A 55,762-nucleotide genomic window follows, 5' to 3' on the forward strand; every position below is an offset into this window, starting at 1 on the left:
CTGGTTCTGCGTCACCATCTTTCCGTTCGCCATCAGCTTGCGGATCAGATCGGCGCTCTTCACGCCCATGGTCTGCGAGAGCTCGGCGACGGTGATGGTCTCCTCGATGCGGATCACCTTCTTGTGCTCCGACATCTCGGTGATCTCGGTCTGCTTGCCCTTCTTCGCGCTCTTCTTCTTGTGTCCCCGGACGGGGACGTAGGCGCGCTGCCGGGCCAGGTCCACCAGGTCCTGCTTGGAGAGCGATTCGGTCTTCTCGACGCGCGGGCCCTTCTTGCCTCGCTGACCGGGTCCGCCCTTGTTGTCCTTGGTGACGTCGATGAATTCGCGGCCGCGGCCCGGACCGCCCGAGACGACGGCCAGCTCGCGGACCTCGCCTACCGGACGGGGGCGGAAACCGCCGGCCCCCGGCCCCCGGGGAGCGGGCCGTGCGATCGGGATAAGCGGCCGCGACAGCACCACTGCGCGCGTCGCGGTCGGCCGCGACGTGAGATTTTCGGTGACCTGGACCGACTGGACGCCGCCCGGTCCCTGGACGATGGGTCCACTGGCCTTCGGCGGCGGTGGCCGCACGTGGGGACGGGGCGGCGGCGGCGGCGCCGGGCGCGCCGCGACTTTGGCGACTCCGACCGGAACGTTGCTGACGGGCCCGAGCGGGCGCAACGCCTCGACCGCGCGGGGCGCAACCGCCGCTGGTTGCTGAGCGACGGCCGGTTTCGGCTCGGGCTGCGGCGCGGCGGGCTGCGGCTCGGCGCGGGCAACAGCAACGGCAACCGGCTTCTCGGCGGCAACCGGCGGCGGCACCGGAGGTGGCGTGCGCGGCGCAGGGATCGCCGGCGGGAGCACCTCCGCCGCGGCCGGTTGAGGCTCCGCCTTGCGCTCGGGAACGGGGGCAGGAGGAGGCTCCGCCTTGCGGACCTCCACGGAGCGCGCGGGGGGTTCGACGGCGACGGCTGCCTGCTGCGCGGCCAGCGCGGCGGCGTGCTCGTGTACGGCGGCGGTGTCCGCCTTCTTCCGCCGGAGGACCACGCCGCTTCCGGAGGACTTGGGTGCCTCGACCTTGGGGCCCTTCTCACCCTTGAACTTCTCGACCACCGCGAGCGCCTGGTCGTCCTCGAGCGAGGATGAGTGGCTCTTGACGTCGTACTCGTGAGCGCGCAGCCAGTCGACCATCTCCTTGTTGGAGAGGCCGAGATCCTTCGCGAGCTCGTAGACGCGCTTCTTCGCCATCCTGTGTAGAGTCCCTTCCAGAAAAACCCCTTTTTTGCGGGGCTAGCTCTTTAGTCTGCCGCCTCCGCCGTCGTCAAGCGAACCCGAGCCCACCCATCCGAGGAGGCGGTCGAGCGTCGGCGCCGCCGCCTTTCCCTTCAGCGCCCGCGGTATTGCGCGTGTGCGCACCGCCTCCCGCGCACAGCGCGCATCGTGGCAGAGCCAGCATCCGCGCCCGGGCTTTCCCAGCCCGGGAACCGCCTCTCCGCTTCCGTCCGCCACCAGCCGCAGCAGCTCGCGCCGGGGCCGGACCCTCCTGCAACCGACGCAGCGGCGCTGCGGTTCGACGGGTCGCAGCCGCCCCGCCCGGCGTCCTCGCGTCACGGGCTATGCGAGCTGCGGCTGGACTCCTTCCGCCGCCTTCTTCGCGTCCAGATCCGCCTTCAGCCGAGCCTCCTCCTGCAGGTAGTGCTCGACGGCCGCCTTCACCTGCTTGCCCTTCTTCACCCCCAGACCAGTCTGCTCGCCGAACTTCACCACGTCGGGCTCGTTGTGGATGTCCTCCACGGTCTTGTAGCCCGCGTTCGCCATCTGCTCGATGTTGCGCTCGCTGATCCCGCGCACGCGCAAGAGGCGCTCCTGCTGGGTGAGCTCGCTCGGGTGCTTGCGCGCCTCCGCCAGGCGGCGTTCCTCGCGCTCCTGCTCGATGCGCGAGAGCTCCTCCTCGTCCTTGCCGATCTGCTCCCGGGCAGCGGCGAGATAGCGCTCGACGTTGTCGGCCGTGATCCCGGGCATTTGCAGCAAGACTTCCGTGCTGGCGTTGGCGAAGTCCTTCGCGCTGCGGAAGCCGTGAGCGTACAGCAGCTCGACGGTCGCCTCCGGCAGCCCGATGGCGGTGAGCGACCGCGAGGCGAACTCGCGCATCTCCTTCACCCGGGATTCGCTGTTGATGTCGAGCTTCCAGCCGGTGAGCTGCGCCGCCAGGCGCACGTTCTGCCCGCGCCGGCCGATGGCCAGCGAAAGCTGGTCGTCGGGGACGATGATCTCCATCGCCCTGTTCTCGTCGTCGAGCAGCACGCGGCTGACCTCGGCCGGCTGCAGCGCGTTGCAGACGAAACGGGCGGAGTCGTCGTCCCAGGGAACGATGTCAATCTTCTCGCCGCGCAGCTCCTGCACCACCGCCTGCACGCGGCTACCCTTCATACCCACGCAGGCGCCCACCGGGTCGACGTCGGCGTCGCGGGAGGCGACGGCGATCTTGGTCCGGCCGCCCGGCTCCCGCGCCACGGCCTCGATCACCACGACCCCTTCGGCGATCTCCGGGACCTCCATCTCGAACAGCTTGCGCACCAGCTCCGGCGAGGCCCGGGAGAGGATGATCTGCGGCCCCTTGCTCTCGCGCAGCACGTCGAGCACGAAGGCCTGCACCCGGTCACCGGCGCGGTAGCTCTCGCGCGGCGTCTGCTCGCGGACCGGGAGCACCGCCTCCGCGCGGCCGAGGTTGACGATGATGTTGCCGCGCTCGAACCGCAGCGCGATTCCCGAGACGATTTCGCCCTTGCGGTCCTTGTAGTCGTTGAAGACGTTCTCGCGCTCGGCGTCGCGCGTGCGCTGGATGATCACCTGCTTGGCGGTCTGCGCGGCGATGCGGCCGAAGCCCTTTCGGTACGTCTTCAGCCTGAGGATGTCGCCGTAGCGCTCGTCCTGGACGCGGGCCTCTTCCTCGTCCTCCGGCCGGTAGAAGATCTGGAAGAGGAGCTCGTCGCCGATCTCGGCCTCGATTCCCTTCTTGCCCGCTTCCTCCAGCGAGATCTGGTTCACCGCCTTGACCGGGTCCTCCACCTCGACGCGCTCCACGACGGTCAGGGTCTGGAACACTTCCACGACCTGCTTCTCCTCGTTGTAGGTCGCCTCGATCGCGCGGTCCTGGCCGAAGTGCTTCTTCGCGGCCTGCGCGATGGCGTTTTGCAGCGTGTCCACGAGGACCGAGCGCTCGATGCCCTTGTCCTTCGCGACCTGGTCGAGGACCATGTTCAGGTTGACGATCGGGGCCTGCGGTGCTGGGGCAGCCATTTCTTCTCTCTCTTTTCTATTCAGTTGTCGGCACTACTCGAACACTGGATCGACGTTCGCCTTGCTGACCTGCGCGTGAGGGACGCGAAAGATCCGTCCATCGACATCCAACACGATCGTTTCGTTGTCGTAACCTTGTAGGATTCCTACAAAAGTCTTCCGGTTCTCGCACTCCGGCAGAGGTCCGAACGTCTTCACCCGAACCCTCTTTCCGGCGAACTTCTGGAAGTGCTCGGGGGTCCTCAGAGGGCGGTCGAGGCCTGGGCTCGACACCTCCAGGTCGTACGCGCCCTGGATGGGATCCTCCACGTCCAGCGCCGCCGACACCGCCCGCGAGATCGAGCTGCAGTCGTCCAGCGACACCCCGCCGCTCTTGTCGATGAAGATCCGCAAGATCTGCCGGCCGCCCGGCCCCCCGAGCTCGACGTCGATCAGCTCCAGCCCCTCCTGTGCGGCGAGCGGAGCCGCGATCTCGCGCACCTTGTTGAGGATTTCGTCTTTCCTTCCCACTGCAACCCCGAAAATAAAAAAGTGGGCCACTGCGGACCCACTTTCGGCTACGGCTCCGAAAATGTGAGGCCGGAGGTAACAGACCGGCCCATGATAGTCAAACAGCGACGGAGGCGACCGTGTTCCTCGCGGCAGCGGTGCAGATGAGATCGGGCAGCGACCGGGCGTCCAACGAAGCGCGCGCCCTCGCGCTTCTCGGGCAGGCGGCCGACCGAGGCGCGGCACTGATCGGCCTTCCGGAGATGTGGGAGCACATCGGACCGGCCCGCGAGAAGCACGCCTTCGCAGGGCCCGTGGACGGTCCGCAGCTGGCGCGCATCCGCGACTTCTGTGCGAGCCGGAAGGTGTGGTGCCTCGCGGGATCGATTGCGGAGGTGGCGCGCGAGGACGCCGGCCGCCGCGGCGGCGGAGGCCGGATCTACAACACGAGCGCGCTGATCTCCCCGGACGGCGCGATCGCCGCGACGTATCGCAAGCTGCACCTCTTCGACGTCGACATCCCCGACGGCGCGCGCTACCGCGAGTCGGAGCAGGTCGCGCCAGGAGACGCAGTCCCGCGTGCGTTGGACACGGTGCTCGGCGTCAAGCTGGGGCTGTCCGTCTGCTACGACCTGCGCTTTCCAGAGCTGTACCGGCAGCTCGACGCCGACGTGCTCTGCGTTCCCGCCGCTTTCACCGCCTACACCGGCCGGGCGCACTGGGAAGTGCTGCTGCGCGCGCGCGCGATCGAAAACCAGGCCTACGTGCTCGCTCCCGCGCAAGTCGGCCGCATCGGGCCGGCGAACGAGAACCGCTTCGCCTGGGGACACGCCTGCCTCGTCGATCCCTGGGGCGAGGTCATCGCCGACGCGGGCGGCGAGGAGGAAGGCATGGCGATCGCCCCCATACATCCGGCGCGACTGTCGCAGGTCCGCCGCGATCTTCCCGCTTTGCAGCACCGCAGACGCGATGTGCTTTGATTGACGGACTTGCGATCCCGGGTAAGGTCGATTCGACCTTCTCGGGGGCAAATCGCATGCATCTTCGCAAGCTGTTCGTGATCGCCGCCGCAAGCTTGTGCTTCGCGGCCGCAGCGATGGCCCAGTCCGACGCGGCACCGCCGTCCCAGCCCGACGCGAGCGCGAAGCCGCCGGCGAAGCCCGCGAAGAAAAAGAGGACGAAGAGCGGCAAGAAGAGCGGCAGCAAGAAGACGTCGAAGAACCGCAAGAAGAAGTCGTCCGCGCCAGCTGCCGCCGTCCAGCCCGTCGAGCCGATCGTGCCCGACGACGGCGAACCGCCGCAGCTCACGCACCAGCCGGTCGCCGCGGGAACGCGCGGGAAGCCGCTGACCATCGCCGCGCACGCGGTCGATGCGAACGGCGTCTTCGGGCCCATCCTCTACGTGCGCAAGAGGGGCTTGGGAACGGGCGACTACGTCCCCATCCGGATGATCGCTTCGAAGATCGTGCCCGGCGACTACTCCGTCGACGTCCCCGCGGCGCTGATCAACCTCGACGGGCTCGAGTACTACATCGAGGCCTGGGACACCGCCGGCAACGGTCCGACGCGCGCTGGCTCCTCCGAGGTGCCGATGGCGGTGGCCATCGAGGAGGAGAAGCGAGCGATCGCGCTGCCGACTCTGCCGACCAACGTCACCATCAAGCCCAAGGGAGCGCCGCCGGCCATCACCCATGCCGCGCTGACGCAGGCGCTCAAGGGCAAGCCCGTCGAAATCAATGCGCGGCTGGTGGGCGACACGGGCGTGCAGGGCGCCGCCGTCATGTTCCGGCACGCGGGCGAGAAGGACTACAGGGCGCTGCCGATGGGCAACATCGGCGGCGACGACTACACCGCGACCATTCCCGCGGCGATGGCCACCTCTGATCTCGAATACTACGTCGAGGCGTTCGACCAGTACGGCAACGGCCCCGCCCGGTCGGGGGCACCGAACGTCCCCTACGGCCTCAAGGTGATGGATGCGTCTCCGGCTGCTGTCCCGGCGCCGGCAGCGGCTTCGGTCGCAAGCCGCAGGCGAACGCTGGACGACGAGGATACCGACCGGACCATCATCGGCATCGGGATCGACGGCGGAGCGCCCGGCGGCGGAGGCGCGATGTTGCTCGTGCGGCCGTTCTGGTGGCTGCGCCTCAACGGAGGCCTCGCCTACAACGTCGCCGGGTTCGGCTATCGCGGCGGCATCACGCTGTCCCCTGCCGATTGGGCGGTCAGCCCGACCCTGAACATCGACGCCGGACAATACTTGAGCGGCGACTTGAATAAGTTCGTAACGGTCAACGATTCGAACCCCGCGTTCGTAGGCGCGGTGCGTACGCTGCTCTCGAAGACGACGTACAAGTTCGCCACCGCCCAGGTCGGCCTCGAGTTCGGATCGCAACGGCGATTTGTCTTCTACGTGCGCGGCGGGCTCACGTATTTCGAGAGCTCACTGTCCGGGGCGGAGATCACTGCGGTCGCCCAGTCGAAGAACCCCGACCCGAACAACACGTACAACTTCCGCGGCGATACGAAGTTCTCGGGAATCCTGCCCTGCGCAAGCCTGGGCTTCAACCTCTTCGTCTACTAGCGAGGGGACATGCGGAACCTGAAAGCCATCTCTCTGCTCCTGCTCCCGCTCTTCGGCTGCTTCGCGCAGCTGGAAAACCCGGACATTGCCCTGAGCCACAATCTCTGCGGCGGGACGGCGAACTGCATGCCCGGAGCGCTGCCGCTCGGGCTGATGCAGATCAGCGGGCAGAACACGTTTACCGTCGATTTCGGCGATCAACCACTGCTCCAGCCGTCGACCGCCGTCGGTCCAGCCACGGTGAACACCTCATTGATCCTGGGCGGGGCAGGGATCCAGCTGCAGAACGCGGCGAGTGGCGACTTCTCGCAGGTAGCGACGATCAGCCTCCTGGCCGCCCCGAGCGCGACGACCGACTGCTCGGCGACGGGAAGCAACTGCACGGTGCTGGCGGACTACGACCGCGCCCGCGACGGGGCAGCGAACCAGAGCATCACGCTCCGGGGACGCGGGGTCGACCTCATCACCTTCATTTCGAGCACCTCGCACTCCATGAACCTTCAGCTCCAGGCCAGCGGCACGGGGCCGAGCGGCGCCTGGAACGCCGACGTTTCCATGGACATGGGCCTGAAAGCACGAGCGAACTTCCCCTAGGACTTCAGTAGGATCCAGCCGCCAGGCGGTCGTTTGACAACCCGTCCGGCGGGGGGTTACGGTCCCTCGTGGAGTCCTCCGTAGGCGTCGCATCCAGAGGGGTCGCATCATGGAGATCACCGAGGTGCGGGTCTTTCCCGTCAATGAGGAAAGGCTGAAGGCCTACGTCACCATCACTCTCGACAACTGCTTCGTCGTGCGCGACCTGAAGGTTATCAACGGCAACACCGGCCTGTTCGTGGCCATGCCGGCAAAGCGCCGCAAGGACGGCACCTTCAAGGACATCGCACACCCGTTGAACAGCGAGACTCGCGAGCGGATGGAAAAGGTGATTCTCGCGGAGTACGACCGCGAGCTCGCGCGCGGCACTCCGCCGACCTCCGCCGCGGCGGCAAGCGGGTAGACCCGCCACGCGGCTCGTTGTAGAAGGCCGCGCATGCCCGAATCCGAGTCGGACCTCGTCATCTTTTCCGGGAACTCGAACAAGCCCCTGGTGAAGGAGATTTGCGAGTACCTGGAGATAGCGGTCGGCCGCTGCGACGTGGGCAAGTTCTCGGACGGCGAGATCCAGATCGAGATCGAAGAAAACGTCCGGGGGCGCGACGTTTTTCTCGTCCAGAGCACCTCCACTCCGGTGAACGATCATCTGATGGAGCTCCTGATCATGATCGACGCCGCCCGGCGGGCGTCGGCGTCCTCCATCACTGCCGTGGTCCCCTACTTCGGCTATGCCCGCCAGGACCGCAAGGTCGCGCCTCGCACGCCCATCACCGCACGCCTTGTGGCGGACCTGATCACTTCCGCCGGCGCCGACCGGTTCCTTTCCATGGACCTGCATGCAGGGCAGATCCAGGGCTTTTTCGACATGCCTTCCGACCACCTCTACGCTTCACCGATCCTCGTCGAGGACATGAAGCGCAAGTACGGTTCCCGGCCGGACGAAGTGGTCGTGGTCAGCCCGGACGCAGGTGGCGTCGAGCGTGCTCGCGCATTCGCCAAGCGTCTGGGGGCAACGCTCGCCATCGTCGACAAGCGGCGGCCGAAGGCCAACGTCGCGGAAGTGATGCAGATCGTCGGCGACGTCCGGGGCAAGACCGCCATCCTGCTGGACGACATGATCGACACCGCCGGCACTCTCGCGCTGGGCGCCAAGGCCCTGGCCGAATCCGGCGCGCGCCGGATCGTCGCCTATGCCGTCCACCCCGTCCTCTCCGGGCCGGCGGTGGAGCGCATCCAGGCCTCGAACATCGAGGAAGTGGTGGTCACCAATACGATTCCGCTGCGGGACAACGCGCTGGCTTGCAGGAAGATCACCCAGCTCTCCGTGGCGAAGATCTTCGGCGAGGCCATCCGCCGCATCCACAGCGGTGATTCGCTCAGCTCCCTGTTCATCTGATTTCCTGGCGCCGCAAACCGGCGACGCGTCAGCTGGACTGGTCGAGGTGCTCGCGAAGCGAGGCGTGCCGGCGCACGATCGCATCCGAGATCGAGAAGATCGTCTCCTTCCATGCGCTCGCGCGGACTTCCGCCGCGGTCAATGGGGACGCCGCCTCGGGACCAGGTGGCATCGAGTCGGCGGCATCGATGAGGGTCGTCACGTACTCATTTCCCCGCGCCCAGATCTCCATGGAGACGATCAGGCGGTCTTTGCTCTGGGCGCGCTCGCTCAAATCGCCTATGAACAAGGTAACCTTCACGCGCGGCTGCGGGTGACCTGGCGTGACGACCGTCGTGAAGAACGCGGTGGGAACATCGCTCCCGGGCTCAAAAACGCTTCCGACCAGCTGGCGCGTTTCCCGGCCGCAGCAGCGACACGGAGCAGTCCTTGCTTCGGTCTTGCCGAAGACCCATTCGGCCATCGAGCCCAATGAACCACGCGGTGCCGGAGAACTCAACGCGCGCGGGAATCGTTCGGGAACGGCGCGCATCGACTCCTGGGCATGGGAGATCTCATCCTGCAGCACGGTCAAGCCGTGCTGTTCATCGTCAGCCTGATCGCGCAGCTCGGAGCGCCGGTTCCGATGACGCCCTTGCTCCTTGCCGCCGGAGCCCTGGCCAAGGAAGGCCAGCTGTCGTTCGCGAGCGTCGTCGCCATCTCGATGGCTGCCTCCGCGCTGGGCCATCTCGTCTGGTACGAAGCTGGACGGCGGCGCGGCACGGCGGTGCTCCGGCTGATCTGCCGCATCTCGCTCGAGCCCGATTCCTGCGTCCGCCGGACGGAAGATTTCTTCGGCCGGCATGGCGGCCGCGCGCTCGTCGCCGCCCCCTTCGTTCCGGGTCTGGGCGCGGTGGCTCCGCCGCTCGCGGGAATGGCGGGGATGCCGGTCGCACGATTCTTGTTGCTGGACTCGCTCGGCGCATTGCTCTGGTCGGCGCTCCTCGCCGGCATCGGGTTCGTGGCCGGACCGGAGCTGATGGCACTCGTCCAGGTCGGGCTGCGATTCGGCGCGTGGCTCGGGCTGGCTGCCGGCGTCGTGGTCGGCGCTTGGCTGGGATGGAAGATCGCCCAGCGCAGCGCCGTGGCGCGTGCCGTGGTGGTGCCGCGCATCGAGGCTGACGACCTGCGCTCCCGACTCGGTTCCAGCGACCCGCCACTGGTGGTCGACCTGCGGAGCGAGATGACGCGCGGGGAAGAGTCGATCCCTGGCGCGCATCCGGTCGCGCCCCGCGAGTTGCCGCGCTGGGCGCAGGGAATTCCGCGCGACAAGGAGATCGTCGTCGCCTGTGATTGACCCAACGAGGTCTCGAGCGCCCGGGCGGCGCTCACGCTGATCGAGCTGGGCTACCTGCGGGCACGCGCGCTGCGCGGGGGAGTGCAGCGATGGCGAGCGCTCGGATTCCCCCTCGCGCCCGCCCCGGTTGTACCCCTTCCCCTCCCTGCGGCCCCTGCCTTGCGGCCCGGGTAACGGGGCGGTCACGTCAATCGTTCCGCGGCGCAAGCGCCGCGGTGCTTGCTTGCGCCGCGGTGCGGTGCATGCTAAAAGCCCGCGCTCTTTGAAGTTCGGGCGATCCAGCGAACCCCGGCACCGTCAATCCCATGCACGCGCCCGCCCGGCGCGGCGGCGGAGTCCGGACACGAAGGAGAAGTCATGGCGAATGACGTCAGCACGCTCACCGCCCAGAAGCGCGACCAGGCGGGCAAGGGCCCCTCGCACCGCCTGCGGGGCAAGGGCCTGATCCCCGCCGTCTGCTACGGCCCGTACGAGAAGCCGCTCCACGTGGCGGTGGATCCGGAGGCGATCAAGAAGGCCATCGCCACTCCGCACAAGTTCAACACGGTGATCAAGCTGCAGGTCGACGGCGGCGAGACGCGCACGGTGCTCTTCAAGGACTTCGAGAAGGACCCGGTCGACGGCCACATGCTCCACGCGGACTTCCTGGAAGTGCGCATGGACAAGGACGTGGTGGTGAACGTACCGGTCATCCTCAGCGGCAAGCCCGAAGGCGTGACGGCCGGCGGCATCCTGCAGCAGGTCGCACGCACGCTGCCGGTGCAGTGCAAGCCCAGCGACATTCCGGAGAAGATCGAGGTCGACGTCTCCGCCCTGAAAATCGCCGAATCGCTCCACATCAAGGACGTGAAGATGCCGGCCGGCGTCCAGCTCAAGGTGCGCGGCGACCAGACCATCGCAGTGGTCAACGTGCCCGAGAAGGAGGAGGAGGCGCCGAAGCCGGCCGCCGTCGCCGCCGTTCCCGGTGCGGAGGGTGCTGCCGCTCCGGCGGTCCCGGGCGCCGCGGTGCCTGCCCCGGGTGCTCCGGGCGCGCCGGGGGTGCCGACCGCTGCTCCTGCCGCGGCCGGAGCGAAGGCCCCTGCCGCCGACAAGGGCGCCAAGAAGTAAGCGGTGCGCCTCCTCGTCGGCCTCGGGAACCCGGGCCCGAAGTACGAGCGCACCCGTCACAACGTCGGCTTTCGCGTCGCCGCGGAGGCGGCGCGAAAACTCGGCGCGGCGCTCGGATCGGACTCCCGCTGGAACGCGCTGGTCGGAAAGGCGCAGGACATCGCGGTGCTGCTTCCGCAGGCGTACATGAACGTGAGCGGCGAAGCGGTGGCGCAGGCGGCGCGGTTCTGGAAGGTGCTGCCGGAGGGAATCGTGGTGGTGCACGACGAAATCGACCTGGAGTTCGGACGCATCCAGGTGAAGCAGGGCGGCGGCGACGCGGGGCACAACGGGTTGCGCAGCATCCGGGAGCATCTCGGTACCGGCGAGACCCTGCGGGTGCGATTCGGGGTGGGCAGGCCGCCGGAGCAGTGGGAAGGCGCGGACTGGGTGTTGGCAAGATTCTCCTCGGAGGAGGAGGCGGCTTTGAAGGAGCTGGTACCGCTCGCGGCCGAGGCGGCGATTGCGGCGCTGGTGCAGGGAAGTGCGGTGGCAGCGAATCGGTTCAACAGAAAGCCGAAGTGAACCTCGCTCCCGGCGTGTCCGGGGGCTTTACCCATGAGGGTGATGTGATGCAGCAGACGGAGACGCAGAGCACCGGTGGGGTCCCGCAGCACGCCCCGGGCACCAGGTTGCGCGAGTACGAGACGATCTTCCTCGTCCGGCCGGACCTCGCCGAGGATCTGGTGGACAAGATCGTCGAGCGCATGCGCGGCATCGTCCACCGCGACGGTGGAAAGGTGATCAAGGTCGAGAACTGGGGCAAGAAGAAGACCGCGTTCGAAGTGAAGAAGAACTTCCGCGCCATCTTCGTCCGGTTCCTCTACCTCGGCGACACCCGCGCGGTGGCGGAGTTCGAGCGCAACCTGCGCATGACCGACGACGTGATGAAGTACCAATCGGTGAAGATCGCCGACGACGTCGATGCTTCCAGCCGCGCGGTGGAAGCGGACGTGAAGCTCCCGGGCGATCCGGAGATGCCGGAGCGGATGGCGCGCGAGCCGGAACCGTTCGGCGGCGCGGAATTCGGCGGCCGGCGCGACGAACTTGCGGACGAAAGCGAGCTCCCTCCCGAGGCGGAGTAAGGAACCATGAGCGACATGAAGAAGGAGATGGCGTTCGGCGAACGCTCGGGCGGCGGCGGCAGGGGCGGAGGGCGCGGCGGCGCCGGACGCGAGGACCGGGGCGGCGGCGACATGGACCGTGGGGGAGGCCGCGGATTCGGTCGCCGCAAGGTCTGCCGCTACTGCGCCGACAAGAACCTGAAGGTCGACTACAAGAACGCGGCCGACCTGAAGTACTTCGTCACCGAGCGCGGCAAGATCGTGCCGCGGCGGATCTCGGGCAACTGCGCCCGGCACCAGCGCGAGGTGGCCACGGCCATCAAGCGCGGCCGCCAGGTAGCGCTCTTGCCCTTCACCATCATGCAGCACCAGTAGGAGGCGCGCAGATGAAGGTCATCCTGACGAAAGACCTGGACAACCTCGGCCGCGCCGGCGCGCTGGTCGACGTGAAGACGGGATACGGGCGCAACTACCTGCTCCCGCGCAACCTCGCGGTGCTGGCGACGGCGAAGAACATCCGGCAGCTCGAGCACCAGAAGGCCGGCATCCTGGCGCGCGCGTCCAAGGAGAAGCAGAACATGACCGCGATGGCGCAGAAGCTCTCCGTCATCGAGGTCAGGCTGACCCGGAAGGTCGGCGAGCAGAACAAACTGTTCGGCTCGGTCACCTCCAAGGACGTGCACGAGCAGCTCGTCTCGCAGGGGTATCAGATCGAGCGCAAGCAGGTGCACCTGCCCGACCCGCTCAAGGAAGTGGGGACGCACGAGGTGGAGGTGAAGCTGCATCCGGAGGTGGTGGCGAAGGTGAAGGTCACCATCGCGCCGGAGGCGTAGGACACCGGCTCTTCGAAGCCTCGGGGACAGCATTTTCATGGTGTCCCCTCCTCTGGGGTATGCTGGCGCGCCTTCATGCGGATGCTGCTCGCCATCGCCGGCCTCGCAGGCGCACTGCACGCCGCCCCCCATCGCAAGGCGCCGCGCGCCGATGTGGCCGGACCTTCGTCGCGACCCGTTTCCGCGCGGCCGGACGCGACGACGCCGCTCCCCGCCGACACTGCGCCGCCGGCCCCTCTGGCGCAGCGTCCGGCTCCCGCGCCGCCCCAGGTCTCGCCGCGGCGCTTCGGCCGCTTCGACCTGGACATGCCGTTCGCTCAGTTCCGTGCTCTGCCGGATCTGGCCGACTGCGCGCCCGCGCTCGCGGCGCCGACCGGCCATGCGGAATGCGCGCTGCCGAAGGCGCCCGACAATTTGTCGCGCGTGCAGCTCGCCTGGGAGGAAGGGCGCAACGGCGGTGACCTCACCGCCCTGCGGCTGCTGTTCGACCCGCAGCTCGCGCCCCCGCTGACGGACCTGGAGTGGCAGCTTACGCGGGGGTGGGGCCCGCCGCTCCTCGAGCAGCTGCGCCGCGACCGCGACCAGAAGTTCTTCACCCTGCAGTGGGAGGACGGCGAGCACCGTGCCACGGTGGAGGCGCAGGCGCCGCGCGATCAGCCCTCCCGCGCCACCGCCGTCGTCCTCGAACGCAAGCAGGTGCCGCTCTCCGGCGAGTTCAGCGCGCTGCATCCGCGGGCGTTTCCGAACTTCCGGGTGCGGTGGATCCGTGCTCTGGGGGACGTCGTTGACGCCGGCGCAGGAAGCGATGGGGGAGCAGTCTCCGTCGTGGGTCACGCAGCGCAACTACGTCGGGATCTGGAAGCTCGAGCCGGCCACGCCTACCCGGCCCCGGCGGTGGAAACCGCTCTGGGAGCGGGTCACCGGCGGAGACGACGAGGAACCGCCCCAGCGCGTCCTCTACGTCGACATTCGCGACGTCACCGGCGACGGCGTCGCCGACCTGGTGGTCGAGCTGTCGTGCGAGACGTGCGGCGCCACGGCCGACGAGGTGATCGTGAAGACCGTGCGCGCCGGCAAGCTGGTGGACCTCCTCTCCAAGCGCGACCTCTACCGGGCGCAGGTCGAGCTCGCCCCGGGGCGAGTGCGGATCCGGGAGCCCGAAGGCGAGGACGACCAGGGGCTCACCGTCAGCACGTACGCATACGATCGCGGCAAGGGCGCGTTCGTTCTCGCCCGCGAGGAGCGGGCGCCGGCGCCGCCGCGCTGACGTGGTACCTTCGGGCGATGGGAAAGAAGCCGCCGCTGCCGCCGTGGCTCGAGCACGCCGCGCTGGTGAAGAAGAAGATGAAGGAGCGCGGCTTCAAGATGGCGGACCGGGTGCAGATCTGCGAGCGGTGCGAGGAGTACGCGGAGGAGACCTGGACGCTCAAGGGCGGCCAGGGGATGGGCGGCCGCGACATCTGCGCGTGCATGAACTGCGGGCGCGCGCGGAGCTGGAAGGGGCAGGGTCCGGCGCGCACGGTGGAAGAGCCGTTCGATCTGATGGGATTTCTGGGGATCCTGCCGCTCTGATTATCTCAGTGCCTTGCGCAGCTCCGCGGCTCGCCGGCGGACCTTCGGGTCGCCGGTCTCGAGCTCCACCGATGCCAACCGGTTGCGGAGCGCGGGCGGCGCCTTGAGCGTCCCCGCCTTGTGCATCTCTTCGAGGCGCGACAGGGCCTTGTCCACCGTGTCCTCGTCCGGATGGCCGAGGAGGCGATCCAGCAGCCGCGGGTCGGCGGGCATGTCGTTCTTCTTCAGATAGTCGGTCGCGGCGGCATAGAAGGCCTTCGGATCCTCGATGGCGAAGAGCTTCTTGCGCTCCTCGTCGCCTTCCTCGGTCCCCTCGCCACCTTTCCCGCGCAGGTGCTCGGGAAGCGGCGCCCCGCCGGAGAACAGACGCTCGAGGTTCGTCTTGTACTTCGTATACCCGGTGCTGCGCTCGAACGAGTCGCGGTCGCGCTGGTCGCGGCGGGTGGGGCCGCCCCGATCGCGCATCTTGTCGATTTCACGCCAGCTTCTCTTCTGCCGCGGCCGGTCGTCGTCAGTCACAGGCGCTCCACAGGAATCCACAGGATAACAAGATTGCGCTTCACAGGCTTCTTGGGCGAGGGACTGTCAGACCCTCATGCGCAGGATGGACCTGTGAGCGTTCCCGCCAACGTCGTCGCCCTGCCCCACGGCCGCGTGCCGCCTCACAATCTGGACGCGGAGAAGAGCCTCCTCGGCGGCATCCTGCTCGACACCGAGGCGTTCCCCGAGGTGGTCGAGATCGTCCGCGCGGAGGAGTTCTACCGCGACGGACACCGCAAGGTCTTCGAGGCGATGAGCGCGCTGTTCGGCAAGAGCCAGCCCATCGACCGCATCACCGTCAAGGACGAGCTGACGGCCATGGGCGCGTTCGAGGCCGTTGGCGGCGACGAGTTCATCGACCTGCTGGACAAGATCGTCCCCACCGCGGCGAACCTCGCCTACTACGCGAAGATCGTCCACGAGAAGGCGCTGGCGCGCCGCCTGATCGAGGCGGCCAGCTCCATCGCCCAGCTCGGATACGAGCAGCACGGAGACGTCGGCGAGTTCGCCGACGAATGCGAGCGCCGCATCTTCGCCGTCACCGAGCAGCGCAACGCGGTGAGCTTCGTGCACGTGAAGCCCATCATCGCCGCCACCTTCAAGAACATCGAGGCGCTCTACGAGCGGCAGGAAGAGATCACCGGCATCCCCACGGGCTTCGCCGACCTCGATCGGCTCACCAGCGGCTTCCAGCCCGGCGACCTCGTGATCCTCGCGGCGAGGCCCAGCATGGGGAAAGCCCAGCCGCTGAACGCCCCGGTCCTGACGCCTTCCGGCTACGTTCCGATGGGAACCATTCAAACTGGGTCTCTGGTGATCGGCGCCGACGGGGAGTCCCATCGGGTCCTTGGCGTCTATCCTCAAGGTGACAAACAGGTCTTTCGCCTCCGCTTCACCGACGGCGCCACTGTCGAATGCTGCGATGAGCACCTGTGGTTTACGACGTCCCGGCTGGAGAGCCGCAGACCAGGCGGCGAAGGATCGGTCAAGACACTTGCGGAGATTCGCCGCACGCTCCACGTCGCCGGAGAACCGGGCCGCCTCAATCACAGGATCCCTATCGTTGCTCCAATCAAGTTCGCAACTCGACAGCAGCCACGCCTTCTTCCGCCGTACCTCCTCGGACTCCTTCTAGGCGACGGCAGCTTCCGCAATTTCAGCGTGCGATTCGACGGCGCGGAAGCCGACGTGCACGACCGGTTGCGTGCACACTTGCCTGAGTCGGATTCCGTGTCCGTCAACGGCATCACCGCTCGCGTGCGGCGGCGATCCGGCGAGCCGACGGAGAAGATGCACCGTCTCCTCGGTGCTCTGGCAGCGGCCGAGGACGCCGGTCACCGCCCAAGCCTCGCCGAGCTTTGCGAGGCGACCGGCACAACGAGTGCGGTCGTGGTTCACGGCCGGCTGGTGAGCCTGCGCGCGAAGGGATTCGTGGACTGGCAGCCAAATCAGAAGCGAGGTGTACGCCTGACAGACGCAGGAAGACGTCGTGCAGCCGAACCCTGTCCGTCACCGCGCCGCGCTTCGACAACCCGGTTGGCACTCGAGCACTATGGGCTCTACGGATTGAGCAGCGACGAGAAATTCATTCCCGACGACTATCTCCATGCGAGCGTCGCTGAGCGGCTCGATCTGCTTCGCGGCCTTCTCGACACGGATGGCCACGTCATCGTTCCGGGAGGCCGCGCCGTTGAGTTTACGGTCACCTCCGAGCGGCTCGCGGATGGCGTCGTGTGGCTCGTCCGCTCACTGGGCGGAATCATCTCGCGACGCGAGAAGGTCACTTCATACCAATATCGGGGCGAACGCCGAGTTGGATTACCGGCCGTCCGGGTTCGCCTCTGGTTCCCGAATGGGATCGTTCCAGTCAGTTCGAAGAAGCATGTCGCGCGATGGGACACCACTGCCGATCGATTCGTCGGCAGATTCATCGAGTCAGTCGAGCTGATCGGAACGAAGCCCTGTCAGTGCATCTTCGTCGATAGCGACGATCACTTGTACGTCACGTCCGATTTCGTCGTCACCCACAACACCGCGTTCTGCCTGAACATCGCGAGCCACGTGGGGTGCCATGCGCAGTATCAGAACAAGCGCTGCGGTGTAGGCGTCTTCTCTCTCGAAATGCCGAAGGAACAGCTGGTGATGCGCATGCTCTCCAGCGAGGCACGCGTCGACTCGCAGCGCATCCGGACGGGCAAGCTGATCGAAAGTGACTGGGCCAAGCTGGCGCAGGCGGCAGGCGTCCTCGCGGACGCGAACATCCACATCGACGACTCGCCAGCCATCTCCGCCCTCGAGCTTCGGGCGAAGTGCAGGAGGTTGTTCGCGAGGTACGAGAACAGCGAGCAGCCCATCCGGATGATCGTCGTCGACTACCTCCAGCTGATGCGGGGCAACGAGCGCATCGACAGCCGCGAACAGCAGATCGCCGAGATCTCGCGCTCCCTGAAATCGCTGGCGAAAGAGCTGAGGATTCCCGTCCTCGCGCTGTCGCAGCTCAATCGATCCCTGGAAAAACGCCCCGACAAGCGACCGATGATGAGCGACCTGCGCGAGAGCGGCAGCCTGGAACAGGACGCAGACACCATCCTCTTCATCTATCGGGAGGAGGTCTACGAGAAGGACAAGGAGGACGTGAAAGGCGTCGCGGAGATCAACATCGGCAAACAGCGCAACGGCCCCATCGGCACGGCGAACCTCGCATTCATCCACGAGCACACGCGGTTTGAGAATCTGGCGAGGGAGTATTAGCACCGCGCACTCCCGTGCGCGGGCGCTGTCTACACCTCCCCGCTCGCTCCCCCTCCCCCAGATCGCCCCCCGCCGCCGCCCGAGAAGCCACCACCTCCGCCGCCCCCCCATCCGCCCCCGCGCCCGCCGCCGGTCACGACGGTGACCTGCTTCCGCGGCAGCACTTTGTCGTACTCGCGGCGATACCCACATGCCCGATTGGTACAGATCTGCGTGACGTGCGCGAGCCCCTGGCTCCAGTACGTCGGCGGTGCGATTAGGTCCTCGTCGATCACCATCCACGACCCGTCCCGCGGACATTTGTGCGCCCGGATCGATGCCCAGATGACGGCGTTGACGATCAGCCCGACCACCAGCGCCAGCCAGCCGGCGCCGCTGTTCATCGCCAGGAGCGAAAGCACGGAGCCTCCCGCCAGGCCGGCGCCGGCGAGCTGGGTGCGCCTCCCCGGGAACTGGCGCCGCGCGGCACTGGAACCGAGCAGGATGGCGAACCCCGCCATGCAAAGGATGGTGATGCCGAGGCCGCCGTAATTGGCCGGGCCGGCATAGCCGCGGATGCCGACTCCGGTGCCGCGGCGCGGTCCGTCCCTCGCGGGCGCCGCGTCTCCTCCTGCGCCAGCATCCTTCTCGAGAATGGCCGCCACCGCGTCGACGACGTGCGTGGCGGCGCCCGAGTAGTCATCGTTGCGCATGTACGGAAACGCTTGCTGCGTCCGGATCTGACCTACCTTGCCGTCCGGGAGGATCCCTTCGAGGCCATATCCGACCTCGATGCGAATCTTGCGATGTCCCGCAGCGCCGGGGACGAACAGGACCAGCAGTCCGTCATCGCGCTTGACGCCGTGGCCGAGGCCCCACTTCTTGAACAGGGCAACGGCATAGTCCTCCAGCGAATCGTCCGCCAACGCGGACTCGGGCACCGTGCACACCGCGATCTGCGCGATCCCGGCGTGGTCGAGCCGGCTCGCCACGGCGGTGACGTGCGCCACGGCATTGGCATCGAGCAGATGCGCCTGGTCGACGATGTAGCCGGTGAAGTCGGGAAGGGAAGCCGCCAGAAGCAGCGCGAGCACCATGCCGGAACAATAACGCGATTCAGACGGCGAGGTGCGCAAGCGTGCGGGCGAGCCGCGATGCCGCCATCTGGCTCGGCAGCTCGATGACCGGCACCTGGGCGCCCTTGGCCTCGCTCCGCAGCGCCTCCAGCTTCTTGCCCGGCTTCTGGTCGGGGTCGAGCAGGACCAGGTCGGTATGCTTGGTGCCGATGCGCGCCGCGGAGGCCCTGGCGGTACGAACGTCGCAGGCGCTCTTGAGCGTGCGCGACACCTCCCGCAGCCAGCGCGTGTCGTCGGAGACGAGCAGCACGCTCGGTCGCGACGACGGCGGATGCAGCGGCAGCTCGATGAAGAAGCGCGAACCATTCCCGGCGCTGCTCTCTGCCCAGATCTCGCCGCCGTGCCGCTCGGCGATTTCGCGGGCGATGCGCAGCCCGCGCCCTGGGCCCAGGCCGGCGATGAGCTTCGGCAATTCCGTCGGCGCAATCCCGTCGCCCTGATCCTTCACCGACAGGCGCACGAACCGCGGGCTGGCGCGCCAGGCCTCCGCCTCGACCACGCCGCCGCGCGGAGAGAAGCGGATGGCGTTGGCGATGAGGTTGTCGAGGACGCGGGCGAGGAGCTGTCCGTCGGCGCGGATCTCCACCGGCCGCGAGGGTGGCACCGCCGTCAGCGTCACGCCCTGCTGCGTGGCCAAGGCCTGCGCCTGCGCAACCGCCGCTTCGACCAGACCGCCCAGATCGACCGCGCCGATGGCGAGCACGTCGCGGCTTCGCTGCTTCGCGGCCTCGAGAATCCGCTCCGCGAGCTGCATCGCGCGCAGCCCCTGTCGCGCGCAGGCCGCGGCGCAAGCGCGCTGCGCCGCGGTGAGCGAGCTGTCACGCGCGAGCAGCTCCGCATTGCCGATCACCGCCTGGAGCGGGCTCCGCACGTCGTGCGCGGCGTCCGCCAGGCCCGCTTCCAGCGCAGTCACGCGCTCGTTGAGCCGTTCGACGCGCGAGACCAGATCCAGTCTTTCCAGCACGGCGCGAAGCCTGCGGAAGAGGAGCTCGGGCTCGCCTGGCACGACCACGTCATCGGCGCCGGCAGCGAAGTACGCCGCTCCCGGAGTGCCAAGCACCACGAGCCAACCCACCCGCCCGCGGAACTGCGTCAGATCCGTGCCAGGGTCGACGGCGACCAGCACCTCGGCGCGCGAGCTGCCGTCGTCCAACTCGGCGGGAATGCCGCCGCGCGTAAGACGGGTACAGAGCCGGCGCGCCTCGGTGGGCGGAGCGGCGACGCGGACCCGGATGGTCTGGCCCAACGGCATCGGACTCCAGAGGAAAAAGCAGCGTGCGACCCTGGATTTTACCGCCTGCGGGAGAGGCCCGCCAACGGCCGGCGCTCAAGCCCGGACGGCCGCGACCAGATACTCGCGATTGCCTGCAGGGCCCTTCACGGGCGACTCGATCGATCCCTGCACCGCAAGCCCAAGTTTGCGGAACTCATCGGCGATCTCGGAAACGACACGGGCATGTACGGCGCGGTCGCGGACCACGCCACCTTTGCCTACCTCCGCCCTGCCCGCTTCGAACTGCGGCTTCACCAGCACGCACGCCCATGCGTCCGAAGGCCGCAGCGCGGCCACCAGCGCGGGCAGGACGAGCTTGAGCGAGATGAACGAGACATCGGCAACTGCCGCGGCGCACGACTCCGGCAATCTCAGCTCGCGGGCATTGATCCGCTCGTGCAGCACGACGCGCGCGTCCGCGCGCAACCTCGCGTGGAGCTGGCCATAGCCGACGTCCACCGCATGGACGCGCAGCGCGCCGCGCTGCAGGAGCACGTCGGTGAATCCTCCGGTGGAGGCGCCTAGATCGACGCAGATCCTCCCTTCCACGGGAAGCGCGAAGTGGTCGAGCGCCTTCTCCAGCTTGAGGCCGCCCCGCGACACGTAGCGCAGCTGCTCCTTCACCCGCAGCTCCACGAATTCATCGAGGAGGTGCCCCGGCTTCTCCACGCGGTGATCGCCGGCGATCACGCTCCCGGCGAGGATCAACGCCTGCGCACGGCTGCGCGACTCGGCCAGTCCGCGCCGCTGCACCAGCACGTCCGCGCGGACCTTCATCGCCGCTGTTCGGGCGTGGCCGGACTCGCGGGCCCGATGAGCTGGGCGATGCGGGCGAGCAGGCGCTCCATGTCGATGGGCTTGCTGAAGTAGTCGGAAGCGCCAGCGGCAAGGCCGGTGCGGATGTCGTTGGCGGTCTTCTTCGCGGAGATGAAGATCACCGGGATGTCACGGAACTCGTCGTTCTTCTTCACCGCGCGGCAGAGCTCGAACCCGTCGATCCAGCTCATCATCACGTCGAGCAGGATCAGGTCGGGCCGGTCCACGTGCAGGGTGGAGATGAGCCGCAGGCCGTTCGCCGCCTGCGAGACCTCGTAGCCCTCGAGCTCGAGCGCCATCTTCAGCATCTCGCGCGTCTCGCGGTCGTCGTCGACGATGATGATCTTCTTCCGCCCTGCCATGCTGTTCTCTCTGACGCGCGAACCACGGAGCGCGATTTATTTCTCCTGACCGGAGAACGGCGCCGTCCGGTCCCCCTCCAGAAGCACCTCCACCTTGCGCTCCGCCTCCTCCAGCTTCGCTGCGCCGGCCCGGGCGAGGCGGATGCCTTCCTCGAACGCGGCGATCGATTCCTCCAGCGACAACCCGCCCCCTTCCAGGCGCTCCACCACCTTGCCGAGGCGCGAGACGATCTCCTCGTACTTCTCCGAGACGGGTTGTGCAGTCGCATCGGCCACGCGAGTCCTCTAGCACCGGGTGCGCGTCAGTTCTACTCGTTCTTCTTCTCGATGACTTGTGCGGAGAGCTCGCCCTCGTGCAGCCGGACGCGTACCCGCTCGCCAGCCCGGACCTGCGCGGCCTGCAGCAGCGCGCGCCCCCGTTCGTCGAACGCCACTGCGTATCCGCGGGCGAGGACCTTCAGCGGGGAGAGCGCGTCCAGGCGCGCGGTCAGCCCTCCGTACCGGTGCCGCCGCGCCGCCAGCGCGCGGCCGGCCAGCGCCTTCAGTTTCTGCTCCAGCCGCGCAACCTCCCGCTCGAGGCGGTGCAGCCTCTCGCGCGGGTGCTGCGCCTGCAGCCTCTCGCGCAGCGCCCGCAACATCTGCTGGCGACTGGCCAGATGGTCGTGGAACAGGTCCTCGAGACGCTGCCGCGCGCGATCGAGGCGCAGCTTTCGATCGCCGATCAGCCGCCGCGGATCGGCGACGCGGGCGCGAAGCTTGTCGAGGTGTCCCCGCTTCCGCTCCAGCTGCGCGCGCATCGCCCGCCCCAGCCGCGCCTTGCGCTGGGCCAGATCCGCCACCAGCTCGTCTTTCACGCGCGCGATCAGCTCAGCCGCGGCGGTCGGTGTCGGCGCGCGCACGTCCGCGCAGTAATCGGCGATGGTGACGTCGATCTCGTGGCCGACCGCGCTCACCGTGGGGACCGGACACCCACAGAGGGCGCGCGCCACCACCTCCTCGTTGAACGCCCAGAGATCCTCGAGGCTGCCGCCGCCGCGGGTGACCACCACCACGTCGACCCGGGGCTGCTTCGCGGCGCGCACGATCCCGCGCGCGATCTCCTGCGGGGCCCCCTCGCCTTGGACGCGCGCTGGCACGATCAGCACCGCGAGATTCGGATGCCGCCGGTGCAGGACGCGAAGAAAATCGTGCACCGCTGCCCCGCTCGGGCTGGTGACGACCGCGACCCGACGGGGCAGGAACGGCAGCTTCCTCTTGCGGGCCGCCTCGAAGAGCCCCTCCTTCTGGAGGCGCTCCTTCAGCTGCTCGAACGCGATCTGCAGCGCGCCCGCTCCGAGCGGCTCGACGGTGTCGCAGACGAGCTGGTAGCGGCCCTGCGGCTCGTACACGGCGAGCCGGCCGCGGGCCACAATCGAGAGTCCGTTCTGGACGGTGAATCGAAGCCGCCTCGCCTCGGTCCGAAAGAGCACCGCGTCGAGACAGGCCTCGGCATCCTTGAGCGTGAAGTACAGATGGCCGCTGGAGGGGGAGCGCAGGTTCGACACCTCGCCTTTTACGAGGACCGAGGGAAACCGGCCTTCGAGAATGACCTTCAGCTCGCGCGTCAGCTCGGAGACGGAATAGACGCGGGGGCCGTTGGCGCGCTTGCCGAACAGATCGAATTGACCCGCTGAGGTGGCCGGTTTCGGGGGCAATCGCTCCGGCATTACCGCAGCCCCCTCCCGTGCAATCTCTCGAGCCAGCGCTCCGCCTTCTCCGCCAGTTCGTCTCCGGCGGGCAGGGCGCCGGCGACGCGCGCGAAGCCGTTGCGCGCCGCCTCCGGCTCCTCGTCCTTGGCCACGTAAGCGCGCAGGTAGATTTCCCTGACCCGTTCCACCACCCGCTCCATCTCGAGACGCGCAGTCGCGTTCTCGGGATCGCTCTCGAGCGCCGCGCGGAGATGGGCGGCTGCGCGCGGCAGATCCTCTTCCGAGCGGAGCTCGCGGGCCGCCAGCAGATGTCGCTCGGCGAGGGCGCGCTTGCCGTCGCCTTCCGGGACGCCCGCTGCCTCTGACGCGGACGCCACCGCCGGAACTTGCGACCCTCGCGAAAAGTGCGACGGCTTCGCGGGTGCCGCGGACACGGTCACCGTCGTGGCGTTCTCCGGCATGACAGCCGCTGGTCCCGCAGCCGGAGCATCTGTCTCGAAGGACTGTAGAGCGCGCGCGATTTCGGCGTCCGACCCGTCCAGTTCCGCGGCGACCATCAGCGCTGCCCTCGCCTCGCGGCGCCGCTCCTCCTTGAGCAGCGCGATCCCCTCTTCGAGCTTTTGCCGCGCGAGGGCGTGCAGGCCGTTGCGTCGCTGCTCCGCTTCGGCCTCGTCGAGAGCCCGTTGGCGCCGGATGAACGCGGCAGCGACGATGAAGACGACAGCCAGCGCAATCGCGCCGTGAAGGGAAACGCGGCGTCGCCGCGCCACCGATCGTGCCGACCGTTCGGCGGTGTCCCGCCAGACGATGACACCGCCCGCCTCGAGGAAGCGAAGCGCGGTATCTCCAATCGCGATCTCGTCACCGTCGCGCAGCCCGCGCCGCCGCACGACATGCCCGTTGACGCACGTGCCATTCCCCGAGGCACTGTCGACGAGCAGCCAGCCTCTGCTCCTCTGCTCCAGGCGGAGGTGCTGGCGCGAGACGGAGATGTCGGAGATGACGACGGCGTTCCGCGCCGCTCGCCCGACGGTGACGACCGCCCCGACGACGGCGAATTCGCTGCCCTTCGACGGACCGGCGGTGACGAGGAGCCGTGCGTTGGCCGTCCGTCTGGCAGCGAAGGGCGCCGTCGCGTCGACGCTCCCCTTTGCGCACCTCTCCGCGGCGGCAGCGAGCGCTTCGGGCGACGGTCCTCCGGGCGACGTCGGGGCCGGAGGCCGCACGGCGGAAGGGCAGTGTTGCTGGCGAGAGGCGAGACGCGGCATCCGTTTCACCGTATCACTCGGCGCCAAAGTCGGGCTGGGAAGACACGACGCTCTCCTCGGCCCGGTGCCGGCAGCCCGCGGGATCGTCGCCGGGATAGTGGAGCAGCACCTCGCGCCAGGCCCGCTGCGCCCTGTCATGCTGCCCGTACCGCTCGAACCGGGCGGCGATGAAGAGCAGCCTCTCGCATTCGCGGCGGAGATCTCGCTCGCACTCCGAGACGAGGCCGGCCAACTCGTCGCGGAACGGGCCCGCCCCGGTTGCGCCTTTCAGATGTCCGGCCGCGGCGACGAATGCCGCCCACGCGTCGTAGAGGTTGCGGGGAGCGACCCGCCGCTCCGCCAGCTTCCGCCTGCCTCGCTCGTACACGGCGCGGGCCGCCACCAGATCGCCCGACGGTGTCCGAGGTGAGGCTTGTCGCGACCCGCTCGATCTCGCGTCGCCCTGCTCCATCGGGATCGCCTGGCCGGATTCCGTCGCGCAGACGACCGCGATCCCCGCGATCAGGACCGCGAGCGCGACGAGCCCGGCGCGCGCCGGCCGGGAAGTCCCGATCCACGAGCGATGCCACCACCTGATCTGTTCCAGACCGGGACGGAACTCGAAGGTGACCGGTCCGACCGCGATTCGATCGCCTTCGCGCAGCGGCGCGGCCGTGACGACGGCGGCGCCGTTCAGCGCGATGCCGTTGGCCGAGGCGCGATCGGTCAGCACCCACCCGGACGCTTTCCGCTCGATTCGGGCGTGTGTCCTCGAGACGCCCGCGTCGTTGAGCACCACATCGTTGTCCGGCGCCCGCCCGATGCTGACGGATTCTCCCTCGAAGCGGAACCGCTGCCCGCGCCCGCTTCCCGCCGCGATGGTGAGAGCGAAGGACACGTCAGAAGCTCCCGCCGAAGAAGACGTGGTACCCGATCGGTCCGAAGAGGACGAGGAAGAGGGTGGGGAAGATGAAGAAGACGAGCGGCAGCACCAGCTTCACCGGCGCCTCGTTGGCCAGCTTCTCGGCGCGCTGCGTCCGTTCGTTGCGCATCTGCGTGGAAAGCACGCGAAGCACTTTGCCGAGCGGCGTTCCCATCCGGTCGGCCTGCACCAGCGCTTGCACGAAGGAGGTGAGCGGAGGCAGATCGACTCGCCGCGCCAGCTGGCGCAGGGCATCCTCGCGGATCTTGCCCATCCTGAGCTCGCGGATGGCGACGGACAACTCCTCGGCGAGCGGGCCCTTGGGGCCCTTCTCCACCACCTTGGCGAGCGCAGCCGTGAAGTCCAGCCCCGCTTCCACCGCCAGGGTGAGCAGGTCGATCCCGTAGGGCAATCCCCTCACGATCGCGCGCTGGCGCAGCCGCATCCGATCGCGCAACCAGAGCAGTGGATACGCGGCACCCCCAACCAGCCCCAATGACCAGGCGGCAAATCCCAGCCGCAGCCAGCAGGACAGAGCGACGCCGCCGGCGAAGAACAGCACGGCGGCGATCTCCATCAGCGCCACGACCTCGCCCGCGGTGAGCTCCAGCGGGCGGCCGGCTTTCCGGAGCCAGCCGTCGAGCTGGACCAGGCGCAAACGCGGCATCCAGATCTCGTTGCGCGCCGCAAGCCGCGCGATGATCGCCGAGCGGACGATGGCGAGCGCGCCGCGTTCGCTGGACGGCCGTGCATGCTGCCTTTCCGGCTGCGCCGGGGAACGTGCGTACAGTCGCGACGCAGCGAGGAACGCCGTGGCCGCGAACCCGGCGGCGAGCACCGGAGCGACGACCGACAGGATCTGCGGCGCAGGCGCGCTCATACGTCGACACTGACCACGCGGCGGATGGTGAGAAAGCCTGCTCCCTGGAGGAGCACGACGGCGGCGACGAGCAGATAGCCGTACGCGCTCTCGAACATCGGCTCGACGAGGTCGGGACGATACGAGCCGAGGAAGACTCCGACGGCCAGCGGGAGCAAAGCGACGATCACTCCCTGCAGCTTCCCTTGGCTGGTGAGGGCAGCGATTTTCCCCTCGAGCCGGAAGCGCTCGCGGATGGTGGCCGCGATGGCCTCGAACATCTCCGCCATGTTTCCGCCGAGCTGCCGGGCGATGGCCGTCGACGTCGCAACCAGGTTCAGGTCCTCGGAACCGACGCGCCCCGCCATGGCGGCGAGCGCATCATCCAGCGCCGTGCCGAGCTTGACCTCCCGGGTGAAGAGGCCGAACTCGTGACGCAGCGGCGCGGCCGCGTCGCGTCCCACCTGGTCGATGGCCTGCTGCAAGGTCAAACCGGCCCGAAGCGCGTTTGCCATCTGGTGCAGCGCTTCGGTGAGCTGACTCTCGAACCGCCGGATCCGTCTTCGGCGATAGGAGGCGATCGCGAGCCCCGGCGCGAAGAACCCGGCTGACGCCGCCAGCGCGGCACACAAGGGGCCGCCGAGCCACCCGCCGCACGCCGCCAGCAGGAGCATGACCGCGAGGTTCAGTCGCACGACCTGGCCGGGCTCGATGAACAGGAACATGGCGCCGAGGTCGTGCACGGACCGAGCGACGTACCGCAGCTCGTACTGCCGGAAGGCCTTCACCAATACGTCGAACGAGAGCAGCGCGAAGAAGAACACGGATCCCGAGGCGAGCAGGAAGACCGCGGCGGAAGCCATCAGGGCTCCCTCGGGGAAACGGCATCGCTCCGGTTCCCGCGGATGATCTGGATGGTGCGGTACCGCTTCTGCTGCAGCTCGCTCGCGCGGTCACCCGTGAAGAGCACCTTCTGATCGACCACGCTTCGCTTCTCCTGGGAGTCGAGGTCGTCGGGGTTGCGCAACAGCAAGGTCAGCGTGCCCAGCTCCTGGGCGAGAGTGAGCATCTCCGCCTCTTCGGGGAGCGCCAGCACCGTGACCGTTGCGAATCTCTTGTCCTCCTCGGCGACGTACATGGAGTTCGCCGTGATGCGCCCCGTGGCGAGCACCACCACGTTCTGCAGCAGCGTCATGGTCCGTAGCTGCTGCGTCTGTGGATCGCGGAAGCTGCCGATCACGTCGACGTGGTCGTTGGGACGAACCCAGAGCCCGACCGCATTCTTTTCCTGCACGTCGATGGTCACCGCGCGCCCCTTCGGCGTGATCAGCGACGCCAGGTCCGTCTCGCGCGCGGACTCGAAATGGCTGGCCAGGATGGGGTCGCCCGCCTTCAACGGCACCATCACGCGCTGCCCGACGGGGGAGTGCCGCTCCACCGCTCCGTGCTCGTCCGTCCGGATGAAGGATTCGGTGACGAAGGTCGCCGGCATCTCCTTGAAAGCGACCATCGATTCCGTCAGCTCGGTCCCCTCGGCGACGTCCACCTTGGCGCAGAGGACATTGACGGTCTGCCAGCGGTCGCGGACCTTCTGTTCCCGCGAACGGATGGCGCCCCATGCCGTGGCGCCCGCGAGCAGGCCGAGAGCGAGCGCAATGAGGAGAGGGTTCTTGCCCGAGAGCACGCCGCCTCCACAGTAGTTGCGGCGATGCTACGTGGACGCCGGAACCCCCGCGACGGTCATTTGACCGATTCAGCGCTGCGGGTCACTCGCTGCGGGGCGGGCCGCCGGGACGTCAACTTGCCGCAGCGCCCGGGCCGCGGCGGAAATCGCGGTCGTCTCCGACGGGTACGAGCGGACCAACTCGTCGCGCACCTTGCGCGCCTCGTCGAACTGGCCGGCCGCCGAAAGACACTCGACCGCGTGGGCGAGGTTCCAGGCAGCGGTGCTCGAGTCGTTCCCGCGCTGCCGCATGGCCGCCGCCTCGCGATAGAGCGATGCGGCGGCGAGGTAGTTTCCGGCATGGCGCGCCTGCTGCGCGTTCGCCTCGACGGTGGGAGCCCCGAGCGAAGCTTCGGCGACGCCCGGTGCCATCGGCGCTTGCGCCTTCGCCACGGCAAGCGACCGCGCTACGTCCTGCCGCGCCGCGACCGCAGGACCCGCTGGCGGTGACTCGGCGGCCCGAGGCGGCGAAGCGGACGGCGGTGGCTCGGAGAGCTTCCCCTCGAGCGCGCCGCTGGCGGCCGGGGCGACCGTGTCGACGGCGCGCTCCTTTTTCGCGTTCGCGGCGGCCTTCGCCTGCGACTCCGCGGCGTCTCCGCCGCTGCCCTGCATCCGCGCGCCCGGCCCCCCGCGCTTTCGCAGCGACGGCATCTGCGCCACGGCGTCGTGTGTCTTCTCCTGCCCTGGCGCCGCAACGGGGACGCCACCAAGTCCTCTCGGCTCGATTTCGTCCTTTTGCCGCTGCTTCGCTTCCGCGTCTCTCAGCGCGGAATCGACGACCGGCGGCACTGCCGGTTGCACGCGGATCTCGAAGTCGCTGCTGTGAGCCGCTGCAACCTTCTCGGCGTTCCGGCGGGTCTCGAGGGTGTTGCCCACCACCAGCGCCAGGGCGGCCGCCGCCGCGACCGATCCGGCGACCGCGGTCCGGACGATCCAGCGCGGCCGCGGCCGTTCGGCTGAGCGCGCCTTCACCGGGCCATGCGCATCGATGCGCGCGACGTCGACGCCGAGCGGCCGCACGCTGCCCGTCACTTCGATCACCTGTCCGACGTTCCCGTCGTGCTCGAGCTGCGCCTGTGCGCGCGCGGCGCGCAGGATGCGCTCGTCGAATCCCGGCGAGGGTTGCTCGAGCTCCCGGATCGGCGCGGCCATCCGTCGCGCGTCCTCCAGCGCCGCCTTCTCCTTGCGGCACTCCGGACACGATGACAAATGCTGCTCCACCTCCGCGGCGCGGACGGCGTCCAGCTCGCCGTAGGCGAGGTCGAGCAGCAGATCCTGGGATTCGGCGTGCGTCATGCCCTCCCCAGTCCGATGCCTGGCACCGGCTCCTCCGTCACCGCCTCTTCGGTTACGCCCGCGGCCGCGAGCGCCTTGCGCAAGGCCTCCAGGGCATAGCGCATCCGGCTCTTCACGGTGTTTTCGTTCACCCCGATCATCTCCGCAATCTCGCGGAATGGCACTCCTGCCTGCTCGCGAAGGATGAAGACTTCGCGCTGTTCCGCGGGCAGCGACAAGAGCGCCTCCTGCAGCAGCGGCCGGATCCGCGCGCTGGCGGCACCCCGCTCGGGATCGATCCCGGTGCCCGGCACCGACTCGACCATCGGAGGCTCCCCGTCCCTCCCTTCGGCGTCGAGGCTGTCGGCGCGGCGGAACCGATCGCGCCGCGACTGGTCCACGCACAGATTGCGGGCGATGGTGAAGAGCCACGTCTGGAAGCGGGCGCGGTGCTCCCAGTCGGAAGCGCCCTTGACGATGCGCAGGAACGTCTCCTGCGCCAGATCCTCAGCCTTTTCCCGGTCGCCCAGCATTCGCAAGAGGAACGTGAACAACGGGGCGCGATAGCGCCGCAGGAGGCTCTCGAAGGCCTCCGGGTCGCCCTGCTGGTATGCGGCCAGCAGCTCCTCGTCGGTGCGTTCCTGTGCCATACCAACGCGCCACAGGCGCGTGCGATCTAACTAACACGAGAAGCGCCCGGCGCAGTCCTCAGGCGGAGACGCGCGTTTCCGGCTCGACGCCGTGGTGGTTCACGGGAGGCCGGAAGCCGGTGGGCTTGCGCGGCAGCACCAGCTCGGCCGCCCTTCCGCTCCCGCCGCGCAGGCAATGGATTAGCAGCCGGACGGCGCGCGCGTCGAAATGACCGGCGCCGGCCTCCTCGAGCAGCTGGTCGATCGCGCCGCGCGCGTTGAACGGCTGCGCCCGATAGGAACGGGGCGACACGAGCGCTGCGAAGGCGCTGGCCACGGAAACGAGGTCGAGGCCGCGCAGGGGCGGCTTGCCCTGCACGCGCGGGTAGCCGAATCCAGCGCGGGTGTGGTGAAGCAGCGCTGCGTGCACCGCGGGGGCGTCGCCGAGGACGCTGGCGAGCAGGAGCGCGCCGAGCAGCGGATGATCCTCCAGAGACAACGCCTCTGCGCGCGTCAGGAACTCCCGCTTGAAGCGAAGGCGAAGCGCCGCATGCCGCATTCCGAGGTCGTGCGTGAGCGCGCCGCCCACCAGGCGGGCAAGACCGGGAGCGGTTCCCAGCGCGCTGCGGAACAGCCGCGCGGAGACGACCGCCGTCCAGACGGCATGCTCGTAGCGGGCGGGATCGTCGCGCTTGAGCGCTTCCATCTCGTCCCACACTTCCTGCGGGAATCGCACCTCCGACAACACGTCCGCCGCGAGGGCGCGCACGTTCTCGCTGCCCACGAGGTACTGCAGCGAGGGGACCTCGAACGCCTCGAGAATGCTTTGGGCGCAGGTGGTTTCGAAGAGGGGGCGCTCGCGCAGATTGCGGGGCGCGGTCGCTGCTACCTCTTTCAGCCTGCCCAGATCGACGATTTCGCCGCGGGATGCGACCAGCCGACCATCCGCCGAGAAGAGGTCCCGGGTCAGGACCGTGCCGGACAGGGAGAAGTCCATCACGCCCTCGAGGGCCCAGGGAGGGGGAGTGGGCCCGAGCGAAGGAAACGTAATCTTCCGTCTCGGGTACGAGACAAGGGGACGCAGGTAGACGGCGGTCCTACGTTTCCGCCGTCTCCGTCGGGACGGCATCATCGCCGGAGGCAGAGACGCCGGTTTCCGCGGCATTGGGCGGCACGGAAGCGGCCGCCATGGTGCCCTGGGCGAGGCTCTCGTGAATCTCCGCGCGGAGCTCGTCGGGCTCGATGTGCTGCCCGCGGTTCAGGATGCGAACCAGCGCCGCGAGCAGCCGCAGCGCCCCCATCCCGTCGCTCGGCTCCACCCCGATCGACGCGAGCGTCCCGAGGTCTGCCTCGGAGAGCGGGGTGAAGGCATCGGACGTATCCTGCGGATCGGCGTTGGCCGCCTCCGCGAGCTCGTTCTCGGCGGAGGGGTTGGCGAACTCGTGCGTGGTCGAATGGCCGCGCCGAGCGAACGGATCAGGGTCGTTCGCCGGCTCGGCCCACGACGGCGCATTCGCAGAGTCGTCGGCGGCGAGCGGATCGTCGAAGCCGGCCTGGCCGGCGAGAGGATCCTCCGGCGCGCTCTCGGCCGCCAGAGGATCGTCGCTCGACGCCCACTCATCCGGCGCTTCCGCTTCGTGCGGCTGTGCATCCGGGGCGGCGACCGGCGCCGGGTCGTTCGCCGCCTCGCGATCCGTTTCCTCCGAAGGAACGGGAGGAACAGAGGAGGCATCGTCGCCCCATTGCGACTCGGCCGCGGCGGCCTCCGAAGGGCTCTCCTGGAGCGCGCCGAGAATGGCATCGGTGGGGAGCGCGAGGGCCTCGCTCAAAGCTTCCCGAACTTGATCGGACTCCGGCACGCCCCAGGCGGCGTCGCTCGCCGGCTCCGGGCCATCCCCGCTCTCGGCAGCTGGCGCCGACCAGGGATCCGGAGAAGCTGCCGGCGCGGCAGGTTCCGCCCAGCCACCGGCGGCCGTCAGGTCGATGGGTCCGGTCCAGCCGGACGCGCCGGAGCCCGCCGACTCGATCGGGCCGGTCCATCCGGTTGGTCCGGGTGTCCGCGAGGCGACCGACTGGATCGGCCCCGTCCACCCGCTCGGCCCCTGAGCCGGATCCGCGGCGTCACCCCACCCGCCGTTGCCCGCCGCGGACCCCTTCGGCTCACGGGAGTCCGGCGCCTCGCGCGCCATCGCGGCGCCAGCGTGCGCGACGCTGGCGGAGACGAGGCCCTCGACGGCATCCGCAGCCGCCCCGTCGCCTGCGACCTCCTCCTGGCCCGCGACCGCGTCGCCGAATTGCGAATGCGCTGCAATCGGCTCGAGCCCGAAGTCGCCTTCGTCGACCTCCGGGAGATCGACGGGCTCGGCGGGCGCAGGCGGCGGTGGAGCACGCGGCACCACCGCCGGGTCGGGCTCGATCTCCTCGAGCTTCTGCCCTGCGGGCGGCTTCGCCGCCGGGATGGGCGGCGGGATATAAGGGGCCGCGCGCGCGGAAGCTGCACCGGCTGGCGCTGCTGAGCCCGCAGGAGGCTCGATCCTGCGCGGAAACCCGGCGACGGATCCGGCGGGGGCGCCTGGCGTCACCGTGGGCGGGCCAGCTGAAGCGGGGCGCGCCACCTTGTCCGTCGGCTCCTTCTTGTCGTCGCTGGCTCCGTAATGCGCCTGGATCGCGGCGACGACCTCGCCGTCTCCGGCGAGCATCGGCTTGATGCGCTTGCCGGTGTGGAACGCGAGCTGGTCGACCGCGGAGAGATCGGTCGGATGGCTCATCGCGACGGTCACCACTTCGCTGCGCCCCGAACCGCTCAACTCGTACGGAAGGACATGCAGCTTCTCCGCGATCTGCTTGCTGACGCACTTGACGGCACGCGGGTCGATCTTCACCTCCGCGAGCTTCACCCTCGGGATCCCCAGATGCTTGGTCAAGGCCGCGACGACCGCGTCCTCGCTGCAGAAACCCTTCTGCACGAGGATGCCGCCGAGCTTGCCGCCCCACTGCTTCTGGTGCCCGAGCGCGCTCTGGAGCTGGTGCTCGTCGATAACGCCCAGTTCGGTGAGCAGCTGTCCGAGTCGCTTGCGCGGCGGCATCGTTCCCCGTCCTACCGCTTCACCCGCGCGAGATATTCGTCGCGCGAGAAGACGCCCTTTTCGATGAGCAGCTCGACCATTGCCTTCAGCGCGGCCACCGACCTGCGCTGCGTCTCTTCCACGCCGCGGAGGACCTCGACCGCGCTCTGGCGGGCAGGAGCGGTGGGCGCCGGTGTCGATTTTGTCTTTGCCGACGATACCTTCCGCGCGCTGGGCATGTCGACGACGGTGTTTCCGGCGTTGTTCACGATCTTCATGCCGCCCGTCTGCTCGTCGCCGAGGAGCTCCTCGCCGCGATACCAGCGCGAGATGGCGTTGCGGATGGCGCTGGCGCCGGCCAGCTGCGTCTCGATCTTTCTTCCTCCCGTGAGCGAGACGAGGTGGTCGGTCGCGCTGATGTTGAGCGGATCGCTCATCGCCACCACCAGCGTCCTCCCCTGGTCCTTGAGGCCCACGGGAACGACCCCGAATTCCTCCGCGGTATCCGCAGGTACCGTGGCGAGCGCCGACTTGTCGCCGTCGCCGCTCAAATCGGCGCGGGCGATCCCCGTCTGCTTGGAAAGTGCGCGGACCAGGACTTCCTCGGTGAGGAATTCCATCCGGACGAGAATGTCCCCGAGCTTGCCGCCCCACTGCTGCTGCTCCGCGAGCGCGGCCTTGAGCTGGAGCTCGGTGATCACGCCTGCCTTGACGAGCAGGTCGCCGATCCGGATCCGCATCCGATCATCCTAGTGGATGCAAAGACGTGCCAGCAACTTCCCGGAATCAGCGGATTACTGCACTTCCTCGACCTTCATCCCGGGGGGAACGCCGAGCAGAAAAGCGCCGGATGGCGGCGGTTTTCTCGCAATGACATTGCGCAGCCGGAGGTCGACTTTGATCTTTCCCGGCGGGGCCAGAAGGCGCAGCAACCGCGGCACCTGCGCGCCCGAGGAATCGTCGTGCTCGTCGAGTCCCACCGACCAGAGCAGGGCGCCTGCCGCGTCCAGCCGGCGCACCTGGACCACGCGCAAATCGCCTCCCAACATGACCTCCTGGCGCAGTCGCGGGGAAACCATCGAGAGCCGGTACCCGTCTCCGTCGCGCGCCGCCGTGTCGGGCCGCCCGCCGGGAAGCTCGGGGATGTCGCCGGTGATCAGCGCCACGAGCTCCTCGTCGCGCAGCGGCGCCGGGATCAGCCGGCTGAGGTTCTCGGGCGTTGCCGGGCCGCGGTAGAAGACGTTGTTGCGCAAGTCGAGCAGCGCGAAGCGACCCTGATCGGCGACCAGGACGGCGGCGGGATCGCCCATCGGCGTCAGGGCTTCGATGCGGATGGAAACGGGGCGCTTGACCGAGACGTGCAGCGCGTAACGGCCCGCATTTTCCGGCGCCTCCACGAACGCCTTCGCGTCGCAGGACAACGTCTCGGGCACGCCGTGGGCCTTCTTTGCCTCGATGTAGAGCGCCCCGGGATCGGGGGGCGGTCCTTGTACGATCTGTGGCATTGGACATCCGGCCAGCAGCAGGAATGCCGCAAGCAAGCGCATGCGCCCGACGACGGCGCGCGCAGCGGAACGAAACACGGGCATGCGTCGGCGAACTGTATCGGCTGATCGCGCGAACGCAACAGAGGAACCGGTAGCGACCGGCGGCAACGACGGGTAGATTGCGCGCGCTCTTTTCACCGGAGGAACCGAATGACGCGCACCAGCGCGCTGATCGCCGCCCTGCTGACTACCGCTTTCGCCGCGCTCGCCGATCCTGACGAGCCATCCCCACCCACTCGCGCCGTCACCGGCGCTCCGGCCGGAGCGCCGGGGCACTGGTCGATCGTCACCGCCGAGACGGTCAGTCCCGATCGTGACGCGATCGCGCTCGAGGCGGGATGGCCGGGCGTCAGCGTCTCCTACCTGCATGGCACGTCCGACCGGAGCGACGTCGGCATCCGGTTCGATCTCCTCTACGGGTACGAGAACACGACCGACACCGCCTTTGGGCTGGGGGCGGACGTCCCTTTCCGGCTGGTGGTCAACAGGAGCAACCGGGTCTCCGTCGCGCTGCATGTCGATCCCGGCGTGCGCCTGTACACGCGCAACGGCATGACCAACTTCATGACCCGCTTCCCCGTCGGCGGCGCCATCGGCGTCCAGGCAACGCCCGAGGTTCGCGTGGCTGCTTCCGCCGATGTGACCATGGCCTTCAACTGGACGAACACCACCTTTTTCGAGATTGGCCCCCAGTTCGGGCTGGCCGCCGAATACGCCTCCGATCGCAACCTGACGCTCGGCTTAAATCTAAAATTCGGCCCGCAGTTCGTGACGCTGTCGAACACGGGGGCGCAGCTCGCCTTCACCGCCCAGGTGGTGGTCGGCTACCGGATGTAGGCGCGGGTCCGGCCGTTGCGCAGCGGGCGGAATCTGGACGCGTTCCGCCCGCGCCGTACGCTCGCGCCGTGGAACGGCAACCGGCCATGCTGCTCAAGGTCCGGTTCGCCGCCCTGCCACAGCTGCAGAGTCATCTGCGCATCGTCGAAGGCCGCACGGTCTTCTTCTTTCGCGAGGCGTCGCCGCGGTTGATCGGCGGGGACCGCGTGATCGTCGAGTTCTCCATCGCCAATAGCGAGCAGCTGAGCACGTTGCGCGGGATGGTGCTGGGCCGCGTGGACGTCAAGGACGCCTCGCAGACCGGGGCGTGGATCGAGTTCCCGGACACGAAGCTGGCGAGGCGCCTGGAGCGCGGCTCCTCGGCGCTTGCGACACGCCGGCATCAGCGGGTGATCTGCGACGTTCTGGTCGAGGTGCGTGAGGGCGCGCACTCGTTCGTTGCCCGGATGATGGACGTGAGCCTCGGCGGCGCGCGGATCCTCGGGGCGACGGCGCCGCGCATCGGGACCATGCCGCTGCGCGCGGGAGCCACGGTGAGGATGAAGATCGTCGGCGCCGTGGCGCCGTTTCCCGACGAGCTCGGACGCGCCGACGTGGTGCGCACAGACAACAACACCGGCGAGCTCGCGGTCCGGTGGGTGCGCAGCGATCCCGTGGCGAGGGTGGCGTCCCTGAAGCTCTTCGAGGCGGTGCGGCGGTCCTGGACGCAGGCGCAGGAAATGATCCACACGCCGCCGTGCTGCGGGAACGGACAGGTGCTCGATCCTCCGATGCCGGCGCTCCGCGGACGACTTTGACCGACCTTCCCTTTCTTCGCGGCCACCCGCCCGTCTGCCACAATGAGCCGGAAGCGAACCCGAGGGGTCAATGGACCGACGAACCGTTTCGACTGCTCTTCCGCGTCCGCAACGCGCCCCGATGCGCGCAGCCGAAGCCGACGACTTCAGCACCGTGGAGGTTCTCGCCGACAGCACGCGCGCCTGGCTCACGCAGCTTCCGGCCTACGGCGGAATCGCGCTTCTCTTGCACGCGCCGCTCCTGTTCATCGCCTTCGTCCCGCCCCTGCCTCCGGGCGCCGCCGCCGCGATCCTCGTGGTCGGAGAGATGTTCGTCGCCTTGCTGGTCAAGGCGGCGTTGACCAAGGCCGTGAGCGAAGCGCGCAGGGGCCTGTCCTCAGACTTCCTCGAGCTGGTCGAGGCGCTCAAGAAGGCTCCGGCCGTGGTCGTTCTCGGCACGCGGATCCTCGGACGCGCCTTCGTGCGGTCGTTCCTGTTGCTGCTGCCCGGGCTGCAATACCTCGTGGAGATGTTCGCCGCCGTCCCCGCGATCGTCCTCGAGGGAGGCTCCACCGGCAGCGCGCTGAGGCGCAGCCAGAAGCTCACCGACGGCGTGCGGCGCCAGGTCTTCGCCATCTGCATCCTGATCTGGACGGTGTCGCTGGCGCTGACGCTGATGTCGGGCCTGCACAACGCGCGGAGCGAGGTCAGCACGACGTGGATGATCGTCTACCTCTGCACCCGCGCGCTGGATACCTCGTTCGCCGCGGTCCTGAGCGCGACCGCGTATCACCATCTCTCCGAGCGGCCTGACGCCTAGCCGCCGCGCCTAGAGAGCCACGCCGTTGACCGTCACGTCGCTGCGGACGACGTCCGCGTTGCGGACCCGGTCGGCCGCGCCGACGTCGGCGAACGCCGACCGCGAGAGGGTGAAATTGCGGATCCGGGAGTCTTCCAGGCCGTCCAGGTCGAGGACGGCGCCTGCGCTCTCGACCGCGAGATTGCGCAGGTGGATGCCGTCGAAGGCTGGCGGAAACGCGCCCGATTGCCCGTCGTAGTGCATCGTCACCGCGGCGACGGCGTCGAGGACGCGCCCGCGGAAACCGTCCATGTTGACGTTGCGCGTGTACCCGCCGCGCCGTGAATTCGACTTCACCCACAGAGCGTGACCCACTCCGCGGCCGAAACTCCGGTTGGAGCAAGCGAAGACGTTCTCGATTCCGCCGCTCTGCTCGCTGCCGCAGGTGATGAAGCCGAAGCGGCCCTCGCCCTGGCAACCGACGATGACGACGTTGCGGCAGGGAATCCCGAGGCGGCGGCCGTCCTCGTCGCGCCCGGACTTGAGGGCGACGTTGTCGTCGCCGCAGGAGAACGTGCAACTGCGGATGACGACGCGCTCACATGATTCCGGATCGCAGCCGTCGCTGTTCGGGCCGGAATCGGTGGTCGTGACGCCCTCGACGGTGACGTCCGCGCAGAGCGTCGGGTGGATCTGCCAGAACGGAGATCCCGCCAGCGTCACGCCCCGGATGAGCACGCGGGCGCAGCCGACGGTTTCGACCATGGCGGTGCGGAGCCGGCCCGCGACGATGCGATGAGCGGGCGGAACGCCGCGCGCGACGAGTGGTTCCAGCACTCCCGCGCGATTCCGGCCGCGGTTCCAGGCCGCCGTCGCCGACGCATCCAGCCTTCCGCTGCCCGTGATCGCGACGTCTGTCTCCCCGGATGCCTGAATCATGGGAGAGTGGTTGACGCACTCGAGTCCCTCATACCGCGTCTGTACCAGCGGATACCGTTCCGGGTCGTCCGAGAATTTGAGCGTCGCGGCGGAGTCGAGATGGACCCCGACGCGGCTGCGCAGCCGCAAGGCGCCGACGAGAAATTCGCCCGCGGGCACGACCACGCGTCCGCCACCGCGCCCGTGACAGGTATCGATGGCATCCTGGATGGCGCGTGTGTCGTCGCTCCTGCCGTCTCCGCGAAGGCCGTGGATCGGGTAGCTCGCGGCAGGGATCGAGGGCAGGGCCGTGCTCGCGACGATGGCGTCCGCCGCGGCAGAGCCGGTGGAACCGGGCGGAGGCGGCAGGGGTGGAGGCCTCGAGACGGAACGCACGCACCCCGGGATCACCGCTCCGGCCGAGCCAAGGGTCCCGGCGGCGAGGATCCGGCGACGGCTCCATCCCGAACCGCTCACGATTGCTGCACCGCCGGCGCACGGGTCCGCGCCGCATCGACGGCGACGAGGACCAGGACGGGAAGGATCCGCGAGGCGAGGTCGGAGATCGTGGTGGCGTCGAGCGTCTCCTCGATCAGCTCGCGCCAGATCGCGTAGGCAACCCAGGCCCCGCCGAAGATGAGAAGCCAGCGGCGGCCTCCGATCCAGAACCCGAGAAGCGTGACCGCGCAGGCCCATCCGAGGTGTGAGAGGAATCCCTGGTCGACGAGGATGGGGCCGTGCCAGCCGTAGGCAAGCCGTTTCAGGAGAGCTTCCATGGCCCGAGCGTAGCGCGAAATCGGCTACGCCGGCGCGAGCGCGACCGCGACTCCGTCGAGAAGTTGCTCGAGCGTGAAGGGCTTCGTGAGCTTGACGGCAGCCCCCAGGTCGAGGGCCTGCGAGTCGTCCTCGGTGGTCGCGACGACGACGGGGATGGCGAGCGCGTTCTGCTTCAGCCAGTCGAGCACGTCGTAGCCGGTCATGTGCGGCATCATCAGGTCGAGCACGATCACGTCCGGCGCGAAGGTCGACAGCCGCTGGATCGCCGCGTGTCCACGAAGACGAGACGGGCATCGTCGTCCACGATCAACACACGCTGCGGCCTGGGGTGCTCCGCGGTCATGGGCTGCCTCACTGACACATTTTGCAACCCGACGTCCAGCGAGAATCGCGGAGCGGCAGCGCGCAAGCGCTTGCGCAGTCGTGATACAGCGCTCGACGCGCCAGCGGATTATCGCGTAATGCCGCAGGCGCTCGCGACGTCGTCGCGATACGCGAGCCACCGCTCGAGAGCCGTCTCGACCATCTGGACCACACGGTCCTCCAACGTCGGCGGCGTGTGGCCGATCACCATCTTCCAGGCATCCAGGCGGTGACCGCCTTCTACTTTCTTGTGCACCCGCTGGAGCTCGAGAAACTTCGGATCGACCCGGTGGATCCGTACCAGCGGATGCTGCCGGATGGCGGCGTCGATTTCGGCATCGGAATCCGGACTCGTCTTCTCCAGCTCCCGCCGCTCGTGCACGTTTCCCTCGACGAAGATCGTCAGCACCGCCGCGCCGACCACCCAGTGATCGGGTCCGCTCGCCTCGTTGATGAATATCCGATAGCTGCTCGCGGCGGGAAGCAGTTTGACGTCGTTGAAATCCGACCGGCTGAACCCGCAGCCCTCCATCATCCGAAGGAACAGCTCCGGATGCGACGTCGCCCCGCTGATGCCGCCGGTCTGCTCCTCGTAGATGTTGGCGGCCAGCATCGCGCGCGCGTCCTGCGGTGTATTCGAATGACCCATGACCCGCGCGAGAAGCTGCGGGAAGTCGCGGACGTATAGCTCCCACTCCTGCTGGAAGTGCGGCAGCAGGCGTTGGAGCGACACGCGCCCTTCGCCAAACCAGGGCCACGCCCAGTGGTTCTTGCGTTCGAGGATGCGGAGCAGGCGTTCCTGGAGCACGCCTACACTCTAGCGGGCGGCGCCCGGCGAGGCGAAGAAGTCGCCGGAGACGATTTGATGCTGCAGGCGGAGTTGGTGGCGGCGGGTGGACTCGAACCACCTACCTGCGGATTATGAGACCGCCGCTCTAGCCGGATGAGCTACGCCGCCGAAGGGGCGCGGAATGTAGCGGCGGCCGGATCGCGAGTCAAGAAGCCGCCGGCGCCGTGGCTTCGCCCTCTGCCGCGGCCGCGCCGAACAGCCCCTTCAGCGAAACGTGGCCGGCGACGAGGAAGGTCACGCCCAGGCCGACCTGCACGACGAACTGCAGGAGCCACACCGTATTTGCGAACGCGGCGCCGCGGGCGGAGAAGCCTCCGGCGTCGAAGAGCGACAGCCCCGCCTGCGTGAAGAACTGCATCGTGCCCACCATGCCCGGCCCCGCCGGCACCATCGCGCCGACCACCTGGATGGTGAGCATCACCGCGAGCATCAACGGCGTCAGCGAGTTGAAGCCGAAGCCGCGGGCGAGAATGCCGAGGGCGGCTGCGGTCAGCGTCCAGTACAGGGTCGTCAACGCGAAGAACAGGACCAGCCGCCAGCCGGACCCGAGGTGGACGGCGGAGATGAAGGCGTCCAGCATCCCCGTCGCGCGCGCGGCGAGGCGCGGCGAGAGCGGCTGGAGCAGTCGCTCGGCAAGCGCAACCGCGCGGTCGTGGAAGAAGACCGCGAGGACCAGCGCGGCGCAGAGCGTGAGGAAGCCGAGCGCGACCAGCACCGAAGCGCTCTTGGCGAACTCGAAGTAACGGCCCGACGCCGACTGTCCGAGCATGCGCAGGCAGAGGATCCCGAGCAGCCCGATGGTGATTCCATCGACGATGCGCTCGACCACGATGGAGGCGAGCGCCCCGCTGCGGCGCAATTGCTGACCTCCACCCGCCGGTGGGCGAGCGATCAGCAGCGGGCGGGCGAACTCCCCGAGCCGGAGCGGGAGGAGCACCAGGAGCATCCACCCCACTGCGCTCGCGGAATTCAGCCGCTTGAAGGACACCTCGCCGAGCGGCTTCAAGAGCAATCCCCAGCGCACCGTGCGGACCAGATGGATGACGAGCAGCATGCCGACGTATGCGACGAGGCGGACAGGGTCCGCGGAGGCCATCGCCCGGCCCACCGCGCGGACGTCGGTGTGGCGCAGGGAGAGCCAGACGAAGACAGCGCTCATCGCCAGCGACAGCACGGTGCGCGCGAAAAGCTTCAAGGCCCGCATCGGGGCGCCTCGCGTAACACGCGCCGCGGTCGCCGGTCTACTGTTTGTCGTCCTCGTCGGGCTTCTGCGGCGGCGCGTCCGCCTGCGGGCCGGGCACCCGGTACGAGCCGGTGAACCAGCGCGCGAGATCGAGCGCACGGCAGCGAGCGGAGCAGAAGGGAAACGCCGGGTTCTCCTCCCGCGGCTTCGCCTGCGCGCGGCAGCTCGGACATCGGGGCATGGGTGTCTTCTAAGGTGGGTCCCCGTACGATTCAACGGGGGCGATTGACGACAGCCGCGGCGGTCGCAAGATTGACCCGCTTGCGCGCTCATCTTATGAGGGCACGAATGGCACCGCACCGCGCCCGCGAGCGCCTCGTGCTCGTCGTCGACGACGATCCCGACATCCTCCAAACGCTCGCGCTCTGCCTCACCAGCGAAGGCTACAGCGTGCTGATGGCTTCCAACGGGCAGGAGGCGCTCGACCTGGTGCGGCAGCAGAAGCCCGCCTGCATCCTCCTCGATCTGATGATGCCCGTGATGGACGGATGGCAATTCGTCCATGAGCTCGATCAGCGCGGCTTGCGCAAGGCACCGCTCTTGATCTTGAGCGCGGATCGCGCGGTGCAGGGGCACGCCTCCAAGTTGCATGCCGACGCCTATCTCGCCAAGCCGTTCGACCTCGACGAGTTGCTGGGCAAGGTCTCCCACCTCACCGGCGGGCCGGATGGGCACGGGCAGCCGCAGAAGAAAAGCGTCGCCTGACGCTCAGGGCGTGAGCTCCAGCGGGAACGTCACCCACGATTCACCACCGCGACCGTCGCGGACGACGATCCAGAGCGTTCCGGGAGCGGAGTGGAGCGTGATGCGCGACAGGCCGTCGGGCGGCGCCATCACGCCCTCGAGAGGCTCGTCGGCCGTATCCCGATCGACCTCCGCACCGGGCGCGACGAAGAAGCTGTAGCGCGGCTGCTCCTTGAGGCTCACAGGGTTCCCGCGCAGGTCCGTCGTGACGTACGATTCGATCGAGGCGTCTGTCACCGTTGGCCGCAGCCCGATCTCCACGTTCTTTGGCAACTGGAGCGTCTCTCCCCGGGCCACCGGTTCGCCAAGTTTCAAGCCTTCGCGGCTCAACTGCACGCTCGCGATCGCTGGATTTTGGTTCGGCGTTCCTCCGCGCGGCGAGTAGAGCAGCACTTTCGAGCCGTACACCGTGCCGCTCCCGTCGCCGTGGTCGACGCTGAACGAATACTGCACCCGGATGCCGCCCAACCCCTTCAGGTCGTCGTCCGCTTGCGCGAGCGCGACGAATTCCGGCGGGATGAAGAGCGTGGTGCTGAGCGGCCTCGTTCCCAGGTCGCGCGTGATGAAGGGTCCCTCGTCGCACCGGTGCGAATCGGTCGGCGCGCAGATCGCGGCATGGAGCGTGATCGGCGCCGCGGTCCGGGGATCGACGGCGAGCACGTGGAGGTCGACCGGATCCGCCGTGGTCGCGTCGAACTGCGCCTCCGGCGGCTCCGCCTGCACCGCGAGGACGCGCAGGTCCCTGACGTCGCTCGACGCCTCGAAATCGGGCGTGCACGCAGCGAGGCAGATGGCGGCGAGGATGATGGCGGCGCGCATCAGAATTTCCCCTTCACGCCGAAGGTGGGAAGGATGGGGAGGCCCGAGATGCTTCCCTGGTCCCGGAACCGGTAGTCGTAGACGTGGAACTCCTCGTTGGTGTGGTTGGTCACGTTCTGCACGTCCAGATAGAGCGAGAGCTGCCAGGCGTCCCACGTCCAGGTGTACTGGGCGCGGGCGTCGAGCTGCAGGAAAGGCGGCTCGCGTGAGTCGCCCACTTCCCCGCGCGTGGGGACGAAGTTGCCGGAGTCGGCGTCGAAGGTGGCGAAGTCGACGGGCGCGTACGGATTCCCCGAGACGAACCGGAACCGCGTCGAAAGGTCCCACTGCGGCTTGGGCCGATAGCCCGCGACGATGGTGAGGATGTGCGGCTGATCGAACTGGAACGCGCGCCAGGCATCGCCGCGATTGGGCAGGATCTGCGACCGCGAGAGCGTGTACGCGAGCCAGCCGTAGAGTCGCGAGGTGATCTCCCGGCGGATCAGCAGCTCGAGCCCGTACGCGCGGCCGATGCCGTTGTTCTCGAATCTCGGGTTGTACACGGTCCCGTTCGCGCGCAGCACGGGGTCGACGGTCACGATGAGCGAGCCGCGGCGGTTGTAGAAGACCTCCGCGCTGACGCTCCAGACGTCGCTGAAGCGGTGCTCCACGCCGGCGCCGAATTGTGCCGCCCAGGCGAGGCCCAGGTCGGGATTGCCGATGTCGTCGTCGATCTGCTGGCCCGTGGGCGGTTGGTGATAGAGGCCGGCATATGCCTTGATCGCGGTGCGATCGCTGAGCGCGTAGCGCGCCCAGAGGCGCGGATCGATCGACCAGCGCGCGTGCCTGCGCCAGTGGAAGTGGTCGAAGCGCAATCCGGGCGTGAGCGAAAGCGATCCCGCGGTCACCTGCGCCTCGACGTACTCGCCCCAGAACTGCGCGGGCTGGACGCGCGAGAATCGGGTCGGTTGTGTGATGGGGATGCCGAGGTTGCGCAGCTGCAGCGAAGACTGGATGTCGGCGCTGTAGGCGGCGCGGTCGAGCTCCACGTCGGTTCCCAGCCGGAGCTCGAGATACTCGCGCGCCTTCCAGCGCGCCTCGGACCGGATCTCGCCCGTGAGGATGGTGACGTCGGCGCTCTGCGGATTTGCGAATCCGCCCGTCCCGGCGCCCTGCGTTTGCGCCGACTGCTTCGTCCATCCCAGCGCCGGCGAGACGCTGAAGGAGAGAGTGTCGGAGACCATCCGCTTCCAGCTCGCGACGAACCGGTGAAACGCGAGGTGGGAATCGACCGAGAGCGGAAGCGTGCGCCGCCCGCCCTTCTGCACGATGCTGAGCCGGTCGTTGCTGCCGAACAGCAGGAGTCCCAGCTCGTCGCCGTTCTCGAGCCGGTGATCGACGCGCCCCTGGTAGTCCCAGTAGATCGGCACGATGCTGGTGACGCCCTGGTTGGGATCGTTGGGGATGAAGAGGGGGAGGAAGACGTCGATGTGACTCCTGCGCGCGGCGAGCGCGACCTGCGTGCGCGGCTCGATGGGTCCTTCGACGAAAGCGACCGCTTCGATCAGGTCGAGCGATCCCTGTCCATGGAAGCCGGTGGTGTCGCCCTTGCGGGTGCCGACGTCGATGGCTCCGGTCAGGTTGCGCCCGTACACGGCGCCATAGCCGCCCGGATAGAAGTCGATGCGATCGAGCAGCTGCTCGTTGATGACCGAGGGGCCGCCGAGGAAGTGGTACAGCTGCGGGATCCGGTGTCCGTCGAGATAGGTTCCCGTGTCCTGCGGCGGGCTCCCGCGGACGAGCAGCGCTCCGCCGAGGAACGGCGCCCGCGCCAGGCCCGGCAGGTTCTGCACCGCGCGGATGGGATCGTTGAGGCTGCCGGGGACGTTCACCAGCTCGTCGTGCGTGAGCGTGCGCCGCGTGGGAGCGTCGTGCGGTTTGTCCCCCGGAATGGTCGCCTGGAGGTCGCCGACGGCGGTCCGGTGCAGCCAGACGCGTCGCGCCTCGACGGCTCCGCCCTCGACGACCACGACGTCGATCTGACGGTTGTCGAAGCCTGGCGCCGATACCGTCACCCTGCGCGGACCGGGCGAGGTCTCGAACGAATATCGCCCCTGCGCATCCGCGACGGCCTGCGCTCCCGTATCGTCGACGGCCTCAGCACCGGCAATCGGCCTGCGGGTGCCCGCCTCCACCACGGTTCCTTTGACCGTCCCTCTGGCCCCGCGAGGCTGCTCCACGCGCTCCTGCTCGACGACGAAGTGGTACACGTAGCGAATCCGGACCGCCGCCGGTTGGCCGTCGATCTCCGCCGGCGAGAAACGGAAGCGCCGGATGGCCTCGACCGCCGCGGCATCGAAGTCCGGCGCGACGGGTTGCTCGACCACGACCTGCGTCACGGCGCCGTGCTCGTCGATGTCGACGCTGCAGGCGACGTCGGCGGTCTCTCCGCGCGCGAGGCGCTCGGGCGGATACGCCGCGGGCGGCGCCTCGAGGAGCTGCGGCAGCCGGGTCAGCTGGGCCGCGAGCAGCACCGCGACGGTCATGCGGGAGCGATGCGGAGGACCGGAAAATGCGCGCGCATGGCCGATTCGACCCGGTCGCGTGCCTGATCGCCAAACGCGACGATCACCGCGCAGTCTCCGCCGCCCGCGCCGCTCGGCTTCCCTGCCCCGCCGGCTGCGGAGGCCAGCGCGCACGCCCGCGCCAATTCCGGCGTCACGATCGGCGCCTGCGCGTCCTCGCCCAACGACGCCATGGCGGCGGCGCCGCTGCGGACGGCGGCGAGCGCGGACCCGGCGTCGCCAGACTCCAGCGCGTCCCGCAGCTGTTCCGCAGCGGCGGAGATCTCGCCGGCGCGCTTTGCCCATCGCCGCGGATCGCCCTCCGCGAACCTGCGCGCGTCACGGACCAGCGAGCGCGTATTCGCCGGCGCGCCGGCGTCGGCCAGGAGCAACCGCAGATCGGGCGGAACGCGAACCCGCCGGATTTCGAGCGGCCGCGAGGAGGCGATCTGCGCGGCTGGCATCGCCATCACCTCTTCCACCGAACGCCAGGGAATGCGCGATCGGACTTCGAGGACTCCGCCGAGCGCGGCTGCGGCCACGTCGGCGCCGCTTCCAGAGCCGTCCTGCTCCGCCCAATGTGCGGCGAGGGCGAGGGAAAGCACTTCCGCATCGGCAGTCTTCCGTCCGACGACCGCGCAGACGGCTCGGACCGCAAGAACACAGGCCGCGGCGCTCCCCCCGAGGCCGAGCTTGCGTCCCGGAACGCCGAGATCGTCCTCGAAAACGATACGGACGCCGGCGGACGTGGCGCAGAACGCACGCGCAAGCTCTGCGGCGCGCGCGGCGAAGCGCAGCTCCGGCGGCGCCCGCCCGCTGTCCCAGGCGACGCCGGTGGGGGAATGCAGAATGTGTAGACCTGGAGACGGATCGGCGATCGCATGCAACTTGCGGTCGATTCCGACCACGAGCGCCGGCCGTCCGGCATCGAGCACGGCGTACTCGCCGGCGAGGAAGACCTTGCCGCACGCCTCGAGCCTGACGGTCATGAGACCACGCGCGCAGGACCCGCCGGTGCACAGACGAGGACATCGGCTACGCCCGGCACGCCGCGGAGCCGCGCCTCGACGGCGGCGGCGTCCGCGAGCGAAGAGATGGCGACGACGTGCGGTCCGGCGTCGATCGTCGCCCAGGCCTCCAGGCCGGAGGCGCGCAGCTCGCGCAATGCGAGCAGGCATGCGACGGTGACCGGCTGCCAATAGAGGATCGGCGGATCGGCCGCGAGCGCATCCGCGTGCATCCGCAGCGCGTTCCGCTCGGCCAGCGCGCCCAGGCCGGACAGATTGCGCGCCTTGAGCAGATGGATCGCGGCGGGCAGATCGCGCCGGCACTGCTCGATCCACGCCGCGTGATAAGGGGAGGTCTCCCGCGTGGCCCGCATTCCGTCCCGCGAGCCGATCGGCTTCGCGCCGGCCGCGCAAATGGCGATGCAGAAGCGCAGATCCCAGTGCGAGGGCGGGAACACTTGCCGCGCCGATTCGCGTTCCCAGACCGCCCAGCCGCCGGGGACGCTGCGGGCCGCGGACCCGCTGCCCAGCCGCGCCAGCGCCGAAAGCTCCTCGGGCGACTTGCGCAAGCCTGCCGCCGCGCAAGCGGCGACAGCCAGCGCCGCGAACCCGCTCGCGCTCGAGGCGAGTCCGGCGGCGGTGGGAAACTCGTTCCGTGAGTCGATCCGGGCGCGCTGCCGGATTCCTGCCGCGTCGAGCAGCGCGCGGGCGCGCCGTGGATCCTCCGGACGGCCGTCGAGCGTGAACGAGTCGGCGTCGGACTCCCCCAACGCCACCGTCGTGGTGGTGAGAAGCTTGTCGAGCGCAACCGAGAGCGAGCCCGCTTCGGGCAGGACCAGGGCATCGTCGCGCTTGCCCCAGTACTTGACGAGCGCGATGTTCGCGTGCGCTGCGGCCGTCGCTTTCACGCGCCGACCTCTACCGCGAAACCTCCCGTGTGCGCCGCGATTTCCCTCGCGCTCGCCTCGTCGCGCGCGAGTCCGATCGCGGCGCCGCCGCCTCCCGCGCCGGTGAGCTTCGCGCCCAGGGCGCCGGCCCGCCGCAGCGCGGCGACCGTCTCCTCCAACTCCGGGCAGGACACCCCCAGATCGCGGAGGACGGCGTGCGCGTCGTCGAAGGCCGCTCCGAGACCGACGAGGTCATCGCGCTCGAAGAGGGCGCGACCTTCCCGCGCCAGACCGCCGAGCCGCGCGAGCAGTGGATCGATGCGCGCATCGGTCTTGCGGCGCTCGGCGAGCGGCATCACGGTGCTGTGCGTCCCGCGCGCGATCCCGCTCAGCGCGATGGCGATGAACGCCGAACCCCGGACTGCCTCCACACGGGGCGGCTGGCCGCGCGTGAAGAAGATCACTCCTTCGCGCGCGCACGCAGCGGGATCGACGCCGGAGGGCGCTCCGTGCAGCACCCGCTCGATGCGCATCGCCAGCGCCGCTGCCTCCTCGACCGTGCACGCCGGTTTCAACGCGCGCGCCAAGGCGACACCCAGCGCAGCCGAGCTGCCCAGGCCACTGCCGAGCGGGATCTCGCTCTGGAGCCGCGCGTAGAAGTTTCCCTGAAACCCAGCCTCGCGCGCCATCGCCTGCACCGCTTCCAGCAGCGGAAACGGCGTCTGCATGCCGCCGGGCAGCTCGATGCGCGTCTCCGCCGCCGGCGTCAGATCAACGGTCACGTAGCGGGGTATCGAAGCCGCCAGCGCCGGATGCCCGTAGACGACGCTGTGCTCGCCGAGCAGCAGGACCTTGCCCGGGGCGCGCCCGCGCGTCATCCCCCGAGGCCCTCGATCCAGGTCCTGAGCGGATCGAGGATCACCGGCGTCGAGGCGCGAAGCGCCGCCGCGTCGCCAGCTCCGCTGAGCAGGAACGCTGCCCGGAGCGCGTCGAGCATACCGGAGAGCTCCGCCCGCGCCCCTTCGATCCCCGACTGGTGATGCGCTCGCACCAGCGGCAACGCAAAGCCGGCCGCGTCGGCGCCGAGCGCCAGCGCCCGCGCCGCGTCGAGACCGGAGCGCAGCCCGCCGGAACCGACGATCTGCATCTGCGGAGCAACCCTGCGAGCTGCGGCGATGCAGGCGGCCGTGGGGATTCCCCAGTCGCTCAAAAGCTCGCCGAGAGCCCGCGCCTGCGGGTCCTTGGCGCGAAGCTGCTCGACCCTGGGCCAGCTCGTGCCGCCAGCGCCGCTGACGTCCACCGCGCCGACGCCGCGCGCCGCCAGCTCCCGGACGACCGCTGGGCCAATCCCGCAGCCCGTCTCCTTCACGATCACCCTCTGCGCGCCGATCGCCGAAACCAGCGCCCCGATCGCGTCGAGGCATCCGCGGAAGTCGCGATCTCCTTCCGTCTGCACCAATTCCTGCGCGGCGTTGAGATGGATCGCTATGGCGTCCGCGGCAAGCATCTCGACCAATCGCAGCGCTGCTCCCGTGCCGCGCTGGGCCAGTTGTTGCGCCCCGAGGTTCGCGACCAGGAGCGGAGGCTTTGCGGGCTTGACGGCGAACGTGGGCAGCAGCTCCGGCTGGTCGAGGAGGATGCGCATCGATCCGACGCCGAACGCGACGCCTGCTTCTTCCGCCAGCGCGGCCAGGTCGCGGTTGATCCGGCCGGCGCGCTCCGTCCCTCCCGTCATTCCCACGATCATCAGCGGCGCGCGCAACCTCTTGCCGCACAGCCCGGCGGAAAGATCGATGTCGGCCAGCGCGAGCTCGGGCGTCGCCCGGTGAACGAGGCGCACGCAGGAGAACAGCGGATCGGCGCTCTCCGGCTCGACCTCGGGCCGTTGCACCAGGTCGAGGTGCTGCGACTTACGTTGCTTCAGATCGTCGTGCACAGCGGGGATGTACCACGGCGGATGCCTTTCGGAAGCGTACAGGCCGACGGCCGCCAATTGACGCGGGACCTCGCGGGCGTTACGGACCCGGCGTGAGAATCGCGCTGGCGCAGATCGATACGACGGTAGGCGCGTTCGAGGCGAACGCTGCCCGCATGTTGGAGAACGCGACCCGGGCCGCCGAAAAGGGCGCGCAGCTCGTGCTCTTTCCCGAGCTCGCGCTCTGCGGCTACCCGCCGAAAGACCTCCTCGAGCTGGGTGAGTTCGTCGATCGTTGCCGGGCCGTGCTGGAGGAGCTGTCGACCAATGCCGTGTTCGATCGCATTCCGGCGCTGGTTGGATTTCCCGAGCGCCACCGGGGCGCCGGCGCCGGCCTGTACAACGCCGTCGCTCTCATCCAGGGCGGTCGCGTCGCCGCCATCGTCCGGAAGTGCCTGCTGCCGACGTACGACGTCTTCGACGAAGGTCGCTACTTCGATCCCTCGCCGGAGTCGGGACCGCTGGTCGAGGTGGCGGGGACGCGGCTGGGCGTCTCCATCTGCGAGGACCTCTGGAACGACAAGCAGTTCTGGAAGGAGCCGCGGTACCTGCGCGACCCCGTCGAGGAGCTGGTCGCGCGAGGAGCGGAGATGATCGTCAACGTCTCCGCCTCGCCCTACGCCGTGGGCAAGCCGGAGATCCGGCGCAGGATGCTGGGCGCCGCCGCGCGGAGGCACGGGCTCCCGATCGCGATGTGCAACCTGGTCGGAGGCAACGACTCCTTGATCTTCGATGGTCGCTCGCTGCTCGTGCGCGCGAACGGTGAAGTGCAGCGTGAGGCCGCCGCCTTCGTCGAGGATCTCGTCGTCGACGAGCTCGTCCCCGGCGCGCCGCGTGCAGGGCGCGAGCGATCGCGAACTTCCGGAGAGTCGGTGATCTCCGATCAGACCGCGAAGACCCCGGCGGGAGCGCTCGCCGTCGTGGCGGCGTACGAGGCGGACTTCTCCGACGAGGCCTGCCGCGACCTGGCCGACGCGCTCACGCTCGGCATCCGCGACTACACGCTGAAGACGGGATTCAAGAGCGCGGTGCTCGGGCTCTCCGGCGGAATCGACTCCGCGCTCACGGCGGTGCTCGCCGCGCGCGCACTGGGTGCGCAGAACGTGACCACCATCGCAATGCCGTCCCGGTATACGGCGTCGATGAGCAACGAAGACGCGGAGACGCTCGCGAAGCGGCTCGGAGTGCGGTTCCACGCCGTCGCCATCGAGCCGATCTTCCAGGCGTACCTGACCGCGCTCGCGCCGCTCTTCGCCGGCCGCAAGCCGGACGTGACGGAGGAAAATCTCCAGGCACGCATCCGCGGGATGCTGCTGATGGCGTTCTCGAACAAGACGGGGGCCCTCCTGCTGTCGACGGGGAACAAGAGCGAGCTGGCCACCGGGTTCTGCACGCTCTACGGCGACATGGCGGGAGGGCTCGCCGCCATCGGCGATCTGTCCAAGACCGCGGTGTACGCGCTGGCGCGCTGGCTCAATCGGCAGAGTGGGGGGGAGCTGATTCCCGCGCGGATTCTCGATCGTCCGCCCACGGCAGAGCTGCGCGAGAACCAGACTGATCAGGATACCCTGCCGCCCTACGATGAACTGGACAAGGTGCTGCGCGGCCACATCGAGGAGCATCTCGGCGCGCGCCGGCTCATCGAGCGCGGCTTTCCCGAGGATCTGGTGCGCCGCGTTCTCAAGCTGGTCGTCCAGAGCGAGTACAAGCGCCGCCAGGCGGCGCCGGCGCTACGCGTCACGGCGCGGGCGTTTGGGGAAGGCTGGCGGTTCCCCATCGCCCATGGATATCGTCATTGAAGCAGTAGCGGGCGGCCCGGCGTGCGGTCGCTTCTCCACCCGCCTGGCACGAGCCACCGGCATGTGGCTGCCTTACACTGCGGGCGGTCCTTGAATCGGCTGGGCTGAACGCCTGTCCAAGGACGCAAGGAGAGCCGTCATGCGTCGTTTCACCGTTCTGATGACCGTCGCCTTCGCCGCCGCGGCCACCGGCTGCATCTACGAGCGCGAGGCGGTCCGCGACGACCGGCGCGTCGAAGCTCCACCGCCGGCGCCGGCCGACACCTATCCGCCTGCGGCGAACCCGGACTACCAGAGCTATCAGAGCGAGGCGCAACCTCCTCCACCGGCCGGCACCGAGGTGTCGAGCGAGGCCGTCTTCTACGAGCGGCTGTCGCCGTACGGGTACTGGACGTTCGTGGCGCCGTATGGCCGCGTCTGGGTACCGGCCGTGGGCTGGGGCTGGCGCCCCTACTACTACGGCCGCTGGGTGCTGACCGACTGGGGTTGGACGTTCGTCTCTGACGATCCCTGGGGGTGGGCGGCGTACCACTATGGCCGGTGGAACTGGGGCGTCGGGGTCGGTTGGTACTGGATCCCCGGCGCCGTCTGGGCGCCCGCCTGGGTTTCCTGGCGGTACGGAGCAGGATACGTATCCTGGTGCCCCCTGGGTCCCGCCGGAATCGCGTTCGGCTATCGCCATCCCGCCTGGGTTGCGGTCTCCGAGACGCACTTCACCCGGCCCATCGCGGCGGTGGCGATCCCGTCGCAGCGCACCTACGGGGTCGTGACGCAGGCCCGGCCGCTGACCGGCCCGCATGCGACGGTCGCGCGCGGCGGCACCTTCGGACCCCCGGTCGCCAGCGTGGCGCGGGCCACCGGGCAACAGATCCGGCCGGTCGCCGTAGCGCAGGCGGTCCGTCCGCGGCCGACCACGATGACGTCCAGCCCGCGCGACGGCGCGATGCGGTCGCCGGTGCAACCGCGGGCCCGCACGGGCGCTGCGCGCCCCGTTCCCACCGGGGGCCCTCGCGCGGCTCCCGCCCGTCCGTCGATGGCGCCGAGAAGCGGTTCGCCTTCAGGCGCTCCTCGCGCAGCTCCGAGCGGCGGCGGCGGAGAGCATGGCGGCGGCCGCGGCGGCGGTCCTCACGCGACCAGCGGCCGAGGGCAGGCGCGGTAATCGCGGAAGTGCTAGACGTTCGCCGTGTCTGTCTATCTGAGCGTCGCGCCGCCGGACGGCTTCAGACTCTGGGGCGATGCCGAATGGGAGCGCTGGCTGCGCGAGCATCCCTGGGAAGCCGCGGAGCGGCTCTGCTCGCGCGGCGACTGGGCGATCTTTCTCTACCAGCTCCGGCAGCATTGTCCGCGCGCCGGGGCGCGGCTCGAGGCGCTGATGGACCCGCTGGTCAACGAGCGGCCGCTGACGTCGCAACAGACGCGCGACCTGCGCGAGGTCCTGCGCGCCGCCAGGGATGAGCTGAGCGCCAAGCCAGCGACGGAAGCGCGGGCAAACCAGGTGTTCGCCAGCGCCGAAGATCTCGAGGCGATGATCGCGGCGGCCCGGGCGCGCCTGCGCAAGGACCCGAGTCTGGCCGACATCTGGGAGGATCTGTTCTCGCGGCTCGACCCGCTGCTCGAGAGCGCGATCGACAAGGGCCGCGGCATCTATTTCGGGAACGTCTGATGGCCATCGACGTCCAGCGCGTCCTGGTGGTCGGCGCCGGGACGATGGGAAGTGGCATCGCCCAGGTGGCCGCGCGCGCCGGCTACAAGACGGCGCTCTTCGACGTGGCGCCCGGCGCCGCGCAGCGCGCCGTGGAGCGCGTCGCGGATTCGCTCGGACGCGCGGTCGAGAAGGGACGTTGCACCGCCCAGGAGCGGGAGGAGGCGCTGCGGCGACTGGCGGTCGCCTCCGACCTCGACGCGGAGGCGGCCGATGCAGACCTGATCGTCGAGGCGGCACCCGAGGAGCTGCAGCTCAAGAAGGAGCTGTTCGCCCGGCTGTCGCGCGCGACCCGCCCGGAGACGATCCTCGCGACCAATACGTCGGCGCTCCCCATCACCGCCATTGCCGCCGCGGCCAAGGGGCCGGAGCGCGTGATCGGGCTTCACTTCTTCAATCCGGTCCCGGCGATGAAGCTGCTGGAGATCGTGCAGGGGGAGCGCACGCATCCGATGGTGGTGACCGCGGCGCGCGCCGTCGGTGCGCGACTGGGAAAGGAAGTGGTGGTGGTGCGCGACGCTCCCGGATTCGCCACCAGCCGCCTCGGCATCGCGCTGGCGATGGAAGCGATCCGCATGCTCGAGGAGGGCGTCGCCTCGGCGGAAGAGATCGATCGCGCCATCGAGCTCGGCTATGGACATCCGATGGGCCCGCTGAAACTGACCGACCAGGTCGGGCTCGACGTGCGGCTGGCCATCGCGGAGCACCTCGCAGTCGAGCTGGGCGAGCGGTTCCGTCCGCCGCAGCTCCTGCGGCGGATGGTGCGGGCGGGCAAGCTGGGGAAGAAGACCGGCGAGGGGTTCTACAAGTACTGAAGATCGCCCTTGGCGAAACGCGTGCGCGGCAGCAGCTCGCGGACCCACTCCGGCACCCAGGACTGCAGCCGCGCGTCGACGGCCTGACGATTGCGCTGGTACTTCACCGTCACCGCGATCACCGAAAGGCCGAGCGCAGTGAGCGCGAAGGGAAAGAGCATGGAGTCCTTGAAGACGGTCCAGGCGAGCCGCACCAGGTAAGCGTTCACGCCGATGGCGCCGTAGAGGAGGAACACGCGGCGCCGGAGGAGCACGCTGATGGCGATGAACGCGAGGTTGAGCAGGCAGTAGAGGAACCGGCGCCATTCGCTCCCGCTGTCCATCGAGGTGATCGCGCCCCAGAGCGCGGTCATGCCGAACAGGTACAGCCAGAAGGCGAAATCCTCGCGCGTCCGGTGATCGACGAGATAGGCGACGAAGAGCATCGCGAGCCCGAACGTGATCGATACCCGCTGCCCGAGCGCGAGCTGCCAGTGGCGATCGCCGGCGAGGTAAGCGGCGAAGTCCATCGACATGAACCAGAGGGCGACGGCCGCCGGAGCGACCAGGAACGGGAACTTCACCCTCCGCAGCGCCAGAAGGGCGACGACGACGGTGCCGGCCTCCATCCAGATCCAGCTGCCCCGGATGAACGGGTAGAAATCGCGATAGTTGCCTGGGTTGCCGGCCGCCCAGAAGCCGGTGGCGGTCTCCAAACCCCAGATGGCGAGCGGCGTCATGCAGACGGCCATCGTGTAGAGAAGGCCGCCCGGAATCTTCAGATCGCCGCTGTGCCAGAGCCTGTCCCCCGCCACCGTGAAAGCCGCGCCGTATGCGACCGCGGTGGCGCAGACCGCCCAGGGTCCCATCCTCTGGAAACCGAGGGTCATCAACCAGCCCATCGCCCCGATCACCACCAAGGCGCCGAAGAAATACGCGACGTTCAAGCCGGTGAAGCGGGCCCGCGCCGGATGCCGCTCACCGAAGAACCGCCAGAGCGCGGCCGCTTGGTCCGCGTCGACGATCCGGCGTGAAACGGCTGCGTCGAGATCTCCCCGATCGATCTGCATTTGAGCAGTTTCCCATGAGGGGGGCTTTCAGCGGGAACCGAGGGGTGCTACCAATCCCTACATGCAGCCAGTCGCCAGCATCGTCGCATTAGGTGGGGGCTCGAGCCAGGCACTGACGCAGCTCGACGCGACCGCGTTGGCCTGCGACATGCTGTCCTACGGCGACGACCTGTTCCGCCGGCTCAAGCGGGCTGAGGCCGGCTCATTGCTCATCCTGCTCGCGGAGAACGGACATGAACCCGCGCTCGCGGCAGCGGTCAAGGCGGCGAGCATCCTCAGGCGGCGCGGCGGAGGAGAGGCCGCCGTGGTCCTGCCCTCCATCCCCGCCCTCCCCGGACCCCGCGCCCGTCATCGGCTGGAACGTGCAGCCCAACAGATCGGCGGTTGTCTGATGCAGCCGGTCGGCGCGGCTTCGTGGACCGACGCGGTGCGCTGCATCGTCGAGCCGCTCGCGGTGTTCGGGCTGATCGGCGTCGACCCGCGCGAGATCCACGGCCTGCTCCGGACGCGCCTCGCTCTGCTCCACCTCTGGGACGATGCCTCCCTGGACAGCTCGCTGCAGGACGCGCGGGACGTGCTCGTGAGCTGCCGCCTGCGCCCCAGCGCCACACTGCGCGAGGTCGATGCCGCTGCCACGCGGGTGAGAACGGCGACCGCCGCCCGACTGGTGCTCGCCGGGCCCGAAGTCCCCCGCGACGAGGGACCGGACGCGATCGCCGCAGTCTTCCTTTAGATCCCTGCAAGGAGCTCGGGAAGACGGCGGGCAAATTCGCCCTTGCTCATCACCTGATCACAACCCGCTGCGCGCGCGGCTGCGATCACGTCCTCCCGGGTGTGGTCGACGTACCCGATGACGGTGACGTTTCCCGCCTTCTTGATCTCGCGGATCGCGTTCACGGCATCGAGCTGCGGGGACGCGAGATCGATGAGCAGCACGTCGGGCCTCTCGCGAGCGACCTCGTCGACGACCTTGGTGCCCCGCTTCATCCAGGTGATGGGGCGGCCGCCCGCGGCCACATTGACCTTCGACGAGAACATCAGATCGTGGATCGCAGCGAGGATCTTCATGCGCATACTCCCGCGCCAGGCAAGGACGCATACGGCAATCCGAGCACGTTCGCCGTCCGGCCGTCCTCGAGTTGCACCGCCGATCCCGGAACGATCAGCTCCTTGTGAACGTAGCCGAGCAGCAGCGCGGTCCCGCCGACCTGCGTCGACGACGTCACGCGTCCCTTCCCCCCGGCGCTCAGCTTGCTGCCTGGAACCGGCGCCGGTCCTTTGACCTCCAGCCGCACCAGGTTCCACGCCACGCGGCCGCGATACGTGGCCATCGCCACGACCTCCTGCCCTACGTAGCATCCCTTGCTGAACGAGAGCAGTACGTCGAGGCCCGCCTCGACCGGGGTCGTTTCTTCGTCGAGCTCCGCGCCCCACTTCGGAACGCCAGCGGCGATGCGCCACGCTTCGGCGAGGTCCGGCCGGGGACGATCGCGCAACGTCTCCAGGAGCGACTGCGCTTCCGCCTCGGGAAGGAGGAGCTCGAACCCGAGCGGCTGCGGACTGCCGGCGATGTGTTCTGGAACGGAGCGCGGGGGAACGTCGGCCACCCAGTAGCGCAGCCGGCGCAGCCCTGGCGCTTCCTGCATCTCGCAGTCTTCCATGATCAGGAGCTTGTCGAGGTGCGCCCGCAGCGCCTCGAGGCGATCTGGCTCGGTCGTGACGATCACCTCGTCGCGCCTTCGCCAGAGAAG

General features: G+C 69.0%; 58 protein-coding genes and 1 tRNA gene (2 of these 59 only partly in view). 21 read left to right on the forward strand and 38 right to left on the reverse strand.

What is annotated here, in order from left to right; translation table 11 throughout:
• The 4 genes in view from infB to E6J58_14680 are tightly spaced (at most 42 nt apart) and all read right to left on the reverse strand, a layout consistent with a single transcriptional unit that may run on beyond the window.
• Positions 1-1,230, reverse strand: partial view of a translation initiation factor IF-2 gene (gene infB / locus E6J58_14665; GenBank protein ID TMB36136.1) — the start only. It extends 1,644 nt beyond the left edge of the window; the window shows 1,230 of its 2,874 coding nt (coding positions 1-1,230); the start codon lies at positions 1,228-1,230; its stop codon lies beyond the left edge, outside the window.
• Positions 1,231-1,272: 42 nt separating this feature from the next.
• The gene (locus E6J58_14670) at positions 1,273-1,593 is read right to left on the reverse strand and encodes a DUF448 domain-containing protein (protein TMB36137.1); all 321 of its coding nucleotides are present in this window, start codon (positions 1,591-1,593) and stop codon (positions 1,273-1,275) included.
• Positions 1,594-1,596: 3 nt separating this feature from the next.
• Positions 1,597-3,282 (reverse strand): transcription termination/antitermination protein NusA, encoded by a 1,686-nt coding sequence (gene nusA, locus E6J58_14675; protein TMB36138.1) that lies wholly within the window; start codon positions 3,280-3,282, stop codon positions 1,597-1,599.
• A gap of 33 nt (positions 3,283-3,315) precedes the next feature.
• Positions 3,316-3,792 carry a ribosome maturation factor RimP gene (locus E6J58_14680; protein TMB36139.1) on the reverse strand — a complete coding sequence of 159 codons (477 nt, stop codon included), beginning with the start codon at positions 3,790-3,792 and terminating at the stop codon, positions 3,316-3,318.
• 119 nt (positions 3,793-3,911) lie between these two features.
• Here E6J58_14680 and E6J58_14685 point away from each other — a divergent pair, with 119 nt between their 5' ends.
• From E6J58_14685 to E6J58_14705, 5 genes are all read left to right on the forward strand, one after another.
• A complete protein-coding gene (locus tag E6J58_14685; protein TMB36140.1) occupies positions 3,912-4,751 on the forward strand; it encodes a carbon-nitrogen hydrolase family protein in 840 nt (279 codons plus the stop codon).
• Positions 4,752-4,807: 56 nt separating this feature from the next.
• Positions 4,808-6,355 (forward strand): hypothetical protein, encoded by a 1,548-nt coding sequence (locus E6J58_14690; protein TMB36141.1) that lies wholly within the window; start codon positions 4,808-4,810, stop codon positions 6,353-6,355.
• A 9-nt stretch (positions 6,356-6,364) separates the two neighbouring features.
• Positions 6,365-6,949: a hypothetical protein gene (locus E6J58_14695; protein ID TMB36142.1), complete on the forward strand. Its 585-nt coding sequence runs from the start codon at positions 6,365-6,367 to the stop codon at positions 6,947-6,949.
• A gap of 109 nt (positions 6,950-7,058) precedes the next feature.
• Positions 7,059-7,352 carry a septation protein SpoVG gene (locus E6J58_14700; protein TMB36143.1) on the forward strand — a complete coding sequence of 98 codons (294 nt, stop codon included), beginning with the start codon at positions 7,059-7,061 and terminating at the stop codon, positions 7,350-7,352.
• A 33-nt stretch (positions 7,353-7,385) separates the two neighbouring features.
• Entirely contained in the window at positions 7,386-8,345 is a 960-nt protein-coding gene (locus tag E6J58_14705) for a ribose-phosphate pyrophosphokinase (GenBank protein TMB36144.1), read from the forward strand.
• A gap of 28 nt (positions 8,346-8,373) precedes the next feature.
• Here the strand turns inward: E6J58_14705 and E6J58_14710 are convergent, their stop codons facing one another.
• Positions 8,374-8,808, reverse strand: coding sequence for a hypothetical protein (locus E6J58_14710; protein TMB36145.1), 435 nt, complete (start codon positions 8,806-8,808; stop codon positions 8,374-8,376).
• A gap of 81 nt (positions 8,809-8,889) precedes the next feature.
• Between E6J58_14710 and E6J58_14715 the strand changes: the two genes are divergently transcribed.
• The 7 genes from E6J58_14715 (at position 8,890) to E6J58_14745 (ending at position 14,296) form a co-directional block, all read left to right on the forward strand.
• A complete protein-coding gene (locus tag E6J58_14715) occupies positions 8,890-9,681 on the forward strand; it encodes a sulfurtransferase (GenBank protein TMB36146.1) in 792 nt (263 codons plus the stop codon).
• A 357-nt stretch (positions 9,682-10,038) separates the two neighbouring features.
• Complete coding sequence (locus E6J58_14720; GenBank protein TMB36147.1) at positions 10,039-10,788, forward strand: 50S ribosomal protein L25; 750 nt, start codon at positions 10,039-10,041, stop codon at positions 10,786-10,788.
• A 3-nt stretch (positions 10,789-10,791) separates the two neighbouring features.
• Positions 10,792-11,352, forward strand: coding sequence for an aminoacyl-tRNA hydrolase (locus tag E6J58_14725; GenBank protein TMB36148.1), 561 nt, complete (start codon positions 10,792-10,794; stop codon positions 11,350-11,352).
• 47 nt (positions 11,353-11,399) lie between these two features.
• Positions 11,400-11,912 (forward strand): 30S ribosomal protein S6, encoded by a 513-nt coding sequence (rpsF, locus tag E6J58_14730; GenBank protein ID TMB36210.1) that lies wholly within the window; start codon positions 11,400-11,402, stop codon positions 11,910-11,912.
• Between the two features lie 27 nt (positions 11,913-11,939).
• Entirely contained in the window at positions 11,940-12,266 is a 327-nt protein-coding gene (rpsR, locus tag E6J58_14735) for a 30S ribosomal protein S18 (GenBank protein ID TMB36211.1), read from the forward strand.
• 11 nt (positions 12,267-12,277) lie between these two features.
• Positions 12,278-12,724, forward strand: a complete 447-nt coding sequence (locus tag E6J58_14740; protein TMB36149.1) for a 50S ribosomal protein L9 — start codon at positions 12,278-12,280, stop codon at positions 12,722-12,724.
• Positions 12,725-12,799: 75 nt separating this feature from the next.
• Positions 12,800-14,296, forward strand: coding sequence for a hypothetical protein (locus E6J58_14745; protein TMB36150.1), 1,497 nt, complete (start codon positions 12,800-12,802; stop codon positions 14,294-14,296).
• Here the strand turns inward: E6J58_14745 and E6J58_14750 are convergent, their stop codons facing one another.
• Positions 14,297-14,509: a hypothetical protein gene (locus E6J58_14750; protein ID TMB36151.1), complete on the reverse strand. Its 213-nt coding sequence runs from the start codon at positions 14,507-14,509 to the stop codon at positions 14,297-14,299.
• Here E6J58_14750 and dnaB point away from each other — a divergent pair.
• A complete protein-coding gene (gene dnaB, locus E6J58_14755) occupies positions 14,468-17,587 on the forward strand; it encodes a replicative DNA helicase (GenBank protein ID TMB36152.1) in 3,120 nt (1,039 codons plus the stop codon). The two genes, E6J58_14750 and dnaB, sit on opposite strands and share 42 nt — an antisense overlap.
• Before the next feature lie 29 nt (positions 17,588-17,616).
• Here dnaB and E6J58_14760 read toward each other — a convergent pair whose 3' ends face one another.
• The 17 genes from E6J58_14760 to E6J58_14840 all read right to left on the reverse strand — a co-directional run bounded on the left by E6J58_14760 (position 17,617) and on the right by E6J58_14840 (position 34,624).
• On the reverse strand, positions 17,617-19,008 hold the full coding sequence (locus E6J58_14760; protein TMB36212.1) for a hypothetical protein: 1,392 nt from the start codon (positions 19,006-19,008) through the stop codon (positions 17,617-17,619).
• Entirely contained in the window at positions 18,683-19,954 is a 1,272-nt protein-coding gene (locus E6J58_14765; GenBank protein ID TMB36153.1) for a HAMP domain-containing histidine kinase, read from the reverse strand. The genes E6J58_14760 and E6J58_14765 overlap by 326 nt, the downstream gene beginning before the upstream one ends.
• Positions 19,955-20,029: 75 nt before the next feature.
• A complete protein-coding gene (locus E6J58_14770) occupies positions 20,030-20,752 on the reverse strand; it encodes a TlyA family RNA methyltransferase (protein ID TMB36154.1) in 723 nt (240 codons plus the stop codon).
• Positions 20,749-21,153, reverse strand: coding sequence for a response regulator (locus E6J58_14775; protein TMB36155.1), 405 nt, complete (start codon positions 21,151-21,153; stop codon positions 20,749-20,751). The genes E6J58_14770 and E6J58_14775 overlap by 4 nt, the downstream gene beginning before the upstream one ends.
• Before the next feature lie 36 nt (positions 21,154-21,189).
• Entirely contained in the window at positions 21,190-21,429 is a 240-nt protein-coding gene (xseB, locus tag E6J58_14780; GenBank protein ID TMB36156.1) for an exodeoxyribonuclease VII small subunit, read from the reverse strand.
• Between the two features lie 32 nt (positions 21,430-21,461).
• Positions 21,462-22,859 (reverse strand): exodeoxyribonuclease VII large subunit, encoded by a 1,398-nt coding sequence (locus tag E6J58_14785; GenBank protein ID TMB36157.1) that lies wholly within the window; start codon positions 22,857-22,859, stop codon positions 21,462-21,464.
• A complete protein-coding gene (locus tag E6J58_14790) occupies positions 22,859-24,247 on the reverse strand; it encodes an FHA domain-containing protein (protein TMB36158.1) in 1,389 nt (462 codons plus the stop codon). The genes E6J58_14785 and E6J58_14790 overlap by 1 nt, the downstream gene beginning before the upstream one ends.
• The gene (locus tag E6J58_14795; protein ID TMB36159.1) at positions 24,123-24,986 is read right to left on the reverse strand and encodes an FHA domain-containing protein; all 864 of its coding nucleotides are present in this window, start codon (positions 24,984-24,986) and stop codon (positions 24,123-24,125) included. Before E6J58_14795 ends, E6J58_14790 begins: the two co-directional genes overlap by 125 nt.
• Before the next feature lies 1 nt (position 24,987).
• Positions 24,988-25,677, reverse strand: a complete 690-nt coding sequence (locus tag E6J58_14800) for a type II secretion system F family protein (GenBank protein TMB36213.1) — start codon at positions 25,675-25,677, stop codon at positions 24,988-24,990.
• Positions 25,678-25,886: 209 nt separating this feature from the next.
• On the reverse strand, positions 25,887-26,732 hold the full coding sequence (locus E6J58_14805) for a secretion system protein F (protein TMB36160.1): 846 nt from the start codon (positions 26,730-26,732) through the stop codon (positions 25,887-25,889).
• Positions 26,732-27,553: a Flp pilus assembly protein CpaB gene (gene cpaB, locus E6J58_14810; protein ID TMB36161.1), complete on the reverse strand. Its 822-nt coding sequence runs from the start codon at positions 27,551-27,553 to the stop codon at positions 26,732-26,734. The genes E6J58_14805 and cpaB overlap by 1 nt, the downstream gene beginning before the upstream one ends.
• Before the next feature lie 69 nt (positions 27,554-27,622).
• The gene (locus E6J58_14815; GenBank protein TMB36162.1) at positions 27,623-28,888 is read right to left on the reverse strand and encodes a hypothetical protein; all 1,266 of its coding nucleotides are present in this window, start codon (positions 28,886-28,888) and stop codon (positions 27,623-27,625) included.
• Positions 28,885-29,517 carry an RNA polymerase sigma factor gene (locus E6J58_14820; protein TMB36163.1) on the reverse strand — a complete coding sequence of 211 codons (633 nt, stop codon included), beginning with the start codon at positions 29,515-29,517 and terminating at the stop codon, positions 28,885-28,887. Before E6J58_14820 ends, E6J58_14815 begins: the two co-directional genes overlap by 4 nt.
• Positions 29,518-29,575: 58 nt before the next feature.
• Complete coding sequence (locus E6J58_14825; GenBank protein ID TMB36164.1) at positions 29,576-30,493, reverse strand: phosphohydrolase; 918 nt, start codon at positions 30,491-30,493, stop codon at positions 29,576-29,578.
• Positions 30,494-30,593: 100 nt separating this feature from the next.
• The gene (locus E6J58_14830; protein ID TMB36165.1) at positions 30,594-32,582 is read right to left on the reverse strand and encodes a hypothetical protein; all 1,989 of its coding nucleotides are present in this window, start codon (positions 32,580-32,582) and stop codon (positions 30,594-30,596) included.
• 11 nt (positions 32,583-32,593) lie between these two features.
• Positions 32,594-33,301, reverse strand: a complete 708-nt coding sequence (locus E6J58_14835; protein ID TMB36166.1) for a general secretion pathway protein GspE — start codon at positions 33,299-33,301, stop codon at positions 32,594-32,596.
• Between the two features lie 54 nt (positions 33,302-33,355).
• Positions 33,356-34,624 carry a DUF4292 domain-containing protein gene (locus E6J58_14840; GenBank protein ID TMB36167.1) on the reverse strand — a complete coding sequence of 423 codons (1,269 nt, stop codon included), beginning with the start codon at positions 34,622-34,624 and terminating at the stop codon, positions 33,356-33,358.
• On the opposite strand from E6J58_14840, the gene E6J58_14845 reads away from it, so the two are divergent.
• Positions 34,447-35,742, forward strand: coding sequence for a PilZ domain-containing protein (locus E6J58_14845; GenBank protein ID TMB36214.1), 1,296 nt, complete (start codon positions 34,447-34,449; stop codon positions 35,740-35,742). The genes E6J58_14840 and E6J58_14845 overlap by 178 nt on opposite strands.
• 121 nt (positions 35,743-35,863) lie before the next feature.
• Positions 35,864-36,541, forward strand: a complete 678-nt coding sequence (locus E6J58_14850) for a hypothetical protein (protein ID TMB36168.1) — start codon at positions 35,864-35,866, stop codon at positions 36,539-36,541.
• Between the two features lie 9 nt (positions 36,542-36,550).
• Here the strand turns inward: E6J58_14850 and E6J58_14855 are convergent, their stop codons facing one another.
• The 6 genes from E6J58_14855 to yacG form a co-directional block, all read right to left on the reverse strand.
• A complete protein-coding gene (locus E6J58_14855; GenBank protein TMB36169.1) occupies positions 36,551-38,134 on the reverse strand; it encodes a glycoside hydrolase family 28 protein in 1,584 nt (527 codons plus the stop codon).
• Positions 38,135-38,238: 104 nt separating this feature from the next.
• Positions 38,239-38,718, reverse strand: coding sequence for a response regulator (locus E6J58_14860; GenBank protein TMB36170.1), 480 nt, complete (start codon positions 38,716-38,718; stop codon positions 38,239-38,241).
• Positions 38,667-39,386 (reverse strand): iron-containing redox enzyme family protein, encoded by a 720-nt coding sequence (locus tag E6J58_14865; protein ID TMB36171.1) that lies wholly within the window; start codon positions 39,384-39,386, stop codon positions 38,667-38,669. Before E6J58_14865 ends, E6J58_14860 begins: the two co-directional genes overlap by 52 nt.
• A gap of 73 nt (positions 39,387-39,459) precedes the next feature.
• Positions 39,460-39,536 (reverse strand) — tRNA-Met (locus tag E6J58_14870).
• Between the two features lie 37 nt (positions 39,537-39,573).
• On the reverse strand, positions 39,574-40,632 hold the full coding sequence (locus E6J58_14875; protein ID TMB36172.1) for a flippase-like domain-containing protein: 1,059 nt from the start codon (positions 40,630-40,632) through the stop codon (positions 39,574-39,576).
• 37 nt (positions 40,633-40,669) lie between these two features.
• Complete coding sequence (yacG, locus tag E6J58_14880; protein ID TMB36173.1) at positions 40,670-40,852, reverse strand: DNA gyrase inhibitor YacG; 183 nt, start codon at positions 40,850-40,852, stop codon at positions 40,670-40,672.
• A 107-nt stretch (positions 40,853-40,959) separates the two neighbouring features.
• Here yacG and E6J58_14885 point away from each other — a divergent pair, with 107 nt between their 5' ends.
• Positions 40,960-41,376: a response regulator gene (locus E6J58_14885; GenBank protein ID TMB36174.1), complete on the forward strand. Its 417-nt coding sequence runs from the start codon at positions 40,960-40,962 to the stop codon at positions 41,374-41,376.
• A 3-nt stretch (positions 41,377-41,379) separates the two neighbouring features.
• Here E6J58_14885 and E6J58_14890 read toward each other — a convergent pair whose 3' ends face one another.
• From E6J58_14890 to E6J58_14915, 6 genes are read right to left on the reverse strand one after another with little or no spacing between them, the layout of a single operon-like run.
• Positions 41,380-42,234 (reverse strand): hypothetical protein, encoded by an 855-nt coding sequence (locus E6J58_14890; protein ID TMB36175.1) that lies wholly within the window; start codon positions 42,232-42,234, stop codon positions 41,380-41,382.
• Positions 42,234-44,759: a TonB-dependent receptor gene (locus E6J58_14895; GenBank protein TMB36176.1), complete on the reverse strand. Its 2,526-nt coding sequence runs from the start codon at positions 44,757-44,759 to the stop codon at positions 42,234-42,236. The genes E6J58_14890 and E6J58_14895 overlap by 1 nt, the downstream gene beginning before the upstream one ends.
• Positions 44,756-45,766, reverse strand: coding sequence for a hypothetical protein (locus tag E6J58_14900; GenBank protein ID TMB36177.1), 1,011 nt, complete (start codon positions 45,764-45,766; stop codon positions 44,756-44,758). Before E6J58_14900 ends, E6J58_14895 begins: the two co-directional genes overlap by 4 nt.
• A complete protein-coding gene (gene mvaD / locus E6J58_14905) occupies positions 45,763-46,692 on the reverse strand; it encodes a diphosphomevalonate decarboxylase (GenBank protein ID TMB36178.1) in 930 nt (309 codons plus the stop codon). Before mvaD ends, E6J58_14900 begins: the two co-directional genes overlap by 4 nt.
• The gene (mvk, locus tag E6J58_14910; protein ID TMB36179.1) at positions 46,689-47,549 is read right to left on the reverse strand and encodes a mevalonate kinase; all 861 of its coding nucleotides are present in this window, start codon (positions 47,547-47,549) and stop codon (positions 46,689-46,691) included. The genes mvaD and mvk overlap by 4 nt, the downstream gene beginning before the upstream one ends.
• Positions 47,546-48,664, reverse strand: coding sequence for a type 2 isopentenyl-diphosphate Delta-isomerase (locus tag E6J58_14915; GenBank protein ID TMB36180.1), 1,119 nt, complete (start codon positions 48,662-48,664; stop codon positions 47,546-47,548). Before E6J58_14915 ends, mvk begins: the two co-directional genes overlap by 4 nt.
• Before the next feature lie 35 nt (positions 48,665-48,699).
• On the opposite strand from E6J58_14915, the gene E6J58_14920 reads away from it, so the two are divergent.
• The 4 genes from E6J58_14920 to E6J58_14935 all read left to right on the forward strand — a co-directional run bounded on the left by E6J58_14920 (position 48,700) and on the right by E6J58_14935 (position 52,962).
• The gene (locus E6J58_14920; GenBank protein ID TMB36181.1) at positions 48,700-50,445 is read left to right on the forward strand and encodes an NAD+ synthase; all 1,746 of its coding nucleotides are present in this window, start codon (positions 48,700-48,702) and stop codon (positions 50,443-50,445) included.
• Between the two features lie 139 nt (positions 50,446-50,584).
• Positions 50,585-51,604 (forward strand): hypothetical protein, encoded by a 1,020-nt coding sequence (locus E6J58_14925; GenBank protein ID TMB36182.1) that lies wholly within the window; start codon positions 50,585-50,587, stop codon positions 51,602-51,604.
• Between the two features lie 24 nt (positions 51,605-51,628).
• Entirely contained in the window at positions 51,629-52,108 is a 480-nt protein-coding gene (locus E6J58_14930) for a hypothetical protein (GenBank protein ID TMB36183.1), read from the forward strand.
• Positions 52,108-52,962: a 3-hydroxyacyl-CoA dehydrogenase family protein gene (locus E6J58_14935; GenBank protein ID TMB36184.1), complete on the forward strand. Its 855-nt coding sequence runs from the start codon at positions 52,108-52,110 to the stop codon at positions 52,960-52,962. Before E6J58_14930 ends, E6J58_14935 begins: the two co-directional genes overlap by 1 nt.
• Here E6J58_14935 and E6J58_14940 read toward each other — a convergent pair.
• Positions 52,950-54,011, reverse strand: a complete 1,062-nt coding sequence (locus E6J58_14940) for a DUF2157 domain-containing protein (protein ID TMB36185.1) — start codon at positions 54,009-54,011, stop codon at positions 52,950-52,952. The two genes, E6J58_14935 and E6J58_14940, sit on opposite strands and share 13 nt — an antisense overlap.
• A gap of 61 nt (positions 54,012-54,072) precedes the next feature.
• On the opposite strand from E6J58_14940, the gene E6J58_14945 reads away from it, so the two are divergent.
• On the forward strand, positions 54,073-54,744 hold the full coding sequence (locus E6J58_14945; GenBank protein TMB36186.1) for a hypothetical protein: 672 nt from the start codon (positions 54,073-54,075) through the stop codon (positions 54,742-54,744).
• On the opposite strand, the gene E6J58_14950 is transcribed toward E6J58_14945, so the two are convergent.
• Both E6J58_14950 and E6J58_14955 read right to left on the reverse strand, forming a co-directional pair.
• Entirely contained in the window at positions 54,741-55,085 is a 345-nt protein-coding gene (locus E6J58_14950) for a response regulator (GenBank protein TMB36187.1), read from the reverse strand. The two genes, E6J58_14945 and E6J58_14950, sit on opposite strands and share 4 nt — an antisense overlap.
• Positions 55,076-55,762, reverse strand: partial view of a folate-binding protein YgfZ gene (locus E6J58_14955; GenBank protein ID TMB36188.1) — the 3' portion only. It continues 384 nt past the right edge of the window; only the last 687 of its 1,071 coding nucleotides appear in the window; its start codon lies off the right edge, out of view; the stop codon is at positions 55,076-55,078. The genes E6J58_14950 and E6J58_14955 overlap by 10 nt, the downstream gene beginning before the upstream one ends.

It is taken from the genome of Deltaproteobacteria bacterium (assembly GCA_005879535.1).
In the GTDB taxonomy this organism is placed as follows: Bacteria; Myxococcota; Myxococcia; order Myxococcales; family 40CM-4-68-19; genus 40CM-4-68-19.

Bases quoted from the DNA above. Each gene is read 5' to 3' on its own strand.
- nusA (TMB36138.1), bottom strand. From the start codon at position 3,282: ATGGCTGCCCCAGCACCGCAGGCCCCGATCGTCAACCTGAACATGGTC.
- E6J58_14690 (TMB36141.1), top strand. From the start codon at position 4,808: ATGCATCTTCGCAAGCTGTTCGTGATCGCCGCCGCAAGCTTGTGCTTC.
- E6J58_14695 (TMB36142.1), top strand. From the start codon at position 6,365: ATGCGGAACCTGAAAGCCATCTCTCTGCTCCTGCTCCCGCTCTTCGGC.
- E6J58_14700 (TMB36143.1), top strand. From the start codon at position 7,059: ATGGAGATCACCGAGGTGCGGGTCTTTCCCGTCAATGAGGAAAGGCTG.
- E6J58_14705 (TMB36144.1), top strand. From the start codon at position 7,386: ATGCCCGAATCCGAGTCGGACCTCGTCATCTTTTCCGGGAACTCGAAC.
- E6J58_14710 (TMB36145.1), bottom strand. From the start codon at position 8,808: ATGGCCGAATGGGTCTTCGGCAAGACCGAAGCAAGGACTGCTCCGTGT.
- E6J58_14715 (TMB36146.1), top strand. From the start codon at position 8,890: ATGGGAGATCTCATCCTGCAGCACGGTCAAGCCGTGCTGTTCATCGTC.
- E6J58_14720 (TMB36147.1), top strand. From the start codon at position 10,039: ATGGCGAATGACGTCAGCACGCTCACCGCCCAGAAGCGCGACCAGGCG.
- rpsF (TMB36210.1), top strand. From the start codon at position 11,400: ATGCAGCAGACGGAGACGCAGAGCACCGGTGGGGTCCCGCAGCACGCC.
- rpsR (TMB36211.1), top strand. From the start codon at position 11,940: ATGGCGTTCGGCGAACGCTCGGGCGGCGGCGGCAGGGGCGGAGGGCGC.
- E6J58_14740 (TMB36149.1), top strand. From the start codon at position 12,278: ATGAAGGTCATCCTGACGAAAGACCTGGACAACCTCGGCCGCGCCGGC.
- E6J58_14745 (TMB36150.1), top strand. From the start codon at position 12,800: ATGCGGATGCTGCTCGCCATCGCCGGCCTCGCAGGCGCACTGCACGCC.
- dnaB (TMB36152.1), top strand. From the start codon at position 14,468: ATGGCCGAGGAGGCGATCCAGCAGCCGCGGGTCGGCGGGCATGTCGTT.
- E6J58_14750 (TMB36151.1), bottom strand. From the start codon at position 14,509: ATGCCCGCCGACCCGCGGCTGCTGGATCGCCTCCTCGGCCATCCGGAC.
- E6J58_14760 (TMB36212.1), bottom strand. From the start codon at position 19,008: ATGGTTCGCGCTTCTTCATCGAGCTGCCGCTGCATCCGCCGTCGTCGC.
- E6J58_14765 (TMB36153.1), bottom strand. From the start codon at position 19,954: ATGCCGTTGGGCCAGACCATCCGGGTCCGCGTCGCCGCTCCGCCCACC.
- E6J58_14770 (TMB36154.1), bottom strand. From the start codon at position 20,752: ATGAAGGTCCGCGCGGACGTGCTGGTGCAGCGGCGCGGACTGGCCGAG.
- E6J58_14775 (TMB36155.1), bottom strand. From the start codon at position 21,153: ATGGCAGGGCGGAAGAAGATCATCATCGTCGACGACGACCGCGAGACG.
- E6J58_14785 (TMB36157.1), bottom strand. From the start codon at position 22,859: ATGCCGGAGCGATTGCCCCCGAAACCGGCCACCTCAGCGGGTCAATTC.
- E6J58_14790 (TMB36158.1), bottom strand. From the start codon at position 24,247: ATGACAGGGCGCAGCGGGCCTGGCGCGAGGTGCTGCTCCACTATCCCG.
- E6J58_14800 (TMB36213.1), bottom strand. From the start codon at position 25,677: ATGCCGCGTTTGCGCCTGGTCCAGCTCGACGGCTGGCTCCGGAAAGCC.
- E6J58_14805 (TMB36160.1), bottom strand. From the start codon at position 26,732: ATGGCTTCCGCCGCGGTCTTCCTGCTCGCCTCGGGATCCGTGTTCTTC.
- E6J58_14815 (TMB36162.1), bottom strand. From the start codon at position 28,888: ATGACGCACGCCGAATCCCAGGATCTGCTGCTCGACCTCGCCTACGGC.
- E6J58_14820 (TMB36163.1), bottom strand. From the start codon at position 29,517: ATGGCACAGGAACGCACCGACGAGGAGCTGCTGGCCGCATACCAGCAG.
- E6J58_14825 (TMB36164.1), bottom strand. From the start codon at position 30,493: ATGGACTTCTCCCTGTCCGGCACGGTCCTGACCCGGGACCTCTTCTCG.
- E6J58_14830 (TMB36165.1), bottom strand. From the start codon at position 32,582: ATGCCGCCGCGCAAGCGACTCGGACAGCTGCTCACCGAACTGGGCGTT.
- E6J58_14835 (TMB36166.1), bottom strand. From the start codon at position 33,301: ATGCGGATCCGGATCGGCGACCTGCTCGTCAAGGCAGGCGTGATCACC.
- E6J58_14845 (TMB36214.1), top strand. From the start codon at position 34,447: ATGGCCGGGCGTCAGCGTCTCCTACCTGCATGGCACGTCCGACCGGAG.
- E6J58_14840 (TMB36167.1), bottom strand. From the start codon at position 34,624: ATGCAGCGCGACGGAGACCCGGTTGCTCCTGTTGACCACCAGCCGGAA.
- E6J58_14850 (TMB36168.1), top strand. From the start codon at position 35,864: ATGCGCGCAGCCGAAGCCGACGACTTCAGCACCGTGGAGGTTCTCGCC.
- E6J58_14855 (TMB36169.1), bottom strand. From the start codon at position 38,134: ATGGGCCTGCGCGGTCACGCTTCTCGGGTTCTGGATCGGAGGCCGCCG.
- E6J58_14875 (TMB36172.1), bottom strand. From the start codon at position 40,632: ATGCGGGCCTTGAAGCTTTTCGCGCGCACCGTGCTGTCGCTGGCGATG.
- yacG (TMB36173.1), bottom strand. From the start codon at position 40,852: ATGCCCCGATGTCCGAGCTGCCGCGCGCAGGCGAAGCCGCGGGAGGAG.
- E6J58_14885 (TMB36174.1), top strand. From the start codon at position 40,960: ATGGCACCGCACCGCGCCCGCGAGCGCCTCGTGCTCGTCGTCGACGAC.
- E6J58_14890 (TMB36175.1), bottom strand. From the start codon at position 42,234: ATGCGCGCCGCCATCATCCTCGCCGCCATCTGCCTCGCTGCGTGCACG.
- E6J58_14895 (TMB36176.1), bottom strand. From the start codon at position 44,759: ATGACCGTCGCGGTGCTGCTCGCGGCCCAGCTGACCCGGCTGCCGCAG.
- E6J58_14900 (TMB36177.1), bottom strand. From the start codon at position 45,766: ATGACCGTCAGGCTCGAGGCGTGCGGCAAGGTCTTCCTCGCCGGCGAG.
- mvk (TMB36179.1), bottom strand. From the start codon at position 47,549: ATGACGCGCGGGCGCGCCCCGGGCAAGGTCCTGCTGCTCGGCGAGCAC.
- E6J58_14925 (TMB36182.1), top strand. From the start codon at position 50,585: ATGCGTCGTTTCACCGTTCTGATGACCGTCGCCTTCGCCGCCGCGGCC.
- E6J58_14935 (TMB36184.1), top strand. From the start codon at position 52,108: ATGGCCATCGACGTCCAGCGCGTCCTGGTGGTCGGCGCCGGGACGATG.
- E6J58_14940 (TMB36185.1), bottom strand. From the start codon at position 54,011: ATGCAGATCGATCGGGGAGATCTCGACGCAGCCGTTTCACGCCGGATC.
- E6J58_14945 (TMB36186.1), top strand. From the start codon at position 54,073: ATGCAGCCAGTCGCCAGCATCGTCGCATTAGGTGGGGGCTCGAGCCAG.
- E6J58_14950 (TMB36187.1), bottom strand. From the start codon at position 55,085: ATGCGCATGAAGATCCTCGCTGCGATCCACGATCTGATGTTCTCGTCG.